General features: G+C 69.5%; 42 protein-coding genes and 1 tRNA gene. 16 read left to right on the top strand and 27 right to left on the bottom strand.

From position 1 onward, the window contains the following. The first annotated feature begins 466 nt into the window (after positions 1-466). Positions 467-895, top strand: coding sequence for an SRPBCC family protein (locus tag AB0H36_RS38700; RefSeq protein WP_360535347.1), 429 nt, complete (start codon positions 467-469; stop codon positions 893-895). A 579-nt stretch (positions 896-1474) separates the two neighbouring features. On the opposite strand, the gene AB0H36_RS38705 is transcribed toward AB0H36_RS38700, so the two are convergent. The 4 genes from AB0H36_RS38705 to AB0H36_RS38720 form a co-directional block, all read right to left on the bottom strand. Next, a complete protein-coding gene (locus AB0H36_RS38705) occupies positions 1475-2305 on the bottom strand; it encodes a carbohydrate ABC transporter permease (RefSeq protein ID WP_360535349.1) in 831 nt (276 codons plus the stop codon). Positions 2306-2308: 3 nt separating this feature from the next. Next, complete coding sequence (locus AB0H36_RS38710; protein WP_360535351.1) at positions 2309-3262, bottom strand: sugar ABC transporter permease; 954 nt, start codon at positions 3260-3262, stop codon at positions 2309-2311. 76 nt (positions 3263-3338) lie between these two features. Further along, the gene (locus AB0H36_RS38715; protein WP_360535353.1) at positions 3339-4649 is read right to left on the bottom strand and encodes an extracellular solute-binding protein; all 1311 of its coding nucleotides are present in this window, start codon (positions 4647-4649) and stop codon (positions 3339-3341) included. A gap of 2 nt (positions 4650-4651) precedes the next feature. Next, positions 4652-6538 carry a beta-L-arabinofuranosidase domain-containing protein gene (locus AB0H36_RS38720; RefSeq protein WP_360535355.1) on the bottom strand — a complete coding sequence of 629 codons (1887 nt, stop codon included), beginning with the start codon at positions 6536-6538 and terminating at the stop codon, positions 4652-4654. A 173-nt stretch (positions 6539-6711) separates the two neighbouring features. Here AB0H36_RS38720 and AB0H36_RS38725 point away from each other — a divergent pair, with 173 nt between their 5' ends. Continuing rightward, positions 6712-7710 carry a LacI family DNA-binding transcriptional regulator gene (locus AB0H36_RS38725; protein ID WP_360535357.1) on the top strand — a complete coding sequence of 333 codons (999 nt, stop codon included), beginning with the start codon at positions 6712-6714 and terminating at the stop codon, positions 7708-7710. Positions 7711-8141: 431 nt separating this feature from the next. Here the strand turns inward: AB0H36_RS38725 and AB0H36_RS38730 are convergent, their stop codons facing one another. Continuing rightward, the gene (locus tag AB0H36_RS38730; RefSeq protein WP_360535359.1) at positions 8142-8339 is read right to left on the bottom strand and encodes a hypothetical protein; all 198 of its coding nucleotides are present in this window, start codon (positions 8337-8339) and stop codon (positions 8142-8144) included. A 38-nt stretch (positions 8340-8377) separates the two neighbouring features. On the opposite strand from AB0H36_RS38730, the gene AB0H36_RS38735 reads away from it, so the two are divergent. Then, positions 8378-8956, top strand: coding sequence for a hypothetical protein (locus AB0H36_RS38735; RefSeq protein ID WP_360535361.1), 579 nt, complete (start codon positions 8378-8380; stop codon positions 8954-8956). Here the strand turns inward: AB0H36_RS38735 and AB0H36_RS38740 are convergent. The 11 genes from AB0H36_RS38740 to AB0H36_RS38790 are packed head-to-tail and all read right to left on the bottom strand — an operon-like array spanning position 8919 to position 22523. After that, positions 8919-9899 (bottom strand): acetylxylan esterase, encoded by a 981-nt coding sequence (locus AB0H36_RS38740; protein ID WP_360535363.1) that lies wholly within the window; start codon positions 9897-9899, stop codon positions 8919-8921. The genes AB0H36_RS38735 and AB0H36_RS38740 overlap by 38 nt on opposite strands. Before the next feature lie 10 nt (positions 9900-9909). Then, positions 9910-12225 (bottom strand): polysaccharide lyase 8 family protein, encoded by a 2316-nt coding sequence (locus tag AB0H36_RS38745; protein ID WP_360535365.1) that lies wholly within the window; start codon positions 12223-12225, stop codon positions 9910-9912. Positions 12226-12235: 10 nt separating this feature from the next. Then, a complete protein-coding gene (locus AB0H36_RS38750; protein WP_360535367.1) occupies positions 12236-13360 on the bottom strand; it encodes a GDSL-type esterase/lipase family protein in 1125 nt (374 codons plus the stop codon). Then, positions 13360-14412 (bottom strand): right-handed parallel beta-helix repeat-containing protein, encoded by a 1053-nt coding sequence (locus AB0H36_RS38755; protein WP_360535369.1) that lies wholly within the window; start codon positions 14410-14412, stop codon positions 13360-13362. Before AB0H36_RS38755 ends, AB0H36_RS38750 begins: the two co-directional genes overlap by 1 nt. Positions 14413-14446: 34 nt before the next feature. Then, positions 14447-15016 (bottom strand): hypothetical protein, encoded by a 570-nt coding sequence (locus AB0H36_RS38760; RefSeq protein WP_360535371.1) that lies wholly within the window; start codon positions 15014-15016, stop codon positions 14447-14449. Continuing rightward, entirely contained in the window at positions 15013-16935 is a 1923-nt protein-coding gene (locus AB0H36_RS38765; protein WP_360535373.1) for a heparinase II/III family protein, read from the bottom strand. Before AB0H36_RS38765 ends, AB0H36_RS38760 begins: the two co-directional genes overlap by 4 nt. Beyond that, positions 16935-18644, bottom strand: a complete 1710-nt coding sequence (locus AB0H36_RS38770; protein ID WP_360535375.1) for a heparinase II/III family protein — start codon at positions 18642-18644, stop codon at positions 16935-16937. The genes AB0H36_RS38765 and AB0H36_RS38770 overlap by 1 nt, the downstream gene beginning before the upstream one ends. Continuing rightward, positions 18632-19396: an SDR family oxidoreductase gene (locus tag AB0H36_RS38775; RefSeq protein WP_360535377.1), complete on the bottom strand. Its 765-nt coding sequence runs from the start codon at positions 19394-19396 to the stop codon at positions 18632-18634. The genes AB0H36_RS38770 and AB0H36_RS38775 overlap by 13 nt, the downstream gene beginning before the upstream one ends. A gap of 22 nt (positions 19397-19418) precedes the next feature. Next, positions 19419-20300: a carbohydrate ABC transporter permease gene (locus tag AB0H36_RS38780; protein WP_360535379.1), complete on the bottom strand. Its 882-nt coding sequence runs from the start codon at positions 20298-20300 to the stop codon at positions 19419-19421. Continuing rightward, the gene (locus AB0H36_RS38785; protein WP_360535381.1) at positions 20287-21237 is read right to left on the bottom strand and encodes a sugar ABC transporter permease; all 951 of its coding nucleotides are present in this window, start codon (positions 21235-21237) and stop codon (positions 20287-20289) included. Before AB0H36_RS38785 ends, AB0H36_RS38780 begins: the two co-directional genes overlap by 14 nt. After that, the gene (locus AB0H36_RS38790; protein WP_360535383.1) at positions 21234-22523 is read right to left on the bottom strand and encodes an ABC transporter substrate-binding protein; all 1290 of its coding nucleotides are present in this window, start codon (positions 22521-22523) and stop codon (positions 21234-21236) included. Before AB0H36_RS38790 ends, AB0H36_RS38785 begins: the two co-directional genes overlap by 4 nt. A 212-nt stretch (positions 22524-22735) precedes the next feature. On the opposite strand from AB0H36_RS38790, the gene AB0H36_RS38795 reads away from it, so the two are divergent. Together AB0H36_RS38795 and AB0H36_RS38800 are read left to right on the top strand one after the other, a co-directional pair. After that, positions 22736-23812, top strand: a complete 1077-nt coding sequence (locus AB0H36_RS38795; protein ID WP_360535385.1) for a LacI family DNA-binding transcriptional regulator — start codon at positions 22736-22738, stop codon at positions 23810-23812. A 32-nt stretch (positions 23813-23844) separates the two neighbouring features. Beyond that, positions 23845-24651 carry a TrmH family RNA methyltransferase gene (locus AB0H36_RS38800; protein WP_360535387.1) on the top strand — a complete coding sequence of 269 codons (807 nt, stop codon included), beginning with the start codon at positions 23845-23847 and terminating at the stop codon, positions 24649-24651. On the opposite strand, the gene AB0H36_RS38805 is transcribed toward AB0H36_RS38800, so the two are convergent. The 3 genes from AB0H36_RS38805 to AB0H36_RS38815 form a co-directional block, all read right to left on the bottom strand. Further along, positions 24636-25721, bottom strand: a complete 1086-nt coding sequence (locus AB0H36_RS38805) for a class I SAM-dependent methyltransferase (RefSeq protein WP_360535389.1) — start codon at positions 25719-25721, stop codon at positions 24636-24638. The two genes, AB0H36_RS38800 and AB0H36_RS38805, sit on opposite strands and share 16 nt — an antisense overlap. Positions 25722-25811: 90 nt before the next feature. Continuing rightward, positions 25812-28850 (bottom strand): AAA family ATPase, encoded by a 3039-nt coding sequence (locus AB0H36_RS38810; protein WP_360535391.1) that lies wholly within the window; start codon positions 28848-28850, stop codon positions 25812-25814. A 121-nt stretch (positions 28851-28971) separates the two neighbouring features. Beyond that, entirely contained in the window at positions 28972-29766 is a 795-nt protein-coding gene (locus AB0H36_RS38815) for a methyltransferase domain-containing protein (protein ID WP_360535393.1), read from the bottom strand. A gap of 167 nt (positions 29767-29933) precedes the next feature. On the opposite strand from AB0H36_RS38815, the gene AB0H36_RS38820 reads away from it, so the two are divergent. Together AB0H36_RS38820 and AB0H36_RS38825 are read left to right on the top strand one after the other, a co-directional pair. Continuing rightward, a complete protein-coding gene (locus AB0H36_RS38820) occupies positions 29934-30482 on the top strand; it encodes an AAA family ATPase (RefSeq protein ID WP_360535395.1) in 549 nt (182 codons plus the stop codon). A gap of 34 nt (positions 30483-30516) precedes the next feature. After that, on the top strand, positions 30517-31197 hold the full coding sequence (locus AB0H36_RS38825; protein ID WP_360535397.1) for an RraA family protein: 681 nt from the start codon (positions 30517-30519) through the stop codon (positions 31195-31197). Here AB0H36_RS38825 and AB0H36_RS38830 read toward each other — a convergent pair whose 3' ends face one another. Next, on the bottom strand, positions 31198-32082 hold the full coding sequence (locus tag AB0H36_RS38830; protein WP_360535399.1) for an LLM class flavin-dependent oxidoreductase: 885 nt from the start codon (positions 32080-32082) through the stop codon (positions 31198-31200). It lies immediately after the preceding gene. Between the two features lie 100 nt (positions 32083-32182). Between AB0H36_RS38830 and AB0H36_RS38835 the strand changes: the two genes are divergently transcribed. Continuing rightward, on the top strand, positions 32183-32608 hold the full coding sequence (locus tag AB0H36_RS38835; RefSeq protein ID WP_360535401.1) for a MarR family transcriptional regulator: 426 nt from the start codon (positions 32183-32185) through the stop codon (positions 32606-32608). A gap of 14 nt (positions 32609-32622) precedes the next feature. Here the strand turns inward: AB0H36_RS38835 and AB0H36_RS38840 are convergent, their stop codons facing one another. Further along, positions 32623-36825, bottom strand: a complete 4203-nt coding sequence (locus tag AB0H36_RS38840; RefSeq protein WP_360535403.1) for a BTAD domain-containing putative transcriptional regulator — start codon at positions 36823-36825, stop codon at positions 32623-32625. Positions 36826-36972: 147 nt separating this feature from the next. Here AB0H36_RS38840 and AB0H36_RS38845 point away from each other — a divergent pair, with 147 nt between their 5' ends. Then, a complete protein-coding gene (locus tag AB0H36_RS38845; protein WP_360535405.1) occupies positions 36973-37281 on the top strand; it encodes a hypothetical protein in 309 nt (102 codons plus the stop codon). On the opposite strand, the gene AB0H36_RS38850 is transcribed toward AB0H36_RS38845, so the two are convergent. Then, a complete protein-coding gene (locus AB0H36_RS38850; protein WP_360535407.1) occupies positions 37282-38436 on the bottom strand; it encodes an MFS transporter in 1155 nt (384 codons plus the stop codon). It abuts the gene before it with no gap. Positions 38437-38503: 67 nt separating this feature from the next. Between AB0H36_RS38850 and AB0H36_RS38855 the strand changes: the two genes are divergently transcribed. Further along, a complete protein-coding gene (locus AB0H36_RS38855; protein WP_360535409.1) occupies positions 38504-39997 on the top strand; it encodes an HD domain-containing phosphohydrolase in 1494 nt (497 codons plus the stop codon). Here the strand turns inward: AB0H36_RS38855 and AB0H36_RS38860 are convergent, their stop codons facing one another. Further along, positions 39998-40303, bottom strand: coding sequence for a hypothetical protein (locus tag AB0H36_RS38860; protein WP_360535411.1), 306 nt, complete (start codon positions 40301-40303; stop codon positions 39998-40000). Continuing rightward, complete coding sequence (locus AB0H36_RS38865; protein ID WP_360535413.1) at positions 40300-41160, bottom strand: phytanoyl-CoA dioxygenase family protein; 861 nt, start codon at positions 41158-41160, stop codon at positions 40300-40302. Before AB0H36_RS38865 ends, AB0H36_RS38860 begins: the two co-directional genes overlap by 4 nt. 100 nt (positions 41161-41260) lie before the next feature. Here AB0H36_RS38865 and AB0H36_RS38870 point away from each other — a divergent pair, with 100 nt between their 5' ends. Beyond that, positions 41261-42046: an AraC family transcriptional regulator gene (locus AB0H36_RS38870; RefSeq protein WP_360535415.1), complete on the top strand. Its 786-nt coding sequence runs from the start codon at positions 41261-41263 to the stop codon at positions 42044-42046. Positions 42047-42056: 10 nt separating this feature from the next. Beyond that, on the top strand, positions 42057-42791 hold the full coding sequence (locus tag AB0H36_RS38875; RefSeq protein ID WP_360535417.1) for a hypothetical protein: 735 nt from the start codon (positions 42057-42059) through the stop codon (positions 42789-42791). Between the two features lie 8 nt (positions 42792-42799). Here the strand turns inward: AB0H36_RS38875 and AB0H36_RS38880 are convergent, their stop codons facing one another. Continuing rightward, on the bottom strand, positions 42800-43546 hold the full coding sequence (locus tag AB0H36_RS38880; protein ID WP_360535419.1) for a response regulator transcription factor: 747 nt from the start codon (positions 43544-43546) through the stop codon (positions 42800-42802). 147 nt (positions 43547-43693) lie between these two features. On the opposite strand from AB0H36_RS38880, the gene AB0H36_RS38885 reads away from it, so the two are divergent. After that, positions 43694-43978, top strand: a complete 285-nt coding sequence (locus AB0H36_RS38885) for a hypothetical protein (RefSeq protein WP_360535421.1) — start codon at positions 43694-43696, stop codon at positions 43976-43978. A 29-nt stretch (positions 43979-44007) separates the two neighbouring features. Continuing rightward, positions 44008-45207: a vanadium-dependent haloperoxidase gene (locus tag AB0H36_RS38890; RefSeq protein WP_360535423.1), complete on the top strand. Its 1200-nt coding sequence runs from the start codon at positions 44008-44010 to the stop codon at positions 45205-45207. Here the strand turns inward: AB0H36_RS38890 and AB0H36_RS38895 are convergent. After that, positions 45204-46163 (bottom strand): aminoglycoside phosphotransferase family protein, encoded by a 960-nt coding sequence (locus AB0H36_RS38895; protein ID WP_360535425.1) that lies wholly within the window; start codon positions 46161-46163, stop codon positions 45204-45206. The two genes, AB0H36_RS38890 and AB0H36_RS38895, sit on opposite strands and share 4 nt — an antisense overlap. Before the next feature lie 58 nt (positions 46164-46221). Here AB0H36_RS38895 and AB0H36_RS38900 point away from each other — a divergent pair, with 58 nt between their 5' ends. Beyond that, on the top strand, positions 46222-46680 hold the full coding sequence (locus AB0H36_RS38900) for a DUF6882 domain-containing protein (protein ID WP_360535427.1): 459 nt from the start codon (positions 46222-46224) through the stop codon (positions 46678-46680). Positions 46681-46832: 152 nt separating this feature from the next. On the opposite strand, the gene AB0H36_RS38905 is transcribed toward AB0H36_RS38900, so the two are convergent. Beyond that, a complete protein-coding gene (locus AB0H36_RS38905; protein WP_360535429.1) occupies positions 46833-47324 on the bottom strand; it encodes a YajQ family cyclic di-GMP-binding protein in 492 nt (163 codons plus the stop codon). 82 nt (positions 47325-47406) lie between these two features. Between AB0H36_RS38905 and AB0H36_RS38910 the strand changes: the two genes are divergently transcribed. Beyond that, positions 47407-47492, top strand: a tRNA-Tyr gene (locus AB0H36_RS38910). The last annotated feature ends 110 nt before the right edge of the window (positions 47493-47602 follow it).

The raw sequence follows: 47602 nt of genomic DNA on the forward strand, positions 1-47602 counted from the left end.
AGCCGGCCGAGGAAGCCGTGGGTGCAAAGCCGTGGGTGCAAAGCCGTGGGTGCAAAGCCGTGGGTGCAAAGCCGTGGGTGCAAAGCCGTGCGGGGCAAAGCCGTGCGGGGCAAAGCCGTGGGGACCCGCGTGCCTCCTGCGGGGTCCCGCCTGCGTGCCCGGACTGAACAGCGGCATGGTCACACCGGCTTCTCGGCGGCCTGGATGCCCGTGGTTGGCATGGCCGAGCGAGCACGCGAGGGCGCGACGCCGGCTCGCCCGCAACACGACCGCGTCACTGACCATGTCCCAGATCTCACGGGGCCGTCGTACCGTTGCCGGCTCGTCCACGTGCCGCAGCTCTCACGCGTGCCGGCGCACCGCCGCCAGCTCGGCCACGCGCTACAGCTCCCACGCGTGCCGCCGTACCGTCGCCGGCTCGTCCGCGTGTCACGAGTCCCGCGGGGTGCCGTCGTAGACTCGCCGCATGGCTGGGCTGCAGCACAGCATCACGATCGCGGCGCCGCCCGAGCGGGTGTGGGCGGTGGTCGTCGACGTTGAGCGCTGGCCCGAGCGAATCCCGATGGTCGAGACCGTGGAGCGTCTGGACGACGGACCGCTGACCGTCGGATCGAGAACACGGTTGGCGCAACCGCGGCTGCCCACGGCGGTGTGGACGGTCACCGAGCTGACTGACGGATCGTCGTACACCTGGGACTCCAAGTCGTCCGGCGTCACCGTCACCGCGACCCACGTCGTCGAGCCGCACCCCGACGGAAGCCAACTGACGCTCACCGTGACGGTCTCCGGTCCACTGGCCGGAGTCGGCTGGCTGATGACACGCTCGCTGACCAAGCAGTACGTCGAGACCGAAGCCGCCTCCATCAAGAAGGCCGCCGAGACCTCAACCACGTAGACCGAGTCCGAAGCCGTTGGACGGTTGGCGTTCGACAACTCGCATGGGCGAGCACAGCACCCCGACCGCGAGCTGTCACGGTGCACAGCATCTGAGTCCTCCCGCGACTCGCGGTCACTCTCGACCACAAGTACGGGCGGCAGCCCGCCCAGGCGCGCGGCAGCTCGCAAGCTGAGGGTGGTGGGAGCGACCGCGAGCGCGCGACGCAGGAGCGGGCGTAGCCGGGTGCGTGGGCTAACCACAGCACTCACGGCACAGGAGTCGTTTGAGTGCTCGCGGTCGCCCCGACCACGCCGCGGTCGAGTGCAGGCGGCAGCCTGCAAATGCGCGGGGCAGCGCGGAAACCGAGGGTGGGTGGGAGCGAACGCGAGCACGCGACGCAGGAGCGGGCGTAGCCGGGCGCGTGGGGTCGACCACAGCAGTCGTTCAAGTGCTCCCGGCCACCCGACCGCGCCCGCAGTCGAGTGCAGACGGCAGCCTGCAAGTGCGTGCGGCAGCGCGCAGACCGAGGGTGGATGGGAGCGACCGGCGAGCACGCGACGCAGGAGCAGGCGTAGCGGGCGCGTGGGGTCGACCACATCAACCTTTGACAGCGCCGGAAGCCAAGCCTGAGACGTAGAAGCGTTGTAGGGCTACGTACAGGACCACGCACGGGATCATGGCTATGACCGAGCCGGCGACCAAGGAGCCGAAGTTCACCTCGCCATACGCGCCGGCCTGGACATTTACGAGGGCAACGGGAAGCGTGTAGAGCTCGTCTTTGGTGAGGAAGGTCAGAGCGCCGAGGAATTCGGTCCACGCAGCGAGGAAGGCGTAGAGCGCGACGGTGGCGGCGCCGGGGGTTACCAGCGGGCGGAGGACGGAGCCGATCATTCGGAGGGTGCCGCAGCCGTCCACGTGGGCGGAGTCTTCGAGCTCGACCGGGACCGAGGCGAAGGAGTTTCGCATCACGAAGACGCCGAAGGGGAGGTTGACCGTGGTGTAGAAGAGCACCAACCCGAGGAGGCTGTCGGTCAACCGGAGGACGTTCATCTCCAGATACAGCGGTGTCAGGATCGCCTGGAACGGGATCATCATCGACACCACCACCAAAGCGAACAGCAACGGCCCACTCCGGAACCGGAACCGTGCAAAGCCATAACCCGCAAGCGTCGCCAGTACGGCGGTCAGCGCCGCCGTGCTCAACGCGACGGCAAGACTGTTGCCAACGGCCCGGATCAGGTTGCCGGGACCCTCGATCAGCGTCCGGAAGTTGTCCAACGTCAGGTGGAAGAAGGTGGACCGGTCCGGCGCCGCGACGATCACGTCGTTCGGCTGCACCGAGCGGAACAGGGCCCACAGCAACGGTACGGCGAAGACGAGGAAGGCACCGCCACCGCCGACGACGTACAGAATGTTCTTCAGCCTCATCGGTCAGTCCCTCTCGCGGAGCAGCCAGAACTGGAAGGCGGTGACGAGGCCGACGACCACCACCAGCACGATGGACAGCGCGGTCGCGGCGCCGAGCTGGAGCTGCACGAAGGCGCGGTTGTAGATGTACTGGACGACCGTCGTGGTGTCGGTCCCCGGACCGCCGCGGGTCAGGATGTAGAACTGGGTGAACGCGAGCAGCGAGCCGACCACCGAGATGATCACCGCCATCGCGATCGTCCGGCGGAGCACCGGGATTGTGATCTCCCGCTCCTGCTGCCACCAGGTTGCCCCGTCCAGCTCGGACGACTCGTAGAACTCGCGCGGGATGGCCTGCATGCCGGCCATCAGCAGCATCATCGTCAGCCCGGACACACCCCAGATCACCAGCACGCAGATGAGCCCGGTCGCGAGCGGGCCGTCCACCAGCCAGGCCGTGGTGCCGTCGGTGATGCCGAGGGTGCGGAGCACGATGTTGATCGCGCCGCTGTCGGGCTGGGCCTCTAGGACGGTGACGAAGCTCAGCGTGGACAGGCCGACGACGAACGGCAGGAAGAAGATCGTTCGCAACAGCGTGGAGCCGCGCCGCTTGCGCCGTACCAGGACTGCGAGCGCGTAGCCGAGCACCAGGATCGGCCCGGTCACGATGACCGTGTAGAGCAGGGTGTAGAGGACCGACTTCGCGAACGCGGCGTCGGAGACGATCGCGGTGTAGTTCTTCACGCCGCTGAACTTGACCGTGCCGATCAGCGGCCAGTTGGTCAGCGAGATCACCAGCGCGAACCCGAGCGGGACCAGGACGAAGACAGCGACGAACAGTACGGCGGGTGCCACCAGCAACAACCCGGTCCGCGAGGGATGGGTCAGCGACCCCTGCCCAACCCGCCGGCGCGCGGCGGCACTGGCTTTGCGGGCGTCGGGATCGAGCCGATGCGAGCTCCGAAGCGCCCTACTCATCGGCGTCCTCGCTTCGCTCCGGGCGCCGATGAGGCACAAGGTACGCAGTGCTTGATGATGAACTCGCTTCGCTCGTTCATGCTTGCCCCTGGGCCAGGATGCGGTCGAAGTTGCTTTGGGCTTCCTTCATGGCGGCCTCCAGCTCGCCGTCGAACACTGCCCGGCGGAACATCTGCAGCCACGGGCCGTCCGGCTGGTTGTAGAGCAGGTTGTAGGACAGCGTGGTCGGCGCGTACCCCTCCGAGATCCGCTCCAGCGGCAACGTCGCGAGCGGGAACTTCTCCGCGAACTCAGGGGTCCGGGCGTCCGATCGCACCGGCGTGTAGCCGCCGGCCGGCAGCTCGACCTGCTGCGGCAGGTCCAGCGCGAACCGGACGAACTCCCAGGCGCCGGACGCGTTGCGGGCCCCGCGCGGGATGCACATGTTGTCGCCGCCGTCGAAGAAGGCCGCCCCACCGTCCGGGCCGGACAGCAACCGGGGCGTCACCTTCTGGTGGAAGGCCTCGTCGGACGCGGACACGACCACGCTGTAGTTGGACGGGAAGATGCCGATCTTGCCGGCCCGGAAGTCGCTGCCCCACCGGGACGCGTCGTCGGAGAAGTTCGCCCGCGGCACCAGGCCGTCGACCCAGAGCTGCCGGTGCAGCTCGAGCATCTGCCGGACCACGTCGTTCCCGACGATGTCGCCGGACTGCTCGCCGATCGTGCCCTTGATCAGGTCGGTGTCGGCGGCCCAGATCATCGGCTGTACGACGAAGCCGAGAGCGCCGGGGCTGTTCGCCGGGAAGCTCCACGCGTAGATGTCGTCGCCGAGCTTCCGTAGCTTCCGCGCGGCGTCGAGCAGACTGTCGAACGACGTGATCGCCTGCGAAGGGTCGACGTCCGCCTTGTCGCACAGCTCGGTGTTGAACCAGAACATCGAGTTGTCGGCCAGGTAGGGCACGCCGAACACCCGGTCGTCCTTCGTCGCGAGCCGCAGGTGGCCGGGGCTGAGCTTGTCCCGGTAGTCCAGCGCCTGCAGAGGTTCGGTCAGGTCGGTGAACGCGTCGCGGTAGATGAACAGCATCGAGTTGATGTCGTCGATGTCGACCAGGTCCGGCACCTCCCGGCCGCGGATCGCGGTCGCCAGCTTGGTCACGTACTGGGCGTCGAGCACCGGGGTCAGCTCGACCGTGAGCCGGTCCTGGGACGCGTTGAACTTCTTCACCAGGTCGGTCAGACCGGATTGGGTGGCCGCTCGGCACCAGACCTGCACGGTGCCGGTGGCGTCCTGCCCGAAACCCGCCGCCTGGACGTCGGGTTCGGGCAGGACGGAGCTGCAGCCCGGCACGGCGCCGGCCGCGGTCGCCGCAGCCGTGAGACCAAGGAACTTCCGCCGGGTCAGCATGATCAGGTCCTGGGCAGCCAGACGCGCATGGCGCCGATCTCGCGGTTGGCCCAGGCGTAGTACGGCACCGCGACCACGTCGACCTCGTCGCCGGTCCCGTCCTGAGCAGACGACGTGAACGGCCAGCCGCCCTGGTGACCGGTGCCGATCCGGCCACGGGTCGTCAGCACCGTGACGCCGTCCAGCAGACCGTCTTCGTGGCTGCTGGCAACCGATGCCGAAGGCAACAGGTACAGGTCGTCGACGTTCGCCGCGTTGTCCACCTGCTCCACCGCGTAGACCAGCGGACCGCGTTCCAGCGCGACACACCCACGTACAGCGTCGACGCGCGGATCGGCCCCGACCACCCGAGTTGCCAGCGGCAACTGCAGGTCGATCTCCTGAGCTTCGACACGAGCGTAGGTGCCCGCCTCGACAGGCTTGCCGTTGACAGTCGCACCCTCGGCCCAGGCCGGAATTCGCAGCTCGACAACGGCGGGCGCGTTGGCGGTGATGCGGACGGCGCCATCCCAGGGATAGGCAGTCTCGACCTGAACCTCGACATCATCAGCCCTAAGAACGCCGGCCGCGTACTGGTGGAGCTGGACGACGCCGTCGCTCGTGCTTGCCAGGTAGCCGTCGAGGCTGGCCAGGGTGCGCATGATGTTCGGCGGGCAGCACGCGCAGTCGAACCAGCCGCGCCGGCCGTGCGCCGGGCTGCGGCCGTTGTCGGGGTGCGCGCCGCCGCGCAGCTGCAACGGGTTGACGTAGAAGTACTCGGTCCCCTTCAGCGAGACGCCGGCCAGGAACCCGTTGTAGAGCATCCGCTCGATGGCATCGCCGTACGACGCCTCACCCGTGGCGAGCAGCATCCGCCAGGCCCACTGGATGCCGCCGATCGCCGCGCAGGTCTCGGCGTACGCACGGTCCGGCGGCAGCTCGTACTCGTCGCCGAACGCCTCGCCCTCCCAGCGGGCGCCGAGCCCGCCGGTGACGTACGTCTTCGTCGACCACATGTGCTCGAACTGCCGCTTCAGCGCGTCGAGCAGGTCGGTGTCGCCGGTCTCGAGCGCGACGTCCGCGGCGCCGGCCGCGAGGTAGACGGCGCGGACCGAGTGCCCTTCGACCGTGGTCGCCTCGCGGACCGGGAGCCGGTCGGAGAAGTACGTCGGCTCGTGGCCGTGCTCCTTGATGATCCCGTGGCCGCGCGCCTCGACGAACCACTTGGCCAGGTCGAGGTAGGCCGCCGTACCGGTTTCTCGATACAGCTCGACGAGCGCCATCTCGATCACCGGGTGACCGTCCACGTCGACCGTCTGGCCCTCGCCGTCGCCGAAGGTGGCGACCAGGTGGTCGGCGATCTTGGTCGCGACCTCGAGCAGCTCGCGGTCGCCGGTGCAGCGGACCTGGGCGACCGCGGCCTGGATCAGGTGACCGGCGCAGTAGTGCTCGTGGCTCCAGACGAGCTGCTTGTAGCGACCCTCGTCGCCGTACCTGAGCTGGACGACCGAGTCGAGGTAGCCGTCGTCCTGCTGGGCGGCGGCGACGATCGCGGTGATCTCGCGCTGGCGCGAGAGCAGCTCCTCGCTCGGGTTCCGGCCGTACTCCCAGGCGGCGGCCTCGAGCCACTTGTAGACGTCGGAGTCGGCGAACACCGGGCCGATCGCCTCGCCCTCACCCTCGCCCTCGGTCCTACGCAGCCCCGCGGCGAGCCGGAGGTTCTGCAGGTTGCCGGCCGTCTCGAGCTGGTCCTGGCCGCTCGGGATCGCGCTCTCGCCGTTGCGGGCCTGGCGGGGCGCCCAGAAGCCGCCGGTGATCGTGGCCTGGCCGAGGCCGAGTGGTTGCCAGCGGCCGCGCGTGCTCGCGGCGGGACTCCGGGAGGTGGTGACTGCGTCCGGGGAAGCACTCATAGGGGAAGCTCCTGAGGGGGTCACGGAAAGGAACACGGAAAATCCAGAACACGTTTTCCTTGACGAAGCTAGAGACGCGAGCCGACCTGGTCAACCCCTGGGACCTGGCGAAATCCGGACAAGCCGGGATTCGTGCTGTACTGTTTCCGGAAAGTTCGGAAAGGAGTTGCCGGATGGCGTCACGTGGTCCCTCGCTGCCCCGGATCACCGATGTGGCCGCGTTGGCAGGCGTCTCCACGAGTACGGCGTCCAAGGCGCTGAACGACACCGGTCAGCTCCGCGAGGAGACCCGGGAGCGGGTACGGCGTGCCGCCGAGCAGCTCGGATTCACGCCGGACAGCCGCGGCCGCGCGCTGTCGTCCGGGCGCAGCTTCACAGTCGGCCTGATCACCACCGACAGCTCCGGACGCTTCAGCATCCCGATCATGCTCGGCGCCGAGGACGCGCTCAGCGCGGGCGAGATGGGCCTGCTGCTCTGCGACACCCGCGACGACCCGCTGCGCGAGCAGCACTACCTGCGTTCGCTGGTGTCCCGGCGGGTGGACGGCATCATCGTCACCGGGCGACGGACCGAGCCGCGGGTGCCGATCGACGTACCGATTCCCGTCGTCTACGCGTTCAGCCCGTCCACCGATCCGGCCGACACGTCCGTGATCGTGGACGACAACGGCGGCGCCGCGTCGACTGTGCAGCACCTCCTCAGCCTCGGCCGTCGGCGGATCGCGCACATCACCGGGCCGTCGTCCCACCACAGTGCCCAGGTCCGGGCCGCGGCCACAGTCGCGACGGCAGGCGATGCGTTGGTCGGCGAACCGCTGCACGGCGAGTGGAGCGAACGCTGGGGCCGGCATGCGGTCGACGTCCTGCTGCGTACGTCGGCGGACGTCGACGCGATCTCGTGCGGCAGCGACCAGATCGCCCGCGGGGTGTGCGACCGGCTCCGTGAGCTCGGCCGGTCCGTCCCCGACGACATCGCGGTCACCGGCTACGACAACTGGTCGGTGATGGCGCTCGCCAGCCGGCCGCCGCTGACGACTGTCGATCTCGAGTTGGAGGAGCTCGGCCGCCGTACCGCCAATCTGCTGCTGGACGCGATCGCGGGCTCGGCGCATCCCGGCGTGATGGCGCTGACGACCCGGTTGGTGACCCGGGAGTCGACGCTCGGCACCTGAGTCACCAGATGGTCGCTCGGCGGACCGCCATTGTCCGTCTGGCCTCGGTAGATTCACCGGGTGCTGCGCAAGCTCCTGATCGGTCTCGCGGTGATCGCCACGCTGGTGGCGGGGGTGGGCACCGCGCGCCTGGTGCTGCCCCGGACCGATCCCACCGGCGGCGTGGTCAAGCAGCTCGCGTTCCTGCGGGCCGAGATCGAGGACGGCGCCGACCACGCCGCGCAGCAACAGTTCCCGGAGGGCTACTTCTTCCTCAACGCGCTGTACGGGCTGACCTGGGTCCAGGTCGGCCTCGCCGATCCTTCCCGGTCGGTCGATGCGGCCGGTGAGGCACGGTGGGCCCTCGACCGGCTGGAGTCGCCGGACGGGACTGCGGTCTTCGACTCCTCACTGCGACCGAAGTACGGCGTCTTCCACGCCGGTTGGACGAACTACCTGCGCGCCGGGGTCATCGCGTTGAAGCACGCCGACGCAGCCGAGATCGACAACTTCACCCGGGCCTCGGTAGAGCTCGCGACCGCGTTCCGGACCGCGAAAACGCCGTTCCTGCAGGCGTATCCGGGCCAGGCCTGGCCGGTCGACTCGACGGTCGCGATCGCCTCGTTGCGCGTACGACGCCCTCGTCGCACCGCGGTTCGGCTCGACCACGGAACGCTGGCTGGCCGCTGTGAAGACGAAGCTCGACCCGGCGACCGGCCTGCTGCCGCATCAGGTCGAGCCGGAGTCGGTCGGTGCGCGGGCGACGTCGCAGAGCATGATCCAGCGGTTCCTGGTGGAGATCGACCCGGCGTTCGCACGGGCGCAGTACGAGATCTTCCGGGACAAGTTCGTCGCCGGCTTCGGCGTTCGCGAGTATCCGAAGGGCGTCGGCGGGCCGGGCGATGTGGACTCCGGCCCGCTGATTCTCGGGATCAGCCTGTCGGCGACCGTGGTCACGATGGGCGCCGCCAGAGTTGCGCACGATCCGCTGGCCGACCGTCTCGCCCGCGAAGGCGACCTGCTCGGCCTCCCGATCAGCGGCCTGAAGACGAAGCGCTACGCCCTCGGCCAGGTCCCGATCGGCGACGCCTTCCTGGCCTGGTCCCTCTCCGCACGCCCACTCGTAGGCAGCGACCAGCCGGAGCTCAAAGGCAACTCCGGCTGGTGGCGGGCTCCCTGGCTGCTGCTGATCTGGCTACCAGCACTGATCCTGTGGCTCGCGGCCGGATTCAGAGGCCGCCCCCGAGGACGCCGCCGAGCGCGCTGAGCTTGCGCGGCAGGTCGTACTCCGCGCCGCCCTCGTGGCCGTTGTAGGTGAACACCTCGAGCTGCGCCGGACCGCCGTACCGGTGGTACGCCGCGAAGACCGTGGACGGCGGGCAGATGTTGTCCATCAGCGCGACCGAGAACCAGGCCGGGCAGGTCGCTCGGGCGGCGAAGTTCACCGCGTCGAAGTACGACAGCGTGCTCATCGCGGTCTCGATACCGGTGCGGTGTCCCTTGAGCCAGCGGGCGATCTCGGCGTACGGCCCGTTGTCGGTGATCTGCGACGCCCGCCGGAAGTGACACAGGAACGGTACGTCGGCAATCGCAGCGGACACGTCGTCGCGCAGACCGGCGACCGCCAACGCGAGCCCACCGCCTTGGCTGCCTCCGACCAGGGCGACGCGAGAACTGTCGACGTCCGGATGGCTCTTCACCGCGTCGACTGCGCGCACGGCGTCCGTGATCAGCCGCCGGTAGTAGTGCTTACGGGGATCCTCGATGCCTCGGGTGAGGAAGCCGGGTGACGACGAGCCGTGGCCGTCCGGCGCGATGTCCGGAGTGTCCGCCACGGTCTTGCCACCACCGCCTTGGCCGCGGTTGTCCATCACGAGGTGCGCGTACCCGGCCGCACTCCAGGTCAGCCACTCGTAGGGGATGCCGCGGCCGCCGTTGTAGCCGATGTACTGCACGACCGCGGGCAACGGTCCGCTCCGATGACGTGGCAGGAGCAGCCACGCCTTGACCGGTTGACCGCCCCAGCCGCTGAACGTCACGTCCTGGACGTCCACGGTCGCCAGTCGCGCGGCGTACGGCTCGAACGTGGCGTCGATCGGGTGCCCGGCCGCGTCCGTCAGCGTCTGCTTCCAGAACGCGTCGAAGTCCGCGGGCTCCTCGGGCTCCGGCCGGTACTCACGCAACCGGTCCAGGGGCATGTCAACCAGCATTGGGTTCTCCTCAGCGGAAGGTAGCGGTCAGGGTTGCGCCGTGGCGGTTTGCAGTGTCAGCGACCAGGCGCCAGCCGGACTCGGTGCGGGTCGCCTGGACGCCGGCGTCGGCCGACACCAGGCGGAGACCGGGCTTGGCGAGTTCGACTGTGACCGACGACGAACGCTGCTGGGTCGGGTCCGAGATGGCGACCTTGCCAGCGGCAACTACGACGGACGCCGGGCCGTCGGTGCTGAGCTCGGCGACCACGCCGGCCGTCCAGAAGTTCGCCGCGAGAACGTTGCGCAGCCGGATCGCATGCACTGTCGTGTCCGCGCGCAAACGAGTGACCGGCAGCCGGCAGGCGAAGGTCTTGGTCGCCTCGAGCGTGGCCGTGGGCAGCTGCACGTAGTAGTAGCCCTGGGCAACGGGCGCGGTGCCGTGGTCGATCCAGACGGTCTGGTACGGCCTGGTGACCGGCGTGTCGGTGCCGTACTTGAGGTTGATCTCACGCCAGGTCGCCGTACGGCTCTCCCGGAGCGTGCGGACGGGTGTGCGGTCAGGGAAGACATAGCCGCCGGTGCCGGCCAGGTGGCACCAACCGGGTGCGGCGGTGAACGTCTCGTCGCCGATCCGGAGCTTGCGGTTCTCCACGATCGTCTCGACCGCGCCCTCACCGGTGATGCCGGAGCCGAGGCAGACGAGGACGTCGTCGATCAGGAACCAGCTCTTCAGGGCGGTTAGGCCGGTTCCGTACCCGCGCAGGTCCATGCCGTAGGCGCCGATCGTCCGGCCGGGGACCGCCGTACCTCCGACCCAGTCGGCATCGCTCGTGGTGCGGAAGCCGTACGAGTCGGCCAGACTGCGGGTGTCGACCGTTGTGCCCGGCAACCGGTAGGGGTCGACCGTCGGCCAGTAGTCGCCCGAGTAGTGGCCGAGGTCGTCGTCGTACACCTGCAGCATCCCGTCGGACAGGTGCCAGCCGTGCAGGTTCTCGGTCTGGATCGACTCGTAGTTGTAGACCCGGGACGAGTACGCGCTCAACCCGACGGTGAACGCCGGCCGGTGATGCGCCACCTTGTCCATCCGCGGGTACTGCTTGTGTACGACGAGCGCACCACGCGCCGGCGTGGCCCACGCCAGGACGGCCCGGGCCGCGACCAGCGAGGCCGGGTCGGTGACCGCCAGGAAGTCGCGGAACGTGTCCTCGGTGATCCACTGCTTCACCAGCGCGATGAGCCGGGTCGCGCGCTCGGCCGGCGCGGCCGGGATCAGCCGGAGCGTTCCCTCGATGATCGTCTGGGTCGGCGCGTGGTTCTGCTTGCTCGGTCGTGCGATCTCGCGGCCGCACACCGAACCCATCATGTCGCCGCGGACCATCAACGGATCGAACGCGTCGTCGATCCAGCGGTAGATGTTGTCGAGGTCCGGATCGGTCACGGTCCACTGCGTGCCACCGAGGAGGTAGAGCAGTGAGGACAAGGTGCCGAGCAGTTCCTTGCCGTAGCCGCCGTTGTACGGGTGCTTGTAGTGCTGGAGGAACGAGCCGTCGCTGTAGAAGCCCTCGCCGGTGCCGTTGTCGGTCCGGCCGGGTGCGTCGTTGAACGCGAGCACACTGTTCGCGCCGTCGCCCTCGACATCGCTGATCGCGTCCCGGACCCGGGTCAACGCGCCGGTGTCGCCGTCCAGCACGGCCCGGACGGCGACGACCGTGGCGATCCAGACCCGGTTCGCGCCGGTGGCGATCTGCCGGTTGGCCCGCCAGAGGTTCGGGTCCGGGGTGTAGTGGTTGATCGCGGTCGTGTACGTCGTCCGCAGGTCGGCCGGCATCGCGTCGTACAGCAGGACGAGGGTGTCGGCGAAGGCTCCGGCCGCGCCGATCTCCCAGTCGTAGTCGTTGTCGTACCGCGGCAGCGTCGGGCTGTAGCGGTTCGTGTGCATCCACTCGAGCGCGCCGAGGATGTCCGCGGCGACGCTCGCGTTGCCCGCGTACGCCGAGCCGTTCGTGGCCCAGGCGACCGCGAGCTGCTTGATCCGGCGGAAGTTCGAGGCGACGTGGTTGGACAGCGTCGTACTGGCGAGGTCCGGCCAGAGCGTCGTACGTGTCGCGGACCGGTCGAGCGTGGTGAGGGCGGAGCGGGCGGCCTTGTCGATCCGGGCGATCGCGACGGCGAGGTCCGGGTCGGCGGGGTCGACGGTCGGTCCACCGGTGAGCAACGTGTGCCAGCGCAGGCGCAGCTCGTCGGTCGGGCCGGCCGCCCAGGAAGTTGCCGGTACGGCGAACAGCGCCGCGGAGCCGATCATCCCGCCGAGGACCGTGCGCCGGCGGAGGGTGAGGTCTGACATAGGAGTCCTCTCAAAGAGACAGGGCGATCGCCTTCGCGCCGACGGCGTTCGGGTGCAGGCCGTCGCCGCTGTCGAAGGCCGGCCGCAACCGGGCCGGGTCGGACGGATCCCGCAGTACGGCGTCGATGTCGACGACTCGGTCGAAGATACGTCCGGATCGGAGTACGGCGTTCACCTGGTGGCGGACGTGGTCGAGGGCTTCGGTGTAGCGGATCCAGCCCTCGAACGGGCCGATGGTCGCGCCGAGCACCTCGAGATCGTGGTCACGGGCGCGCCGGGCGAGCTGCTCGTAGCCAACCAGCAGGCGGGTCGGGTCGGTCTGGCTCGGTGGTTGCTGGATGTCGTTGATGCCGAGAAACACGAGCACTGCTTGGAGTCCGGGCAACGCGAGGACGTCGCGGTCGAACCGTGCCTGTCCACTCGGACCGAACCGGGCGTCGTCGAGCAGCAGGCGGTTGCCGCTGATCCCCAGGTTCGCGACGGCCGGGCGGTGGCGGAAGCGGGCGGCGTACTGATCCGGCCAGCGTAGGTTCGCGTCGTCGGGTGTCCCCACTCCCTCGGTGATCGAGTCACCGAGGACCGCGAGCGACCGGCGGCCGTCGGCTCGTACGTCGACGCCGTTGAGCAGGAAGACCGACTTCGTCGGCCGATCCCCGATCAGGCCGGTGGCGTGCACGTTCCGGTGGAAGCTCACCGAGCCAGTCGGACCGGGCAGGTACATGCTGACTTGCAGATCGCCGCCGTCCGGCACCACCACGTCCACGGGATCACTCACGACCGTCGCTCCGGCCGCAAGCAGCACTTCCTTCTCCCTGCCGAACAGCACCGCAGTCCCGTTGGCGAAGACCGAACCGATGACGATGGGTTGAGCCCCGAACGGATTGGCGAACCGGAGCCGCAAACCACCCGACGACCCGGCTGACAAGTGGATGGTGTTGTGGATCGTGGTGTCGGTGAAGCCGGTTGTGGCGTCGGCGTCGGTGGCAGTCGGGGCGGTCTGAGCGGTCGCCCAACTGGTGACCCACCTGCGACGCGGCGACGCCGCGGCAGCCGTGACGGTTGCGTCGACAACCGTCCCGCCGACCAATCCACCGAGTGCGCCACCGAGGACCACCCGGCGGGACGGAGTCGGCATCAGCAGGCCGCGGTGGGGTTGAAGTCGGCGCCGTACGTGCCGACGGAGTTGCCGCCGGTGTTGCCGGACATCGTGTTGCCGCAGATCTGGTCCTGCGGTGTGCGCATGAACTTGATGCCGCCGGCCGCGTTGCCGGTGATGGTGTTGCCGTACACGTCGTTGTCGATGCCGTCGGTCTCGGTGTCGCCGCCGAGCCGGACGCCGGCGCCCGTGTTGTCGTGGATCGTGTTGTAGCGGAAGGTGTTGCCGCTCCCCCGGGCGTCGAGGCCGCCCGAGCTCGGGTCCTTCTGCGCGGAGCAGTCGTTGTACTCGACGATGTTCGCGGTCGCGTTCTCCTTCACGTCCACGCACTCGTTGCCCGCGGTCGCGATCGTGTTGTGGTGGATCCGGTTGTTCCGGCTCCGGTCCGGCTGGTCGTCCGGGGCGCCGTTCTCACCTTGTTGCTCGGGCGCCGTGCCGACGTAGATGCCCTCACCGTTCTTCCCGCCACCGGCGAACTTGAAGTCGAAGATCCCGCACGGCCCGACCGTGTTGTCGTGCACGTCGGCGTTGGTCACCAGGTACCGGAGCCGCACGCACTCGCCACCGGCGTTCTTCAGCGTCATGTCGCTGATCGTCAACGTGCCGACGCCGTCGCCCGGGCTCGTGCTCATCACGTAGATCAACTTGTCCCGGTAGCGGGAGGCGCTGGACGACGATCCGTGCAGACCGTCGATGGTGAAGCCGTCGAGCGTCACGCCGTCGTGCCGGACCTGGAAGATCCGTGAGTTGCCGGCACCCTTGACCACCGCGGTGGCCGGGCCGGTGATCGTGACCCCGGAGCGGATGGTCACGGCGTCCTGGAGATAGGTGCCTGAGGCAAGGTGCACGGTCGCGTCCCGGGGCGCGGTGTCGAGGGCCTTCTGGATGGTCGCGAACGGCGCTCCGGACGACGTACCGGAGTTGGAGTCGCTGCCGGAGGGTGAGACGTAGTAGTCGGTCGCGGCGTGCGCCGGTACGGCGGGGAGCGCCAGCGCGGCGCTGAGCAGCAGGATCGGGACAGCTCTGGACATGGTGGTCCTCCTTGTTGGGGCGGTCGGGGCGGAACTATGCGTGGTCGGCGACGAGCAGGCCGACCAGGACCGGAACGGTGGTGCCAAGGAGTAGCGGGCCCGCCGGAACGACGAGCGAGAAGACCGGCGCGGCGACGGCCGCGCCGAGCAGAGCAGTGCCGCGAGGCACCGACGTGAAGGCAAGCTGGAACGCAGTACGGCGCCACTCGGCCGGCGAGCCACCTGGAGCGCGGCCGGCGCTGACGGCCAGCGCCAGGTGATAGGTGACCGCAGCCGCGATCAAGCCGACGTGGATCATGAACAACGCAACGACGATCGGACCGGAGTGTCCGGCCAGGAACGACAAGTTGCAGGCAGCAACCAGAGCCGCGACGGTCACGGCGATGGAGTGTGGCAGCAGCGGACGCCAGTACCGGCGCCATCCGGTGAACACCCCGGCGAAGCACCGCGTGTCGCCATCGGTCCGCCAGCGGTTCAGCGCGAACCCGACCGCCGCCAGCGCCGGCAACCAGGTCACCACGCCGAGGCACACGATCGAGAACGCCGCACCCGCCAGCACTGGACTGGCGAGCCAGCCCAGCCAGTCGAGCGCCCGCCGGGTCATACCGTGATCCTGCGGTCCGCGGACCGGATCACGGCTTTCGCCTGCGCCGCGATGCCCTCGCCCTCGATCACCCCGTCGTCGTCCGCCAACAGGACGGTTTCCTCGTCGAAGGTGATGCCGACCCCGCGTGTGAGGTCGAGCCGACGAGCCGTTGGCGGCGCGGGCCGGAGCGCCGAGGTCGGTTCGACGGTCGTGACGAGCGTCGCCGTCGTCCGGTGTTCGGCGGTGGCTCGCAGCGTGTGAAGGGTGCGGGTCAGCCGGAGGCTCGGGGTGCTCGACGTCGGGTTCGCCTCGACTTCGGTCACGGCGAACTCGACGGTCAGCGGCGTGTGCAGGCGGACCCAAGCCTGCGCGGATCCGGATCGCAGCACGATCTCGTCGCCGTACTCGATCGGCCAGTCCGCGTGCAGGAGCAGCGTCCAGTCACGCGGCTCCGCTGCGGCACATCGATCCACCAGGACCAATCGGCCTGCCGGGGTGAACACGAGCGTGCGGTCGAGTCGCGTGATGCCGAGCTCGGCCGGGTACATCGCCGCGATCTGCGCCGTCGCGTGCACCACACCATCGGCCGCGAGTAGGTCGACCATCCGCGCCTGGCGCTCGTACGGCGCGCCCTTGTAGACGTGGTACCGATCCTCGTCCGCGAACCCGTGGCCGTCGACCAGGATCAGGTTGTGGTCGCCGGCCCGCTTCCGATTGCTGTAGCCCTCGTCGACGGCCAGGAACGAGCCTCGGGAGGTGAGCACGAACGACCCCGCGTCCGGATGGTGGTGCCCGGCGCTCAACGTATCCCATCCACGCTCGGCGTCCAGACGGTGTGAGGTCTCCCAGGCCTGGTGCCCGCCACCCGGGGACGCCTTGAACGACACCATCGTCGCGTCATCGTCCCAACCGGTCCGCGCGGTCACCAGGCCGAGGTCCGGGAAGTACGCCGACAGCGGTGTGCTCTTCTCCGGCGGCACGGGCTGCACGGACTCGTCGTACCAGAGCAGCTCCAGGTAGGCCTCCGGCATGACGCCTGGCTTCACACCACTCGCGTACGCCTCCCGCCAGAAGAACCGGTGAGCGACGAGCTCGCCAAGCCACTGCGCCTCACCGATCCGGTAGGCCGCCGCGAGCTTGTAGTACAGGGCGACGCTGTGGCCGCTGCGCCGGTCGTGACAGTCACCGTGGTCGATGTTCTCCTCGAATCCCGGCGCACACTGTTGCAGCCGGTAGGAGAACGTGTTCGCCAGGAATCGGCACCGATCCCACCAGTCCAGGCCTTCCCGGTCCTGCAGCAGATCCAGGTACGTCGCCAACCACGGAACGCCGTACCGCCAGTAGACGACGCCTTCCATGTCCGACCCGTCGGCCGGCAGCAGATCGATCACCGTCGCGAAGTTCGCCTTCGCGCGCTCGGTCCACTCCGTCCGGCCGAGCGCGTACCCGGCGGCCGCCAGGCCGGTGTAGCAGATCCAGTTGTGGTTCTGCCAGTACGACGAACTCCACCAGGAGCCCTCGGATTCGACGGCGAACTCGTACAGCCGAGTGCCTTGCAGCTCCAGCTTTGCGCGCAGTTCGTCGGCGTCCTCGAAGTCGTCACCGAGCCAGGTCGAAGCCAGCGACAACCCGTGCAGCAGCCAGCCGGCGTCGAGGTCGTGGTCCGGCATGTGCGCCTTGCCCCAGTGCGGGAAGCCGATCGCCGCGGAGATCCAGCGGGCGGCCTCGGCCCGGTAGCCGGGGTTGCCGGTGAGCCGGTAGGCAAGCGCCAGGTTCGCGGCGGCCGGACCGAGGTATGTGATGCTCGCCGACGGGTGCTCGGCCGGCGGAGTCTGAGTGCGGTACCCGTCGCACTGCTCACGCAACCGGCGCCACCGGGCCGCGTGCCGGCCGTCGAGTCCGTCCCGTAGTTCGTCGAGGCGATGCTCGATCAGCATCAGCGCCCTCCGATCCGGTGCTCGTGACCGTCGACAGTGAGCACGTCGCCGGTCACCTCGACGTCCACGGGAGTGGTCGAGTAGACGGAACAGAAGGTCGCGTCGGTGCCGACAGCAGTCCAGTCCAGGGCGGTCCGAGTCCGCTGCGGGTCGTCGGCCGGACCGGGACCGGGTCGCGTCACCGGGACCGCGTCCGCGAAGTGGTAGCCGTACAACGTCTCATCACCTGACCACGTGGTGCGGACCACCTCCGGCGTGACTTCCACCGTCAGCTCCACGTCCGGCCGGAATTGCAGGACGATCTCCCGCTCGCGATCCGCCGTCACCCGAACGAGGTCGACGAGATAGCCGTCGCCCGCGATCACCTGCCGTGTCGCCTGGACGCCGGGATACCAGTCGCTGACCTCGGCGGTCACCGATGACGGCGTTGTCCGCACGGTGCCGGTGGCTTCCGCGGGTTCCAGGCCGTCGATGCGGATCGTAGGGTGCGCTGCCGCGGACTTGTAGTGCCGGCGCCACTCAGCATGGCCGTAGGGCACCTGCCCCGGATCCGGCTGCCACGGCGTCGTCGCGCCGTACAGGTAGAGCGCGAGTTTGTCGTGGTGCCCGTGCGAGCCGCCGTGTGGCCCGTGGTCGAGGATCGCGTGGATCCCGCCGACGCGGGTCACCGCATACGAGCCGGTGAGCGGCTTGGGTGACACCGCGCCTGATCGCGGTGGTCTGGCGAACCAGCCGGTCAGCTTGTCCTCGAGTCCGTCGTACCCAGCGCCGACCTCTGCAAGCGCGCGATCAGCTACTGCGTCCAGCCCGTGCCCGGTCGTGAACTGCCGGGCGAGGGCAACGATCTCCAGCCACTCGAGGGCGAGCGGCACCCGACGGTACGGGCCGTCGTGCAGCGCCGGAAGGATGCCGCCGTCGGTCGCGATCCCGGCGAGCGCACCGATCATCGCTTCGAGCCGGTCCGGCACCTGCGCCGGGTCGAAGCCGCGCAGGCTCAGCAGGTACGCCCGCAGCACGAAGCCGTGGTAGTACGTGCTCGCCTCCCACTCCCAGCCGTCCTCGCCGGTCGACACGTCGAGGTGCGCGAACTGGCCGTGCTCACCGGTCAGCCACTCCTTCTCCGCGTCCCACTCCTCGCCGCGCACGGCAGCCGCGGCCTGGCTCGCCGTCGTGCCCAGCGCGTTGAACCAGGCCGTGTAGTTCGACGAGAACTTGTCCTGGGCAACCATCGCGTCGCGGGCCCGCCGGGCTCCGGCGACCATGTCGTCGAGCATCGGCAGGGTTTCGGTGAGGTCGGCGCGACCGGCGAGGTTCGCGATGGCGTGCGCGATCGGCACACCCCAGACCGCATCGGTCAGCGCCTGGTGGAAGAGCCGCCCGCGTTGCATCCAGCCCTGCGCCTGCTCATGCTCACCGGCCTTGGTGAGCTCCAGGTAGAGCCGCGCGTACGACGTGAGCAGCTCGGCACCACCGCCGTTGTACGAGAGCAGCCGGATCCGTCGCGCCCACCAGTGGTGCGCGAGCACCCGCCAGGCGCCGCGCACCGCCTCGGTGTCGACGTGGCAGCCGTGCGCGCACGGTACGCCGCCCGCCGGAAACTCACCGGTTTCGAACCCGACGTGCTCGAGCTCGACACCGTGCGCGGGGCAGACGTACTCGTGCCACCAGCCGCCGCGCTCAGCCGGTGGATGCCCGGTCAACGCGGCCATGTGCCACCGTCGATGTCGATGGTGATCCCGGTCAGGTAGCCCGAGGACGGCAGTGCGAGGAAGCGGACTGCGTTCGCCACGTCCTCGACCTGGCCCGGGCGGCCGATCGGGGTCGCGGCGACCATGTTCGCCTGGGCCTGCTCGGTCGAGAAGGTCTGGTGGAACGCCGTCTCCGCGATGTACCCGGGTGCGACCGAGTTGACCGTGATGCCTTGCGGACCGAGCTCCTTGGCCAGGCCCTTGGTGAACCCGCGGATCCCGGCCTTGGCCGCCGCGTAGATCACCGAGCCCGGTCCGCCGCCGTTGTGCGCGGCCAGCGAGGCCATCGTGACGATCCGCGGATTGGCGGACTGGGCCAGGTGCGGGATCGCGGCCCGGGTGGTGCGGAAGGTCGCGCCGAGGTTCACGTCGACGACCTGCTGGAAGTGCTCGTCGGTCATCTCCTCGACCTTGACCCGGCCGATCAGGTGGCCGGCGTTGCAGACCAGGACGTCGAGCCCGCCGAGGAACGCGATCGTCTCGTCCAGCAGCCGGTCGACCTCCGCCGTACTCGTGACGTCGGCGCCGACGGCGATCGCCTTCCGGCCGAGCGCCTCCACGTCGGCGACGGTCTGCGCGGCGGCGTCCGCGGACCTGCCGTAGTGGACCACCACGTCCGCTCCGGCAGCCGCCAGGCCGAGCGCGATCCCGCGGCCGATGCCGTGTCCGGCCCCGGTCACCAGCGCCCGCGTGCCCTGCAGTTCCTCGGTCATAGGTTGCTCTCCTTCGACTGTGTCATTTGATGCCCGCGGTCGCGAAACCTTGGACGAAGTAGCGCTGGCCGATCAGGAACAGCACCACCATCGGGACCGTGGCCAGCGTGGTGCCGGCCATCAGGAAGGCCCACTGGGTGTCGTTCTCGGTCCGGAACACCGACAGCCCGACCTGGATCACCCGCAGGTTGTCGCTCTTGGTCACCAGCAGCGGCCAGAGGAAGTTGTTCCACGACCCCTCGAAGGTGAGCAGCGCGACGGTGATGAACGCGGGCTTCACCAGCGGCGTCATGATCCGGGCGTAGATGCCCAGCTCCCCCAGGCCGTCCAGCCGGGCTGCCTCCTCGAGCTCCACCGGCAGGTCGAGGTAGAACTGCCGGAACAGGAACACCGAGAACGGGCTGACCGCACCCGGGATGATCAGCGCCCACCAGGTGTCCAGCCACCCGGTGCCGCCCTGGCCGGTGATGTCGTTGCCGCCGAACAGCGGCATGAACCGCACGATCAGGAACTCCGGCAGGATCTTCGTGTACGTCGGGATCATCAGCGCCCCGACGAAGCCGAGGAAGATCAGCGTGCTGCCGCGGAACCGCAACCGGGCCAGCGCGTATCCGGCCATCGACGCGATCACCACGTTCAGCACGGTGTGACTGAATGCGATCACGAAACTGTTCCGCGCGTACGTCGCGAACGGCGCCGCGTCGAGGGCGTCGGCATAGTTGCCGAAGGCCCATTCCGTCGGGAGCAGCCGGACCGGGGTGGCGGCGATGTCGGCCGGGGTCTTCACCGAGGTGAGCAGCATCCAGACGAACGGGACGATCATCACCACCGCAATCGCGGTCAGCGTCAGGTACAGCGCGATCCGGCCGGCCCGGACCCGCCGGACGGCGTCAACGGCCGGCACGGTCGCCTCCGGTGATCCGCCGGTTCGCCAGGGTCAGGACGAGCAGCAGCGCGAACAGCACCAGGCTCTGCGCGCAGGCGTATCCCATCCGGAACTCCCGGAACGCCGACTTGTAGATCTCGTAGGTCATCATCGTGGTGCTGTTCGCCGGACCGCCGTCGGTCAGGATGTACACCTGGTCGAAGGACTGGAACGCGCCGATCACCGAGGTGACGAAGACGAAGAAGGTGGCCGGCTTGAGCAGCGGCACGGTCAGGCTGAAGAACTGCCGGACCTTCGAGGCGCCGTCCACCGACGCCGCCTCGTAGAGCTCGGCCGGCAGGTTCTGCAGCGCGGCCAGGTAGATCAGCATCTTCAGCCCGATCCCCTGCCAGATGCCGACCACGATCACGGCCGGCATCGCCCAGTCCGTCGAGGACAGCCAGTTCGGCCCGGACAGGCCGAGGAACGACAGCACCGCGTTGGCCAGGCCGCTGCGTGGGTCGTAGATCCACAGCCAGACCAGCGCGACCGCGATCGTCGCGGTCACCTGCGGGATGAAGATCGCGGTCCGGAAGATCGCCCGGCCGGTCAGCTTCGTGTTCAGCATCAGCGCGATCAGCAGCGCGATCGACATCGCCACCGGCACCGTGAAGAACGTGTAGACGCTGGTGTTCAGCACCGCCCTCCGGAACACGTCGTCGCCGAGCAGGTCGCGGAAGTTCTCCAGCCCGACGAACCGCGGCGGCGTCAGGACGTCGTACGACGTGAAGCTCAGCACGACCGCCGCGACCAGCGGGATGCCGATCCAGACGAGCGAGTGCAGCAGGGCGGGCGCGACCATCAGCAGGCCGGCCCGGCGCCGGCCTCGCGACAGCCGGCGCCCCGGCGGGGTGGGGGCCGGACCGGGTACGGCGTCGCGCACCCGCTCCGGCGTCGTCAACATCGTTCCGCTCACAGCCGGGAGATCGCTTCCTTGCTCAGGCTCGCCAGCTCGTCGATCGCTTCCTTCGCGGTCCGCTGACCGACCACGGCGGTCTCCAGCGTGGTCTTGATCTTCTCCCGGATCTCCATCCAGGCCGCCGTACCGCCCTCGGATCGGGCCTTGCTCATGTTGTCCAGGGCAAGCTTCACGAAGCCGTTGTTCTGCACGTAGTCCGACGTCCGCAGATCCTGGACGCCGGGCACCGAGCCGCGCTGCTGGGCGGTCGGCAGGATCGTCTCCGGGGTGCCCATGAACTCCACCAGACTCTGCGCGGCGGCGGCGTGCTTGGTCGAGGCGGAGCGGGCCACCAGGGTCCCGCCCTGCAGCATCGCGGGCACCCGGTTCGCCAGGATGAACGCGCCGACCTTGTCCTCCTTCAGCAGCTCCGGGTTCTGCTGCTGCAGCTGCACCCACAGGGAGTTGTTGGCCATCATCATCGCCGAGCGGCCCTGCGCCAGCGTGCTCGGCTGACCGGCCGCGGTCTTGAACGAGAAGTCGCCCGACTTGTCCTTGAGGACATCGAGGAACAGCTGCAAGGCCTCGACTCCGCGCTCGTCGTTGAACCGCACCTCCTGGCCGGACTCGTCGAACAGGTTGCCGTCGTTGGCGAACAGGAAGGTCTCCCAGCACTGCCGCAGATCGATCGAGAACGGGTCGAACCCGACCCGGGTGAGCTTGCCGGAGCCGTCGGTCCGGGCCAGCTCCTTGGCCATCGCGCGCAGCTCGGCCCAGTCCTTCGGCGGCTGCTTGATCCCGGCCTCGGCGAACATGTCCTTGCGATAGGTGACGATCCGGGTGTCCAGCACCAACGGGAGCGCGTACAGCTTGCCGTCGTACCGGGACGGCTCGAGGACCCGGTCCTCGTAGTCGAAACGGGTGGCCAGCGAGTCCGGCAGCGGCGCGAGCACCTTCTTGTGCGCGAACGGTGGGATCCAGCCGACGCCGAGCATCACCACGTCCGGCATCAGGCCGCCGGCCAGGCCGGTGGTGAGCTTCTCGTTCAGCGCGGCGTACGTCGTGTAGTCGACCTTGACCGTGACGTTCGGGTTCTGCTGCTTGAACGCGGGCAGCAGCTTGCCCTCCAGCAACTGCTTGCCGGTGCTGCCCTCGAAGATCGGGGTGAGCAGCGTGATCTCCCCCTCGGCGGGTCCGTCGGCGGCCGCCTGGCCGGCGTCGGACGGCGCCGCGGAACACCCGGTGGCCGCGGCGAACGCGCCGAGGCCGAGGGCCGACAGGACTGATCTACGGGAGTACTCCATGGCGCGCCTTTCGTGGTGCTGCGGAAGTGGAGTGGTGCAACGATCTACCAGCCGGAGCGGCGCTGCTGATGCGGACTGGTGCAACGATGCACCGCATGCTAGGAACGGTTTCTCGCGCTAGTCAAGAGGTCACCGCTGCCGGACTTCTGCTGGACTTTCGGTGTCCTGTGATGCATCGTTACACTGCGACATGGCAGGGCACGGGGCGAACGGTGAGGAAGAATGCGCGGGTGGGCATGGGTGAGGTGACGATCCAGCAGGTCGCGACCGAGGCAGGCGTCTCGCCGAGCACGGTGTCGAACCTGCTGAACGGGCGGAACCACCGGATGCTGCCGGAGACCCGGCAGCGGATCGAGACCGCCATCGACAAACTCGGCTACCGGCCGAACCGGGCCGCGCGGCAGCTGCGCACCGGCCGGAACACGACGATCGGACTCGTGGTTCCGTCGGTCGGCAACCCGTTCTGGGGCGCGCTCGCCCGGCACCTGGAGTCCGCGGCGCTGGCCGAGGGCTACCACGTGCTGCTCTGCAATTCCGAGCGCGATCCACGTCGCGAGCGCGACTACATCGACGAGCTCTGGGCCGACGGTGTGCACGGCGTCGTACTCTGCTCGTCCTTGCCTTCACTCGAGCACGTGCTGCCGCTGGTCGACCGCGGGTTGCAGCTGGTGGCGTTCGACCGGACGTCGCAGGCCGGCGATCCGGCGTCACTCGTGAGCATCAGCGTCGACAACGCCATCGGCAGCCAGCTCGCGACGCAGCATCTGACCGACCTCGGCCACCGGCGGCTCGCGTTCGTCTCCGGGGCGCTCGCGAGTGTGAACCGCAAGGAGCGGTACCGCGGGTTCGTCGCCGGGCTCGAGCAGGCCGGGATCGACCCGGCGGAGGCGTTGCGGGCGCCGACGGGCACGGGGGCTGACGACTTCGGTGACGTCGAAGCCTCCGAGTTGGGGCGTGCGGCCGCTGCTGAGCTGGTCGCCCTCGACGAGCCGCCGACGGCGATCGTCGCGATCAACGACATGTGCGCGCTCGGGGTGTGCCGGGGGCTGCGCGACGGCGGGCTCGAGGTCGGCAAGGACGTCTCGGTGGTGGGGTTCGACGACATCGTGCTCGCCGATCTGTATGCGCCGACGCTGACGACGGTCCGGCAGCCGATGCGCGAGATGGCCGCGGCCGCGTTCAGCCAGCTGCGGGCCCGGCTGGACGACTCCGGGCCGACCCAGGGGCAGTCGCTGCTGTTTCGGCCGGAGCTCATTGTCCGGGAGTCGACGGCGCCGCCGGTGGCCTGAGCACTGGGTCAGGTGCGACGTAGGGTGGTCGGGTGCAGCGGATCTCGGCTCGGAACGCGCGGTTTCAGGTGTGGCAGTCGTACCTGACCAATCGGACCAAGCGGCATCGGGCCGGTGAGTTCCTGGTGCAGGGCGTGCGGCCGATTTCCGTTGCCGTCGACAACGGATGGCCGGTGCGGACGGTCATTCATGATGCATCCCGGCCGTTGTCGCGCTGGGCGCAGGAGCTGTACCAGCGACTGCCCGGGGTCGAGCGGGTGGCGATGGAGCCGGAGTTGCTGGCCGAGCTCGGTGAGAAGGACGCCGAGGTGGTCGCGGTGCTGGAGATGCCGCCCGACGACCTGGACCGGATCCCGGTCCGGCCGGATTTCCTCGGCGTGGTGTTCGACCGGCCGACCGGGCCCGGCAACATCGGTTCGGTCATCCGGTCCGCGGACGCCTTCGGCGCGCACGGTGTGATCGTCACCGGACACGCCGCCGACATCTACGACCCCAAGGCGGTGCGCGCGACGACCGGGTCGCTCTTCGGCGTCCCCGCCGTACGTGTGCCGTCGCATCGCGAGGTGATCGAGTGGGTACGGCGCTCGGCCGACGTACCGATTGTGATCGTGGGGACCGACGAGCACGGCTCCGTCGACGTCTTCGACTACGACCTCACTCAGCCGACCCTTCTCCTGATCGGCAACGAGACCGCAGGCCTCAGCACCGCCTGGAAGGAAGCCGCCGATGCCTTGGTCCGCATCCCGATCACCGGCTCAGCCAGCTCACTGAATGCGGCCAACGCGGCGACGGCTGTCCTCTACGAGGTCTCGCGGCAACGCTCTCAGCCGAGCCGGTAGAAGCGCCAGAACGGGTGGTCGATGGCGAGGGTCTCGACCGTCTGGAAACCCGCGGACTCAGCCAGGTGCCGCATCACTGCCGGCCGGATGCCCAGCGGGCCTATGACCTCTGAGGCCGCGTCGGTGCGGCCTTGCGGGACGCACCAGAGGGTCCCGGCCGCAGCCATGAAGCGCTCGACCTCGTCACCCGGTGCGGTGAAGGTCTCGGCGACACGTTCCTCCATGACGATCACCGAGCCACCCGGCGAAACGGCCCGGCGGGCGGCCGCGAGCGCCGCCACCGGGTGCGGCAGGTCGTGCAGGCACTCGAAGAAGAACGCCACGTCGTACCCGTCGCGCGGCAGCGGCTCGGTGATGTCGGCGACCGCCAGGTCGACGCGGTCGGCGACCCCGCGATCGGCGACGTACCGGCGCCCGCGGGCGATCGACTCCTCGTCCAGGTCGTACCCGTCGACGCGGACCTGCGGGAACGCCTCCGCGAGCCGGATCGCCGCCCAGCCCACCCCGGCGCCGAGGTCCGCGACCCGGGCCGGACGAGTGCTGTCGGCGAGCCGGGCCTGGATGTCGGGGATCTGCGGCAGCCAGTCCTCGATCAGCGCGGTCTCGTACGCCGGTCGATTCAGCGCCTCCTGAGCAGTCACCGCCTCGGCGCCGTACTCCGGATAGGGCACGCCGTCCCCGGTCCGGAAGGCGGCGACCAGCGCGGGCAGGGCACGACCGATCGCCGGCGCGATGTAGGCCATACCGCCCACGTAGAACGGGCTGACCTCGTCGACCAAGGCTTCGCGCACGCCGTCGGCAAGTCCGAACTCCGCGTCCGGACCGGCCGTCAACAGCCCGACAACAGCCTGCTGTGCGAGCCATTCCTGCGTGTAGCGGAGGTCCTGCCCGGTTCGCTGCGCCAGTACGGCGGCCGTCGCCGGGCCGTCGTACGACAGCGATCGGTACAAGCCCAGCTCGACGCCGAAGTACACGTTGAGCAACTCAACGGCGCCGAGCGTCTGCAGGAAGAGACGACCGGACAGTTCCTCGGCCGCGGACGGTGCGCTGGTCTCCAGCAAGGTACTCATGATGTGCTCCCTGGTGTTTGGCAGCGCCTCGTGCGCTGCCTCTACCAGGGAGGCGCTAGGTCCGATGTGGCATTGCCACACGGCCTGCGGTCAGGTGTGCCACGTCGTGTTCTCCTCGGGCCGGTACACGCAGAACCGTCCGGTGGACACGGCCAACTCGAGGTGGTGAGCGAGCGCCGGATGCACGGCACGGATCGCCTTGATCGCGGTGGCGATGCGCATGGCCACCGCCTTGCGGGCCCGTTCGCCCTGGTCTCCGGTGGTCCGTACACGGCCGGCCAGACCGTAGGCCGCGGCCAGCTCGTGGACGAGGAAGTCCCGTTCCTCGGTCAGGGTCTCGACCCGCTGTGACGTGCCCTCCGCGATGGCGGTCTCCAGTTCGGCCAACCGGCGCTTGTAGGCTGCCCGCGCCGTGCTGTCGAGGATCGGACCGGTGTCACCACCGGCCGCCGTCCGCGCCGGTCCGCCCGCGGCGGCGACGAGGTCGAGCACATGCACCGGTTCACCGGGCCGGCCCAGCAGCACAGACAAGTCGTGCATGCCCTTGGAATCCGGAACACTGGCCTCGCCGTCCCGCCAGCGCACCCGCCAAGTCCGGCCGTCCGGACGGAACATCCCCTCGACTCTCGTCGCCGGTCGCACCGCCACACCGATCGCCGCCAGGTCCTTCTCCGCCATCGTTCGCCATGGCACGGCGTTGGCGCCTTCGTACGCCGTGACGGCCTTGGCGAGCAGCCGACGAGCCTCACCGGTGTCCCCCAGGTACGCCGCCAGCCGTCCGAGGATGTGTGTGGTCGTGCCCATCACGCCGCCGCCGATACCGTCGACGACCCACAGCTCTTCGTACGGCGCCAGCCGCCGGCTCACGTCCCGCGCCACGTCGTCCCGGCCGAGCGCGATGGCCGCATCACCGGCATGCCACATCCCCTCGAGCCACTCGCAGTCGTCCGGGATCGCATCCAGGCCCCGGCCCGTCAACCGGTCGAAGAAGCGCCGCGACTTCTGCAGGTCACCGGCCGCCGCGAAGTAGCTCGCCCCCATCGCCATCGCGACCGTCGACTCGTCGGCAGTCCGGATGAGCTCGTCGACCGCGGTGGCGTGGCTTGCCGGTAGCTCGCCCGCCGTTCGATTGGTCCACAGGCGCAGGGTGGCGACCATGAGCCCCGCGTTGGCGCTGCCGGCCCGGAGCCCGATCGCCTCGGCGTCACCGGCGTACCGGAGTGCTGTTTCGAAGTCGCCGGACATCAACGCGCGCGTACCGCGCCAGAGCGGGACGTACCAGGCGTACAGCGGCAGCATCACGCGGTCCGACGTCCGCGCGAACGCGTCGATCTCTGCGTCGACGGCCGGCCAGTCGCCTCGTTCCATCAGCGCCACCAGGCGCAGCCGGCGAGCAAGTAGCTGACACGGTGAGTCGTGGCCGCGTTCGGCGACTGCGAGCATCCGGCCGGCCGCGACGGACCGCTCGTCGACGTGACCGGGTCCGGCGACGGCATCGCAGTACGCCGCCAGCGCGCCCGCCTCGACACAGGGATGGCCCACGCGTTCGGCCATCGCCACCGCGGACCGGGCCAGCTCGAGCCGCTCTCCCTCCCGATCCGTCCCGGCGTAGGCGAGCGACAACCGTCCCATCACGGCTGCACGCAGTCCACCGTCACGATTCGGCAAGGAGGCCAGGGCCTCCGACAGCAGTTCCAGCTGCAGTTCGTCGTACTGCGGAACCTCGAAGCCGCCGAGCCCCGTGCCCAATCCGAGCGCGGCCATGGCCAGGTGGCTCGCCCGGCCGTTGCGTCGGGCAACGTCTGCGGTCTGCGCGAACGTCTGGCGAGCGCCGGCCAGATCTCCGGCGTACATCTGGGCCTCGCCCAGCTCGAGCATCACCTTCGTGCGCTCGATGTCCTTGCCGCGCAAGGCGATCCGGTAGGAGTCGGCCGCCTGCTCGTACCCCATGCGCGACCGCGCTGCCCGTGCGGCTCTGAGCGCCCAGGTCGCCGCCCGTTCGGTCGCGTCCGGACCGAAGGCGGCGGACCAGTGCCGGGCCAGCTCACCCGCCGCTTCGTCCTCGTCCGTGGCGGTCGCCTCGAGCTGCTCGGCGAGTGCTCGATGCAACCCCGCTCGTCGTGCCGCACCGAGTGATGCGTCCAGCACCTCGCGGACAAGGTCGTGAGTGAAGTACATCCGGCCGTCGGTGGCCGGGCCGGCCAGCAACCGGGCCGTCGCCGCCTCTTCGAGCAGCTCGACACCAACCGGGGCTTCGGACACGGCGGAGACGAGGCACACGTCGGCGCCGTTCCCAGCCACCGCAGCGATTTCCAGGATCGCCTGACAGTCCTGGCTGACGCGTGCGATCCGCCGGGCCAGCACCTCACGCACCCCCTCGGGTACGCCGGCCGTCGGCGGCCGGGCCGCGAGCAATCGGGAGACCTCGCGGACGAAGAACGGGTTGCCCCCGGTCCGGCCGTGCACCAACGCGGCCAGTTCATCGGTGGCCTCGTGGCCGAGCCCATGAGAGACGAGCTCCGCGACCTCGTCCAACTCGAGACCATCAAGCCGGATCCGCTGGACCGCGGTCGGCAGCTCACGGACGACGGCCAGCGCCTCGTCACCGCTCTCGGCCGGCTCGTCACGACATGTGGCGACCAGCAGTACACGAAGCCCCGGCAATGCGTCGACGACCTGCCGGAGCAGCAACAAGGACGCGCTGTCCGCCCACTGGAGGTCTTCCAGGACGATGACGACGGGCCGGTCGGCGGAGACCTGCTGCAAGGTGTCGACGACCGTGACGAACAGCCGCGCGCGGGCTCCGGCGTCACCGCGCAACACGCCCAACCCGTCCGCGGCCGTACCGGCCGGCTGCTCGGCGGCGAGCCGATGCCGTGGCGCCAGCTCCCGGAATATCGTTCGCCACGGCCAGAACGGCGGCACACCGGCAGCCGAGCACCAGCCCCAGGCAACAGTCGCACCGGCCTCGGTCGCCTGGTCCGCAAGCGCCTCGGCCAGCGTCGTCTTGCCCATCCCCGGCTCGCCGAGCACGACTGCGGACCGGCCGCGACCGTCGACGGCCGCCGCCAGCAAGTGGCCGAGGTCAGCCAGCGGTCCGGCCCGGCCCACCATCACCCGTCGCTCCATCCGACGCCTCCCCGCTTCACATGCTAGGCAGCAGGCGGCCCGGGGTCAGCGGTTCGGCGGAAGCGTCGGCGGCCCGTAATCAGGCCGTCCAGACGAGTAATCAGGCCGTGCAGACCCGTGATCAGGCCGTGCAGAGAAGCTCGCCGTGCAGGATGGAGATCCAGCCGTCGGGGCTGGCGGCCCAGGTGCGCCAGGCGGCGGAGATCCGTTCGAGGGTTTCCTCAGGTACGCCGGCCCGCCGCGCCTGATCCGCCATCGCCGACTGCAGGACGCGGTCCGCCCACATGCCACCCCAGAACGCCCGGGAGTCCTCGTCGGCGAACGCCCAGTTGCTGGCCGTCGCGTCGACCTTCTCGAAGCCGGCTTCCACAGCCCACGACAACAACCGTCGGCCCGCGTCCGGCTCGCCTTGGTTGGCACGGGCCATGCGCTGGTAGAGATCCATCCACTCATCCAGCTCGGGAAGCTGCGGGTACCAGGTGAATCCGTGGTAGTCGGAGTCCCGCACCGCAACGATCCCACCCGGCTTGCAGACCCGGCGCATCTCGCGCAGCGCCTGCACCGGATCCGCCACATGCTGCAGGACCTGGTGCGCATGCACGACGTCGTACGTGTCATCGGGAAGGTCCAGCTTGTGTACGTCGCCCACGACGAACTGCACGCGGATGTCGAGGTCCGCGAACGTTGCCTTGGTGATGTCGAGCGCGGCCTCGGTCGCTTCGAGGGCAGTCACCTTGCCGGGATCGACGAGCCGGGCCAGGTCCGCCGTGATGGTGCCCGGGCCGGCACCGACGTCGAGCAGCGACATCCCGGGCCGCAGGTGCGGAAGCAGGTAGCCGGCCGAGTTCTCCGCGGTCCGCCAGGTGTGCGACCGCAGTACGGACTCGTGGTGGCCGTGCGTGTACACGTTGCTCATCAAAGGCTCCCTTGCCCTCGGCGACGACTCACACGCTACTCCGCAATCTTGTTTCGTGAGACATATCATCTCGCATAATGGTCGCACTTTGTTGACGCGGAAGGTCGGCTGAACGCGGGTCTTACGTTGGGTAGCGACCTGTCCGAACGGGTGGCTAGGGTGCGGCGGTGCAGTCGAAGCCGATGGTGGTTGTGGTGAGCGGCCCGCCGGGGACCGGGAAGACGACGCTGGCGCACCGGGTTGCGGCCGCGATCGGGTGCCCCGCGATCTGCCGGGACGAGATCAAGGAGGGGATGGCGCACGCGACCCCAGGCTTCGTCCCCGGGCCGGGTGACCCGCTGACCATGCGCACGCTGTCGACGTTCTTCGACGTGATCGGCCTGCTGGTCGGCCGCGGTACGTCGCTCGTCGCCGAGGCCGCGTTCCAGGACCGGCTGTGGAGTCCCGGCCTGACGCCGCTGCTCAACCGGGCCGACATCCGGATCATCCACTGCGTGGTCCCGGCCGACCTCGCGCTGGCCCGGATCCACGCCCGGACCGCCTCCGACACGAACCGGCGGGCGCACGAGGACGCCCAGATCGACGACGACGCGCGGCTCCGCACGCACAATGCCTTCCAGTCCGTCGACCTGCCCGTGCCGGCCCTCACCGTCGACACGTCGACCGACGTCTACTACCCGGCACTGCCAGAAATCCTCAACTTTCTGTCGCGGTGACTGCTGCGGCGCAGCGCCTGCCTAAAGTCAAGGCATGAAGCGATTCCAGGAGCTCACCACCGCGCACGTCGCGGACGCCTGCATCCGGGCCGGCGTGCCGGTTCGCACGGTTTCACTGACCGCCGTCGCCGGTGGTCGAGTCGCCGGACGGGTGCTGCCGGCTCAGCACGTGGGCAGCGTCGACGTGTTCCTCGAGGCGTTCGAGTCGGCCGCGGAGGGCGACGTACTGGTCGTCGACAACGGCGGACGGCGGGACGAGGCCTGCGTGGGTGACCTGGTCGCGCTCGAAGCTCAGGCCGCCGGGATCGCGGGGCTCGTCGTGTGGGGGCTGCATCGCGACACCGTCGACATCACCGCGATCGGGTTGCCGGTGTTCAGCCTGGGTGCGTTGCCGACCGGGCCGCTGCGCCTCGACCCGCAACCGGCCGATGCGTTGTCCAAGGCAACCATCGGCGACTGGACGGTCACCCGCGACGACGTCGTACTGGGTGACGAGGACGGGATCGTGTTCGTCCCGGCCGACCGCCTGGACGAGATCTTCGACCTGGCCGAATCCATCCGCGACACCGAGCACACCCAAGCCGGCGCCATCCGCTCCGGGCGGTCTTTGCGCGAGCAGGTGCAGTTCGCCGACTACCTCACGGCCCGGGCGGCCAACCCCAAGCTCACCTTCCGCCAGCACCTCCGCGCAGTCCGCGGCGCCATCGAGGAGTGATCAACCGACCGCGGCGCGGACGGCCGGGGCGATCTCCTGGGACCAGCGGGCCAGCTGGACGTCGTAGGAGTCCGGACCTGTTGGGAAGAGGGTGAAGCCGGCGGCGCCGTGGTTGAGCACGGCGTCGGTGAGCTCCTCGATCCATTGCGCCGGTGAGCCGCCGATCCAGCGGCCGTCGTCGTCACGGGTACGGCGTACCGGCGTTGCCGTGATCGCGCCCGGGAAGTTGTAGACGGTGGCGACGTCGGACGGTTTGCGGCCGGCCGCGAGGGCAGCCGCGTCGATGATCGGGCGGGACCAGCGGTAGCGATCGCTCAGCCAGTCCGCCGCGTGGCCGGGGATCCAGCCGTCCGCCTGGCGGCCGGTCGCGGCGAGCGACTTCGGGCCGTTCGACCCGGTCCAGATCAGCGGCGCGGCGACGGTCGCGGGCTTGAGGTGGCCGATCGGGTAGTGCTTCGTCGGCGCCGGCCGGCCGCCGTCGGACATCGAGCGGACGAGCTGCATCGCCTCCTCGAAGGCCTGGACCGCCTGCGCGGGCCGCAACTCGGGCACACCCATCGTGGTGATGTGGTTCCACGCGCCGCCGGCGCCGAGGCCGAGGATGAACCGGCCGCCGGACAGTGCCGACAGCGCGGACGCCGTACGTGCGAGCACCGGGGCCGGGCGCAGCGGCAGGTTGGTCACGTTGACGAACGCCGACAGCCGCTCGGTCCGGCCGAGGATGAAGGCGATCGTGGCGTAGCCGTCCAGCAGGTCGGCGACGTACGGATGGTCCGAGAGGCTGACGTGGTCGAGGCCCTCGCGGTCGGCCTGCGCGGCCAGCCGGAGGATCCGGTCGACGTCGCGGACCTTGTCAGGTGAGCCGTAGCCGAAACGTACGTTCATGGTCTGATCTCCCCTTGCCCAGATGCTTCGTACACCTAAATAGTAGCCCTACGAACTATCCGGCACGCAAACTGTCCGTGCTCCGGACTACAGTGGAGGTATGGCGACCACGACAGCGCAGACGACCGACATCGGACTGGCGGGCGCGCTCGTCCAGACGATGCACGTCCTGCAGGATCTGTACGCCGAGACGAGCCGGCCGCTCGGCCTCACCCCGCAGCAGGCGCACCTGCTCTGCGTCCTCCTGGCCGGACCGCTCGGGATGACCGACCTGAGCCGGATCCTGAGCATCGAGCGCTCGAGCCTGACCAGTATGGTCGACCGCCTCGAACGCCGCGACCTGGTCGCCCGGATCCCGCACCCGACCGACCGCCGCGCCTGCCAGATCGAGCTCACCGCCCCCGGCCTGGCCTTGGCCCATGACGCCCACAACGCCTTCACCACCCGCATCGAAGCCCTCACCACAGCCCTCTCCCCAACAGCCCGCCGCACCCTCACCACCACCCTCCTGAACGTCTTCGGCTGACGACGAACGCTCGGTCAGGGGCAGGTCTCTTCGTAGGGGCGGTCTCCGAAGGACCGGGTCCATTCGGTGGGGGTCAGGTTGCGGCCGGCCATGGTGCAGGCGTGGGTGATGGCGGTGGTGAGGCGGGTGTCCCACTGGTAGACCTTGCCGTCGTACGACGCGATGCGTACGACATCGTTTCCGTCGACGAAGGTGGGGATCGCGGCGACGGGTGGGTGGACGCCGTCGGCGGTCGAGACCGTGCCGAGGACCTCGAGTGTTCGGGCGTCCCAGAGGCTCACAGTGCCGTCCTCGGCGCCGGAGACCAGCTTGGAACCGTCCGGGGAGAAGCGGACGAACAGGCCGCGAGCTGAGTGGGTGATCGCCGGGGCGATCTTCTCCTCGCTCTGCTCCAGGTCGATGGTCATCACCTCGCCGCCTCCGCCGGTGACGGCGACCACGTTGCGGTCCGGCGCGTAGGCCGCGTGGTTGAGGGAGAGCGGCAGGCCGCCCTGGGAGAGGACCTCGCCGGTGGCGACCCGGATCCGCCACCACTGCTCGCTGGCGTAGTCGACGGTGTCCAGGAAGATCACGGCGGTCTGCCCGTCGGGCGCCGGCGCCGTACAGCAGTCCGCGTACCGGCTGAAGGCGACCCCGTCGTCTGCGAGTCCCGCGCCCAGCAGCCGGTATCCCAGGTAACTACCGACCATCAGCTGATCCCCGACGTACGCCATCGACGTGATCTGCGTGCTCGTGGCCCGCTCGAGCACCTTCCCGGTGCTGGTGTCGAGCACCGTGATTCTGGTCGAGTCCGACACCGCGAGGCGGTCCCCGTCCGACTGCCAGGCGGCAGGTACCCGGTAGAAACCTGCACTCAAGGTGAGCCCGAGGTTCGCCGGCGGCGTCGTACGACCGGTGGCGGTGTCGGAGATGCTCACCCAGGAGCCGCGGGCATCTCGCCAGAGATACGCAGTACGCCGACCGTCGTCGGAGGGAATGACGTGCAGGTAGTCACGTGCAGGCGCGGACGGCATGCGGCGGAGGTACTGCCGCTGACCAGTGCGGTCGTAGGCCCGCACAGTCCCTTCGTCCCCACCGGTGTACAGCGTGCGGCCGTCGGGGCTGAAGTCGACGGCCCAGGACACCTCCGCGGTCTTGATCCGTTCGAGCAGCGCGCCGGTGGCCACGTCCCACACCACGACCTGCCCGCTGAGCTCAGCCGCCGCGATCGTCGATCCGTCGGCAGAGAAGGCGAAACCCCTGGCCGAGTCGTCCTCGGTGTGCAGTGCCCTGACCGTCTTGCCGGTTGCGGCGTCGAACAGAACCGTTGCGGCCTGGCTCACGCTGGTCGAGGAGAACTGCTGGGCCGCGAGGAGACGGCCGCCCGAGCTGACCTCGATCCCGCCCTCGCCGAGAACCTCCGGACGTTGCCACAGTTTCCGTCCGCTCGGTACGTCGTACGCCGCGAGCGGCCAGGAACTGTAGACGACCTGGCCGTTCGGGTTGAGCGCGATCTCCTGCCCCCCACTGGGCAACGACACCTGACGCGGCGGATCGGTCGTCCGGAGATTCCAGACCAGGGCGAAGGCGGCGTCACCGGGCAGCCCGGTGCCCTGGGTCACGCCGGCCGCGAGATGGTTGCCATCGGCACTGAAGGCGAGGCTGTGGAAGAGCAGCCCACCTGGTTCTTGCAGCACAGGTTGCCGATCGACGGGCTCCAGCGTGTCGGCCCGGAACAGGCGGATCGGCCATTGCGGGTCCAGAGGTTCCCCGGTGCGACTCGCCGAGATCGCAGCGACCAGACTGCCGTCCGGGCTGAAGCGGGGCGTGGTGAGCTTCGGTTCGTCGACGTGGATTGCGCCGAAGGTGTACGACTCGAGCGCTTGGCCGGTGCCGGCGTCGTACAGGTGGAAGGTGGCTTTGTCGTCGCCGGAGATGACGCGGCGGCCGTCTGGGGAGACTTCGAGGTTTTCGATGCGGCCGTGGGGAGCCGGCCAGGAGCGGAGGAGGGTGGGGCGTTTGTTGAGGGCGGCGGTCAGGTTGGCCTGGGTTTCGGGGGTGGACTGGAGGCGGGCGCCGTGGGTGGCCAGGAGGAGGGAGTGGCTGATGCCCTCGGTGAGTTGGGCGCGGGCACCCAGGCGGCGGGCGAGTTCGCTGGTGGCGGCTTCGTCGGCTCGGTTGGCTTGGCCGGCGGCGATGTAGCCGGCGATGAGTGCTCCGACGAGGAGGAGTGCGCCGGTGGCGAGGGCGATGCGGAGGCGGCGGTTGATGCTGAGTTGGCGGCGGGCCTGTTCTTCGGCGGCACGCAGCTCGGCCTGTGAGGCCCGCCGGCTCGCGGCCAGGAACTCCTGCTCGGTCGTGGTCAGGGTCGAGCTCGTGTGCTCCTGCCAATCGGTCGCCTTGGCGAGTCGGCTGCCGCGGTAGAGCTCGCTGTCCGGGCGACCGAGGTCGTCCCAGGCATCGGCTGCGACCGCGAGGTGGTGCAGGATGCGTTGGCCTTCGAGGTCGTCGTCGAGCCAGTCGCGCAACCGCGGCCAGGCGCGGGCGAGCGATTCGTGGGCCAGGCCAACGACCCCGTCGTCGCTCGTGACCAGACGCGAGGCGACGAGTCGGTCGACCATCGCGTCGTCGTCGGCTCCAGTGATGACGAGACGTCGCGGTAGCCGGCTGCGGATCGGCTCGCCGTCCGGTCCTGGCGTGACCAGTCTGAGCAGGAGGTCCCGCAGTACTGACCGTTGCTCGGCGGCCGTCTGCTCGTAGATCTGCTCGGCCGACTGCGCGACCGCGCCGCGGATCCCGCCGGAGGCGTTGTAGCCCGCGACCGTGAGCATCCGGCCCTCACGCCGCTTCCAGGTTTCCGCCAGCGCGTGCGACATCAACGGCAACGCGCCAGGCTGGTCGGCGACCTCGTTGATCACGAGGTCGGTGAGTCCCGGTTCGACCGTCAACCCAGCCATCCGGGCCGGCCGCTCGATTGCCGAGCGCAGGTCGTCCCGCGTCATCCCGGACAGCAGGTACAGACCGCGCTCGACCGTCCGCGCGAACGCCGGATGTGCGGAGAGGTCGGCGATCCGGTCCGCGCGCAACGACACGATGAGAATGCCTTGGTGCGAGCTCAACGCCGACAAGAACGTCTCGCGCTCCCCAGCATCCCGGCACAGCGAGAAGACCTCCTCGCACTGATCCACCACGAGCACCGGCGGCGCACCGGTCCTGGGCATTGCAGCAGCCAAGGCGGCGACCGGATGCGCGCCCGGGGTCAGGATGACGACCCGCTTGCCATCGGCCTTGTACGACGCTGCCACACCGGCTCGCACCAGCGACGACTTCCCGCAGCCCGACGGTCCGACAACCGCCAGTACGCCGGTATCTGCCAGCTTGCGCAGACAGGCGGCGATGTCGGCGCTGCGACCGAAGAAGCCGTCTGCGTCTTCCACGTCGTACGACTCGAGGCCGCGGTAGGGACAGACCGCGTCGGGCTCGGGTAGTGCGCTGTCGACGACGAGGGCGGGGTCCTGCCGCAGGATGGCCTGCTCCAGCGCGTCGATGCCGGGACTCGGGTCGAGACCGAGCTCGCGATCCAGTACGGCGCGCAGTCGTCGGATTGTCTGCAATGCCTCGCCCTGCTGCCCGGTCTGGTACTGCGAGGTTGCGAGCAGAGCCCATCGCCGTTCCCGCAGCGGCGCCTCGCTGACCAGGGCACGCGCCTTGGCCAGCACCTTGTCGTGCTGCCCCGATCGCAAGGCTGCTTCAACGTACAGTTCCTCGGCGGCTTGGCGTAGCTCGCTCAAGCGCTCGACCTCGATGCGTGCGACGTCCCAGCCGTCCAGCTCGCTGTGCGGTCTGCCGCGCCAGAGTGTCAGCGCGTCGGCCAGCACGACTGCGGACCGTTCCGCCTCGTCGGCGGCGAGCAGGCTGCGGGCGCGGCTCACCGCGTGCTCGAACCGCAGGGCGTCGATCTCCTCGATGGACAGCGCCAGCCGGTAGCCGAACTGCACGGTCTCGATCGCGCCGGCGCCGAGCACCTTGCGCAGGCGGACGACGCAGCCCTGGATCACTTTCTGCCAGGACGCCGGTAGCCGTTCGCCCCACACCACGTCGGCCAACTCTTCGGCGCTGACCGCCTGACCAGGATGCACGGCCAGAGCTGCAAGGACGACGCGATCGCGTCGTCCCAGCAGCTTCGGTCTCCCCTGGTCCCCCTCGATCGTGAGCGGGCCGAGAACGGCGATACCCACCCCTCGACTGTCGGCCGCCCGCCGCCGTCCGTCAACGGGAGCGATACCGATCCGATACCACCTCCAGCCGAGCCGATACCGCCTGGGCCGACAACAGGTACGACGAACCGCCACCAGCGGCGGTCTCGACGCCAAGGAGCAGGAACCATGTCCAAGCGATTGATGATGACCAGTGCAGCCGCCCTTCTCACCCTGACGGCAACCGCCGTCCCGGCCGCGGCCGTCGACGTACCCGAGCGCTCCAACGCCCCGGCGATCGTGGAGCAGGGACCGCCCAACTACCCGGCGTACGACCCGCAGTACGAGCTCGCCCCGGTTGCCGCACCGGGTACCGGCGACGCCAGCACGGCCGTCCTCGGCGCGCTGGCCGGGTTCGCTCTCGCCGGCGCAGCCTTCGGCACCGCCTTCGCCGTTGCCCGCCACCGCGACCGTCCACAGCGCACGCAGCCGGCGTGATCAGCGCCGAACCGACCGCCACGCCAACGCAAGGCCGGCGGCCGCGATCAAGGCCGCAGCCAGGAAGCCGCCGTTGCGGGTGGTGGCGGCTGCGGCCAGGCCGAAGGTGGTGGGGCCGAGACCCTGGGCCAGGTCGATGCTCATGCTGACGACGCCCATGACGGCGCCGCGCTCGGCGGCCGGGGCACGGTTGAGGGCGAGCGTCATGATCGCGGGCGTGCCGAGGGCGACGCCGATGCCGAGTACGGCGGTGCCCAGGACGAGACCCGGTACGGACCGCCAGAGACCGATCGTCGCCAGCGCGATCGTGGTGCACAGCAACGACATCCGGACGCTCCGGGCCGCACCCAACTGGTCCGGGAGGCGGGCCCCGGCACTCCGGATCACCACGACGATCCCCGCGAAGCCGAACAGCAGGAACCCGGCTCCCGGCAGCCCGAGGTCGAGCGCGTACAACGGCACGAAGGCAAGGAACCCCGCCATCCCCCACACCAACGCCAGCAGCAACAACGCAGGTATGACGGCCGCCCGCGGAAGCAACCGTCCAGGAACAGCCTCCACCGAAGCCGCCACCGGCTCACGCGTGTCCCCCACCCGCAGAGCAAGCAGTACGGCGACCAGCGCGCACCCGGCCGAGGCCAGCCAGACCGTGGTGAAGCCGACGCCGACCAACGCCTCGCCGATCGGCGGCCCGAGCGCGAGACCGACGTACAGGGACAGCGAGAACAGGCTGATTGCCTCACCGCGGCGCTCGGTAGGAGCCAGGTCGCTCATCGCGGTCAGGGCTCCGACGAAGAAGAACGCATCGCCCACACCGGTCAGCAACCGGAGCGCCGCGAGCTCCCACACCGAGTCGGTCAGGCCGTAGCCCGCGACCGAGGCGGCGAAGATGATGCCGCCGCCAACCATCGCGATCGAGCGACCGCGCCGATCCGCCAGCCGGCCGGCCCACGGGCGCAGGACCAGCGCGGACAGGCTGAACCCGGCCACCGCCAGCCCGACCGCGATGTTACCGCCGGTAAGTTCGCCCGCCACGTACCGCGGCACCGCGGGCACGAGCATCCCGTCGGCGAGGAAGTAGGCCAGTGCGGCCGAACCCAGCAGCACGAACTGCGGGGTCACCAGGCGGGGTTTGGACGTTGCCGTTGTGCTCATGAGGCTCACAATGGCCGTAGGGGGAGGTAGGGGCATCGGTAGATCTGCCCATCTGCGGGGAGGTGCGATGGCACAGCAGGAGGTGCGGCTCGCCGAACTGCTCTGCGCGCTGTCGGTGACGCTCGACCTCGCGATGGCACAGCCGCCGGAGAAGTCGATCCGCAGCTGCCTGGTCGCGATGCGCCTCGCCGACCGGCTGCGTGTCCACGACAAGCGCACGGTCTACTACGCCACCCTGCTGCGTCATCTCGGCTGTACGGCGACCACCCACGAGGAGGTCCACCTCGCCGGACCCCGCGCCGCCGAGCTGCGCCCGCTGGCCGAGCGCACCGACACCAACAGCCACCGCGAGGCCCTCCACTACCTCATGCACGTCGGCAGAGGCGCCGGCATCCGGCGTCTGCAGTACGTCGCCCGCACCATGACGACGAGTGAGGACAACCTCCTGCTGGCCGTCTGCGAAGTGGGCAGCATGCTGGCCGCGCATCTGGGCCTGGGCCACGCCACTGCCGAGGCGCTCTACCAGAACCTGGAGCGCTGGGACGGCAAGGGAACTCCGAAAGGCCTGGCAGGCAAGGAGATCCACGTCGCCACCCGGATCGCCGAGGTCGCCACCCAAGCGGTCATCGCCGGACAGAAGACCCTGATCAAGCGACGTGGCACCTGGCTCGACCCGTTCGTGGTCGCCGAGTACGACGACAGCCTGGTCGACGACCTGGACGAGATCGACGTGTGGCAAGCGGTTCTGGACGCCGAGCCGCGTCCGTGGGGCACTACCCGCGATCTGGACGAGCTGGCCCGGACGTTCGCGTACTTCGTCGACCTGAAGTCGCCGTACCTCTTCGGCCACTCCACTGGCGTTGCGACGTTGGCAGACGAGGCTGCGCGGCTACTGCACCTCGAAGACGCCGAACGGGCGACACTGCGACGTGCGGCCCTGCTGCACGACCTCGGACGGGTCGCAGTGCCGACAGCGGTGTGGGAACGGCCCGGACTGCTGCGGCGGGCGGACTGGGAGAAGGTGCGCCTGCACCCGTACCAGTCGGAGCGGATCCTGGCCCGGTCGCGAGTGCTGGAGCCCGTCGGCGTACTGGCGGCTCTCCATCACGAGCGGCTCGACGGGAGTGGCTATCCGCGCCAGGCCAAGGGTGGTGAGCTGTCGACAGCGGCGCGGATCCTTGCTGCGGCGGACTGCTACCAGGCGCTGAGGCAGGACCGGCCGCACCGGGCAGCGCACTCGGCTGAGGGTGCTGCGGAGATCATCCTGGCGCAGGTCGCGGCCGGGAGACTCGACGACCGTTGTGTGAAGGCTGTGCTCGCGGCGGCCGGGCAACAGGTGCCCGGCCGCCGGATGAGCCGTCCCGCCGGTCTCACCGAGCGGGAGATCGAGGTACTGCGTTTGCTCGCTCGCGGCACGTCCAACGCAGGCATAGCGCACGAGCTGGTGGTGTCACGCCGTACTGCGGAGCATCACGTCCAGCACATCTACGGCAAGATCGGTGTGTCGACCAGAGCCGCTGCTGCGCTGTACGCGATGCAGCACGGGCTGTTTACACAGTGACTACGCAGTGACGAGCTTCTCGAAGAAGAACTCGTGCTTCAGGAACGACACGTCGTACTCGTGCCCCGGGAACGGCGGCAGCAGCTGCGCAGCCTGGAACAGCCGCCAGCCGTCCTTCAGCGCGTCCAGACCGGTCGGGTACGGCGGGACGTCGCTGTCCCCTGTCGTCGGCGACGTCGCGCCGGTGCCGTCGTACGTCGACCATCCGACGACCCGGGCGTCCAGCGCCGAGGAGGCGAGGTACAGCACCAGCACCTGCTGGCGGACTGTGGTCTGCTGGGCTGCTTCGCTAGCGGTGGCGGTCATACCATCTCCCTCTTCGCGTGCGGGTTGAGACTGCGCTGGGCGACGACCCGCTGTGGGCGGTTCGAGACCCGGGTGACCCAGTAGTCCGGGTCGATGGTGTCGTCACCGGTGATGGCCTGCCACAACTTGACCCGGTTGTAGATCTCCAGCCGGCCGGTGGCGTTCTCGTACCACGGGAAGGTCTGCTTGAGCTCGCGCGCGACCTCGTCGTCGTACAGGTCCTCGGTGTTCCACAGCCGGACCTGGCGGACGGTCGGGTTGAACCGGATCTTGAACATGTAGCGGTCGATGGCGCTGTCGTTCTTGCGGCCGCCGTGCCAGATGCCGTGGTGCAGGAACTGCACGGTGCCGGCCGGGCAGGTCAGCCGGGTCTGGCCGAGCAGGTTCTGGTACCGGCCGGTGTCGGACTCGTTGGTCCGGCGCAGGTGGCTGCCGGGCACGCTCAGGGTGCCGCCCATCTCGAGCGTCACGTCCTGCGGGTAGTACATGAGCTGGACGTCGAACGCGTCCGGGCGGACGTCGATGATCGCGTCCCCGTGCAGGTTCTGCGCCTCACCCTCGTTCGCCTTGCGGATGTGCACGGCGTGGTGGTCGACGGTCGGCTCCGGCCCGACCAGGCTGTGGATGGCGCCGGCGACCTCGGGCAGCTGCACCAGCCGCTGCACGAACTCGCTGTCCTCGAACGCCTCGGACAGCGGGGTGCCGTACGCGACGCCGGGGATGCCGGCCTTCAGGACCTCGATCGCCTGCTGGTTCATGTCGTCCGGAACGACGGCGTCCATCCGGAGCGACCCGGTGGCCACGAAATGCGCCATCTGAACCGAGGTGAGCAGGTTCTTGCGATGCGGATGGGGCATGAGTCTCCCTCTCGGGGTAGTGGTAACTACTCCACCAGGCTATGGCGAGACAGCGTTGTCGCGCGTGGGACGTGATCACCACTAGTGGTAATTTCTCCCCATGATCGCGTTGCACTTGGCCGCGCCGCCGGAGGTGGTGAGCGTCGGCGCCGGGATTCACGGCGTCCGCAGCCTGCGCGACGTGTTCCGGCTGCCGGACTTGTGGCAGCTGCACCTCTACAGCTACTCCGCCGAGCTGACCGTCGACGGTACGGCGTACGCGGTGGCGCCGGGGTACGTCAGCCTCACGCCGGCCGGGACGCTGGTGCAGTTCGACTACCGCGGCCGGTCCGAGCACCTCTACGCGCACTTCCGGCCGACGTTGGCCGGCGAACCGTCGTACCTGCCTGTCGTCCAGGACGCGGGCTCGGCCGCGCCGGTGCTGGCCGAGCTGCTGCGCTCGGCCCTGGAGGCGTTGCCGTCGGGGTCCGCGCGGGTGACGGCCGAGGTGTGGACGGCGTTGTGGCGGATCGCAGAGCTCGGGTCGTCGGCCAGTGCGCAGGACGCGACCCACCCGGCGGTGTCGGCGGCGATCGCCCACATCGAGGCGAACCTCGCCCAGCCGCTCACGATCCCGGCGCTGGCCCGGATGGCCGGCGTCTCGCACAACCACCTGACCCGGCTCTTCCACGCGGAGACCGGCCTGACCGTGATCGCTTACATCCGCCGCCGCCGGATGGCCCGCGCCCGGCACCTGCTGGTCTCGTCGACGCTCTCGATCCCGGCGGTCGCCGCCTCGGTCGGCATCCCGGACCTGCAGGCCTTCAACAAGACCTGCCGCCGCGAGCTCGGCGGATCGCCGCGCGCAGTGCGAAACGCAGTGGCCGGGGGTGTCTCTGGCGTCTAGCGTTCGGCGCATGTACGAGCTGATACCGGTCGCGGATGCGCCCGAACTGGATGCCGAGGCCAGCGAGCGGTTCGCGGAGGAGTGGCCGGAGTTCATCTTCCACGACCTGGAGGTGCGGAAGTACGCCGACCGGCGGCGGGAGTACTTCCAGGGCTGGGAGTTCTACCTGGTCACGGAGGACCGGCGACTCGTTGCGGGCTGCTGGGGTGTACCGATCGCGTGGGACGGGACGGTCGACGACCTGCCGGGTGGGTTCACGGACGCGATGGTGCGGGCGGTGACGTCGTACGAGGAAGGCGTCGTACCGGACACGTTCGTGCTGATGGCGGCCGCCGTACGGTCCGACGAGCAGGGGCGCGGGCATGCCGGCCGGGTGATCACGGCGGTGCGGGAGCGGGCGGCGGCCGGTGGGCTGCCCAAGGTGATCGCGCCGGTCCGGCCTACGCTCAAGTCCAGCTACCCGCTGACGCCGATCGAGACCTTCATGACGTGGACGCGCGAGGACGGTCTGCCGCTCGACCCGTGGGTGCGCACGCATGTCCGCCTCGGGGCGACGATCCTCGCGGCCGCGCCGTACTCACAGAACATGACGGGGAGCGTCGCCGACTGGGAGAAGTGGACCGGTCTGGCTCTGCCGGCCTCCGGCTCCTACGTCATCCCCGACGGACTCACGCTGCTCGAGATCGATCGGGCGGCCGACACCGGCATCTACCGCGAACCGAACATCTGGATGCGGCACGCCTGACGTCCTGATCAGGCGGACAGGGGGAACGCGGTGGCCACGGCGGCGGTGCGGCTGGTGACTCCCAGGCGTTCGTAGATGTTCTCGAGGTGTTTGCGGACGGTGCCTTCGGCAACGAAGAGGCGACGGGCGATCTGGGTGTTGCTGTGGCCGGCGGCGACCAGCCGGAGCAGTTCCAGCTGGCGGTTGGTCAGGTCCGGGATGCCGGCCCGCCGGCGTTCCAGCGCGCGGTGGACCTCGATGAAGTGCGGGCGGAGCATCCGCAGCAGCAGCCGTTCGCGCTCGGTGAAGTCGGGGCCGGTGCCTCGGAACAGCAGCAGCCGGCGATCCTCGGCGCCAGTCGCCGGGAACGGCACGGCGATCTCGCTGTGGACGCCGTTCAGCCGGAACCACTCCCCGACCGGCGACCTCCCCAGCTGAGCCGCGGACAGGTAGTCGGAGACCTTCCAGACGCTCTCGTAGTCACCGGTGCGTTGCGGCCGGCTGCACACGTCGGCGTACCAGTAGGACTGCCAGAACAGCTCCTCCCAGCCGTCCTCGATGACGACCTCCTCCTCGACGACCTCCTCCAGCGCGACGAACTCGCGCTCCAGAGGACGACTCACCTGGAACGTGACGTCGTCGGCCGGGATCAGCTCGGCGAGTGCCCGCATCAACTCCCGCGGGTACACCTCGTCCGGCCCGGCCTCCCGCCCCCGGTCGATCACGTCGAACATCCTGCGCAGGTCGCGTTCGGTGACGGTCAGCTGCTCCACCATGACGTACCCCTCCCTGCAGCCAGGCTAAGCCCGGAACGGCGGCGGGCGAATACGTCGAACTGCGTATGGCTGCGACCGGCCCGTCGCGGCGACGGTTGGTGACAGGACGTTCCGCCGACGGGACTTCCACGAATGGGGAGGAAACTCATGAAACCGCTGTCTCGCCTGGCCGCACTGGCGACCACGCTGCTCGTCACCATCGTCGCACTGTCCGGTACGGCGTACGCGAAGCTGCCACCGGAGGACCCGGACACGGCGATCCCGCCGTCGTACGACGGTGGCGTCGCCGCACAGCCGACCGTCGTCGTCGAGACCGGCCTGTCGCTGCTGCAGGTAGTCGGCCTGATGCTGCTCGCAGCCATCGCGGCGACTGTCGTCACGGCGATCGCCGGACGCCGAGTGCCGCGCATCGCGGCCGTGGGGTCCCGGTGAGGGCACGACACAGGTGGAGGTGGCCGGCGTTGCTGGCCACCTTCGCGCTCAGTGCAGTCGGGCTGTCGCCCACTGCTACCGCCAAGGCGCCGTCTGCCGCCCCGGTGCTCGACTGGAGCCGGGTGGCGACGCAGGCGATCGTCACCGGACGGCCGCCGGCCAGCTCCGAGATGCTGATGGGGATCGTGCACATCGCGATCGCCGACACTGTCGCCGGACTGGGACATGGCCGGCCATACGTGGCCGCCGTCCGTCCGGACCGGCACGCGTCGGCCGCGGCCGCGGTTGCCACAGCGACGTACGACGTACTGAAGGCTCGGGTGCCGGCTGTGTCGCTGGAGACGACGTACGCCGACTACCTGGCCGGTGTGCCGGACGGGAAGGCCAAGACGCGTGGGATCGCGCTCGGGCGTGCGGTGGCGGACGCCGTACTCGCTTGGCGGGCGGGGGACGGTCTGGACAACCAGGTGCCGTACGTGCAGCGCAAGCCGGGTCCTGGCGTGTGGGAACCGACTGCGGCGACGCCACCGGTTGACCTAGTGCTGACGAAGGTCAGGCCGCTGACGCTGCGGTCGCGGTCGCAGTTCCGGCCGGACGGTCCGGATGCGCTGACCAGCAAGCGGTACGCGCGGGACGTGGCCGAGGTCGCTTCGATCGGCCGCAAGGACAGTACGACGCGTAGCGCCTGGGGGACCGAGACGGCGATGTTCTGGTCGGAGCAGGCTGCCCAGCAGTGGAGCCGTGCGCTCCTGCGGCTGGCGAGTGATCGGCGCCTGTCGCTGCCCGAGGCAGCCCGGATGCTGGCGCTGGTCCACGTCAGCAGTGGTGACGCGCTGACGGCCTGCTGGGAGGCGAAGTTCTACTACCGCTTCTGGCGGCCGGTCCACGCCATCCAGCGCGCGGACACCGACGGCAACCCACGTACGACGGCCGACCCGACCTGGCAGCCGCTGCTCGGCGCCAACCACCCGGACTACCCGTCCGGCCACGCCTGCTTCACCGCATCGGCGACACGGGCGCTGCAGGCCTACTTCCACACCGACAAGGTCTCGCTGACGGTCGAGAGCCAGGTCACTGGGACTACTCGGACCTACAGCCGGCTCTCCGCGGTCCGTGCCGACGTGACAGAGGCCCGGATCCTGTCCGGCTTGCACTTCCGGCACGCCATGGAGGACGGCGACGCACTGGGCACCGACGTCGCCAACTGGGTCAGCCACCGCCTCCGCTAGCCGCTTCCGTTGGCCGCGAGGTGGGCGAGACCACCAGGCCCGAGGACTCCTCTGAGGATGCTCAGCGAGTCCTCGCGGTCTGGTCCGGTGATGGCCTGCTCGGCCCACAGCACGACGTCTTCCACGGCTCTGGCGTGGCGGTAGTAGGTGACCGCGTCCGGGTCGGGCTCGAGGTCGCCGTACCCCTTGAAGAAGGCTGACCGGTGCTCGGGGGTGGTGGGGCCGAGGGAGCCCATGCCGCCGAGCAGGAACATGAGGTCTTGCTCAGGTGGTGCGAGTACGACGTCGTCCCAGTCGATCAGGTGGACGCTGTCGTTGACGAGGACGTTGCCCAGGTGCGGGTCGGCGTGGCACACGACTCGTCGGCCGGTGGGCTCCGGCGGCCGGGTGGTGAGCAGTCTGGTGATGGTGTCCTCGTGCTGCTTCCAGACGGCCGCGAGCTCCTCTTCCAGCTCGTCCTCCGGCGGCTCTGTGGTCAGCCGGGTGTCGATCTGCTCGGCCAACTGCGGGATGCGGGCGTCTACCGGGCTGCGCGTGGGCAGCGCGTTGCGGAGGCGTTCGGGCGGCTCTGCGGCGTGGACCCGTCTGAGGAGTACGCCGTACTGGGTCCACTGCTCTGCGGTGAGCCCGGTCTCCGCGGCGCGCGTTCCGTCGATCCACGGCGTGACGGTCAGGCGCTTCTTCCCGTGGAAGCTCCAGAGCCCGCTGTCGACTGTCCGGACCAGCTCCGGCACGCCTTCGATCCCACTGTCCGCCAGGAACGCGGCTACCTGATGCCCGGTGTTGGTCCCCGCCGCGCTCCACTTCACTGCATACGTGTTGGCGACCGTCTGCACCTTCCACACTTGAGCCGCGACATCGGCCCCATGGCCCACCGGTGCGATGTCCATCACACCCAGCCCGAAGTCCTCGAGCAACCACCGCCGCATCAACGTCACCCGCACGCCCGCCAGCATGCCCGCTCCAGCCCGATCCGACCACGGAATTGGCCCCGGGACCTGACACGATCCGCCGGTGGACCACGATCACAGCGACTGGGAAGACGTCGTACGAGAAGCAACTGCGCGCGCCGCGGCCGGCCAGCAACACCTGATCGACCGCCTCGGCGACGACGCGCAGTACCACTGGGATCTGGAGCAGGCCACTATCGCGTGCTCCCGCCACGGGGAGGTCTTCTGCACCGCCCGGCTTACCCTGCTCGGCACAGTCAGCCTCGCCGAGTCGACCTGGCTCTGGTCCTGGGCCGACGAGACCCTTCCACCGGCCGCAGTCGGGGACACCGCCCTGATCCGCCAGTGCGGCGAGCACCACAACTACCCCGTACTCCCCTGGCCCTCCTTCAACCACCACCCAGACCTCGTGAAGGAAGCCCGCGTGGTGTCATCCGCCGTCCTGGACGCCGAGGCCCTCTGGACGGACCAGTCCGGCGACCTGCAACTCCACTTCGGGCTGCACGACCTCAACGCGCGCTGACTCGGGCCTGCGGATCGCCAGGCCACCACAATGTGGGGCTGGCCGGCTCGGCAGGCGCGGATTCGCCGCGAACGGGCGATTGTGATGGCCTGGGCGTCCGGCGTGGCCCGCCGCTCCCCCGGCGCCCGGCGTCGGCTGGCGTCGGGCCGCGGTCAGCGGTAGTTGACGAACTGGACCGCGAAGTCGAGGTCCTGGGACTTGATCAGGGCCTGGACGGCCTGCAGGTCGTCGCGGCTCTTGCTCGAGACGCGGAGCTCCTCGCCCTGGATCTGGGCCTTGACGCCCTTCGGACCCTCGTCGCGGATCAGCTTCGACAGTTTCTTCGCGTTCTCCTGGGTGATGCCGGCGCTGATCGAGGCGTTGATCTTGTAGATCTTGCCGGACAACTTCGGGTCGTCCGCCTCCAGGCCCTTGAGCGAGATCTGCCGCTTGACCAGCTTGTCCTTGAACACGTCCAGTACGGCGTTCACCCGCTCCTCGGTGTTCGCCTGCATGTCGATCGCCTCACCGGACCACTTGATCCCGGCGTCCACGTTCTTGAAGTCGAACCGCTGGCTGATCTCCTTCGCCGCCTGGTTCACGGCGTTGTCCACCTCCTGACGGTCGACCTTGTTCACGATGTCGAAGGAGGACTCCGATGCCATGGGCAGTTCCTTTCCGATTTGCTGTCAGGGGCACTGTCTGTTGTATCGTCTCCCACGCCGGTTCACGAACCGGCAGCACCCTGGCGGGTTGCCCGAGCGGCCAAAGGGAGCAGACTGTAAATCTGTCGGCGTATGCCTACGCAGGTTCGAACCCTGCACCCGCCACCAGCACGAAAACAGGCCCTGATGCGATGAAGGAGCGGGGCCTCCGCTCCTCGTGGGTTCCCGGCGGATGCTGGGGTTGCTCGCGTTTCACGACGAAGGAGGCCCCTGATGGA

Origin of the sequence: Kribbella sp. NPDC050820, assembly GCF_040653975.1 — a bacterium.
Classification (GTDB): domain Bacteria; phylum Actinomycetota; class Actinomycetes; order Propionibacteriales; family Kribbellaceae; genus Kribbella.

What these genes read in the sequence shown, in the direction of transcription:
- AB0H36_RS38700 (WP_360535347.1), top strand. Translation starts at nt 467, where the DNA reads ATGGCTGGGCTGCAGCACAGCATCACGATCGCGGCGCCGCCCGAGCGG.
- AB0H36_RS38705 (WP_360535349.1), bottom strand. Translation starts at nt 2,305, where the DNA reads ATGAGGCTGAAGAACATTCTGTACGTCGTCGGCGGTGGCGGTGCCTTC.
- AB0H36_RS38710 (WP_360535351.1), bottom strand. Translation starts at nt 3,262, where the DNA reads ATGAGTAGGGCGCTTCGGAGCTCGCATCGGCTCGATCCCGACGCCCGC.
- AB0H36_RS38715 (WP_360535353.1), bottom strand. Translation starts at nt 4,649, where the DNA reads ATGCTGACCCGGCGGAAGTTCCTTGGTCTCACGGCTGCGGCGACCGCG.
- AB0H36_RS38720 (WP_360535355.1), bottom strand. Translation starts at nt 6,538, where the DNA reads ATGAGTGCTTCCCCGGACGCAGTCACCACCTCCCGGAGTCCCGCCGCG.
- AB0H36_RS38725 (WP_360535357.1), top strand. Translation starts at nt 6,712, where the DNA reads ATGGCGTCACGTGGTCCCTCGCTGCCCCGGATCACCGATGTGGCCGCG.
- AB0H36_RS38740 (WP_360535363.1), bottom strand. Translation starts at nt 9,899, where the DNA reads ATGCTGGTTGACATGCCCCTGGACCGGTTGCGTGAGTACCGGCCGGAG.
- AB0H36_RS38745 (WP_360535365.1), bottom strand. Translation starts at nt 12,225, where the DNA reads ATGTCAGACCTCACCCTCCGCCGGCGCACGGTCCTCGGCGGGATGATC.
- AB0H36_RS38750 (WP_360535367.1), bottom strand. Translation starts at nt 13,360, where the DNA reads ATGCCGACTCCGTCCCGCCGGGTGGTCCTCGGTGGCGCACTCGGTGGA.
- AB0H36_RS38755 (WP_360535369.1), bottom strand. Translation starts at nt 14,412, where the DNA reads ATGTCCAGAGCTGTCCCGATCCTGCTGCTCAGCGCCGCGCTGGCGCTC.
- AB0H36_RS38760 (WP_360535371.1), bottom strand. Translation starts at nt 15,016, where the DNA reads ATGACCCGGCGGGCGCTCGACTGGCTGGGCTGGCTCGCCAGTCCAGTG.
- AB0H36_RS38765 (WP_360535373.1), bottom strand. Translation starts at nt 16,935, where the DNA reads ATGCTGATCGAGCATCGCCTCGACGAACTACGGGACGGACTCGACGGC.
- AB0H36_RS38770 (WP_360535375.1), bottom strand. Translation starts at nt 18,644, where the DNA reads ATGGCCGCGTTGACCGGGCATCCACCGGCTGAGCGCGGCGGCTGGTGG.
- AB0H36_RS38775 (WP_360535377.1), bottom strand. Translation starts at nt 19,396, where the DNA reads ATGACCGAGGAACTGCAGGGCACGCGGGCGCTGGTGACCGGGGCCGGA.
- AB0H36_RS38790 (WP_360535383.1), bottom strand. Translation starts at nt 22,523, where the DNA reads ATGGAGTACTCCCGTAGATCAGTCCTGTCGGCCCTCGGCCTCGGCGCG.
- AB0H36_RS38805 (WP_360535389.1), bottom strand. Translation starts at nt 25,721, where the DNA reads ATGAGTACCTTGCTGGAGACCAGCGCACCGTCCGCGGCCGAGGAACTG.
- AB0H36_RS38810 (WP_360535391.1), bottom strand. Translation starts at nt 28,850, where the DNA reads ATGGAGCGACGGGTGATGGTGGGCCGGGCCGGACCGCTGGCTGACCTC.
- AB0H36_RS38815 (WP_360535393.1), bottom strand. Translation starts at nt 29,766, where the DNA reads ATGAGCAACGTGTACACGCACGGCCACCACGAGTCCGTACTGCGGTCG.
- AB0H36_RS38825 (WP_360535397.1), top strand. Translation starts at nt 30,517, where the DNA reads ATGAAGCGATTCCAGGAGCTCACCACCGCGCACGTCGCGGACGCCTGC.
- AB0H36_RS38830 (WP_360535399.1), bottom strand. Translation starts at nt 32,082, where the DNA reads ATGAACGTACGTTTCGGCTACGGCTCACCTGACAAGGTCCGCGACGTC.
- AB0H36_RS38835 (WP_360535401.1), top strand. Translation starts at nt 32,183, where the DNA reads ATGGCGACCACGACAGCGCAGACGACCGACATCGGACTGGCGGGCGCG.
- AB0H36_RS38845 (WP_360535405.1), top strand. Translation starts at nt 36,973, where the DNA reads ATGTCCAAGCGATTGATGATGACCAGTGCAGCCGCCCTTCTCACCCTG.
- AB0H36_RS38850 (WP_360535407.1), bottom strand. Translation starts at nt 38,436, where the DNA reads ATGAGCACAACGGCAACGTCCAAACCCCGCCTGGTGACCCCGCAGTTC.
- AB0H36_RS38855 (WP_360535409.1), top strand. Translation starts at nt 38,504, where the DNA reads ATGGCACAGCAGGAGGTGCGGCTCGCCGAACTGCTCTGCGCGCTGTCG.
- AB0H36_RS38860 (WP_360535411.1), bottom strand. Translation starts at nt 40,303, where the DNA reads ATGACCGCCACCGCTAGCGAAGCAGCCCAGCAGACCACAGTCCGCCAG.
- AB0H36_RS38865 (WP_360535413.1), bottom strand. Translation starts at nt 41,160, where the DNA reads ATGCCCCATCCGCATCGCAAGAACCTGCTCACCTCGGTTCAGATGGCG.
- AB0H36_RS38870 (WP_360535415.1), top strand. Translation starts at nt 41,261, where the DNA reads ATGATCGCGTTGCACTTGGCCGCGCCGCCGGAGGTGGTGAGCGTCGGC.
- AB0H36_RS38875 (WP_360535417.1), top strand. Translation starts at nt 42,057, where the DNA reads ATGTACGAGCTGATACCGGTCGCGGATGCGCCCGAACTGGATGCCGAG.
- AB0H36_RS38880 (WP_360535419.1), bottom strand. Translation starts at nt 43,546, where the DNA reads ATGGTGGAGCAGCTGACCGTCACCGAACGCGACCTGCGCAGGATGTTC.
- AB0H36_RS38885 (WP_360535421.1), top strand. Translation starts at nt 43,694, where the DNA reads ATGAAACCGCTGTCTCGCCTGGCCGCACTGGCGACCACGCTGCTCGTC.
- AB0H36_RS38895 (WP_360535425.1), bottom strand. Translation starts at nt 46,163, where the DNA reads ATGCTGGCGGGCGTGCGGGTGACGTTGATGCGGCGGTGGTTGCTCGAG.
- AB0H36_RS38905 (WP_360535429.1), bottom strand. Translation starts at nt 47,324, where the DNA reads ATGGCATCGGAGTCCTCCTTCGACATCGTGAACAAGGTCGACCGTCAG.